General features: G+C 44.1%; 44 protein-coding genes and 1 tRNA gene. 17 read left to right on the plus strand and 28 right to left on the minus strand.

Annotation, left to right across the window (positions count from 1 at the left end; all coding sequences use genetic code 11):
- Nucleotides 1-7: 7 nt before the first annotated feature.
- The 5 genes from NBH07_RS00740 to NBH07_RS00760 are packed head-to-tail and all read left to right on the plus strand — an operon-like array spanning nt 8 to nt 5348.
- Nucleotides 8-793, plus strand: a complete 786-nt coding sequence (locus tag NBH07_RS00740) for a glycerophosphodiester phosphodiesterase (protein ID WP_009017833.1) — start codon at nt 8-10, stop codon at nt 791-793.
- Nucleotides 793-2187 (plus strand): lipopolysaccharide biosynthesis protein, encoded by a 1395-nt coding sequence (locus NBH07_RS00745; RefSeq protein WP_009017834.1) that lies wholly within the window; start codon nt 793-795, stop codon nt 2185-2187. Before NBH07_RS00740 ends, NBH07_RS00745 begins: the two co-directional genes overlap by 1 nt.
- A 7-nt stretch (nt 2188-2194) precedes the next feature.
- Complete coding sequence (locus tag NBH07_RS00750) at nt 2195-2977, plus strand: LicD family protein (RefSeq protein WP_009017835.1); 783 nt, start codon at nt 2195-2197, stop codon at nt 2975-2977.
- A 4-nt stretch (nt 2978-2981) separates the two neighbouring features.
- Nucleotides 2982-4157 carry a non-hydrolyzing UDP-N-acetylglucosamine 2-epimerase gene (gene wecB, locus NBH07_RS00755; RefSeq protein ID WP_039848713.1) on the plus strand — a complete coding sequence of 392 codons (1176 nt, stop codon included), beginning with the start codon at nt 2982-2984 and terminating at the stop codon, nt 4155-4157.
- Nucleotides 4158-4160: 3 nt separating this feature from the next.
- Nucleotides 4161-5348 (plus strand): glycosyltransferase, encoded by a 1188-nt coding sequence (locus tag NBH07_RS00760; protein WP_009017837.1) that lies wholly within the window; start codon nt 4161-4163, stop codon nt 5346-5348.
- Between the two features lie 7 nt (nt 5349-5355).
- Here the strand turns inward: NBH07_RS00760 and NBH07_RS00765 are convergent, their stop codons facing one another.
- From NBH07_RS00765 to NBH07_RS00780, 4 genes are all read right to left on the minus strand, one after another.
- On the minus strand, nt 5356-6441 hold the full coding sequence (locus NBH07_RS00765; protein ID WP_009017838.1) for a glycosyltransferase family 4 protein: 1086 nt from the start codon (nt 6439-6441) through the stop codon (nt 5356-5358).
- A 1-nt stretch (nt 6442) separates the two neighbouring features.
- A complete protein-coding gene (locus NBH07_RS00770) occupies nt 6443-7666 on the minus strand; it encodes a glycosyltransferase family 4 protein (RefSeq protein ID WP_009017839.1) in 1224 nt (407 codons plus the stop codon).
- A complete protein-coding gene (locus NBH07_RS00775; protein ID WP_250833451.1) occupies nt 7644-8210 on the minus strand; it encodes a hypothetical protein in 567 nt (188 codons plus the stop codon). The genes NBH07_RS00770 and NBH07_RS00775 overlap by 23 nt, the downstream gene beginning before the upstream one ends.
- A 1819-nt stretch (nt 8211-10029) precedes the next feature.
- Nucleotides 10030-12051, minus strand: a complete 2022-nt coding sequence (locus NBH07_RS00780) for a glycosyl hydrolase family 28-related protein (RefSeq protein ID WP_009017841.1) — start codon at nt 12049-12051, stop codon at nt 10030-10032.
- A 541-nt stretch (nt 12052-12592) separates the two neighbouring features.
- Between NBH07_RS00780 and NBH07_RS00785 the strand changes: the two genes are divergently transcribed.
- Nucleotides 12593-13909 (plus strand): UDP-glucose dehydrogenase family protein, encoded by a 1317-nt coding sequence (locus NBH07_RS00785; RefSeq protein ID WP_009017842.1) that lies wholly within the window; start codon nt 12593-12595, stop codon nt 13907-13909.
- A 42-nt stretch (nt 13910-13951) separates the two neighbouring features.
- Here the strand turns inward: NBH07_RS00785 and NBH07_RS22435 are convergent, their stop codons facing one another.
- Together NBH07_RS22435 and feoB are read right to left on the minus strand one after the other, a co-directional pair.
- A complete protein-coding gene (locus NBH07_RS22435; RefSeq protein ID WP_086000743.1) occupies nt 13952-14125 on the minus strand; it encodes a FeoB-associated Cys-rich membrane protein in 174 nt (57 codons plus the stop codon).
- Between the two features lie 50 nt (nt 14126-14175).
- A complete protein-coding gene (gene feoB, locus NBH07_RS00795) occupies nt 14176-16665 on the minus strand; it encodes a ferrous iron transport protein B (RefSeq protein ID WP_009017843.1) in 2490 nt (829 codons plus the stop codon).
- A 138-nt stretch (nt 16666-16803) separates the two neighbouring features.
- Between feoB and NBH07_RS00800 the strand changes: the two genes are divergently transcribed.
- Entirely contained in the window at nt 16804-17289 is a 486-nt protein-coding gene (locus tag NBH07_RS00800) for a hypothetical protein (RefSeq protein WP_039848686.1), read from the plus strand.
- Nucleotides 17290-17305: 16 nt separating this feature from the next.
- A complete protein-coding gene (locus NBH07_RS00805; RefSeq protein WP_005856158.1) occupies nt 17306-17716 on the plus strand; it encodes a 2-amino-4-hydroxy-6-hydroxymethyldihydropteridine diphosphokinase in 411 nt (136 codons plus the stop codon).
- Here the strand turns inward: NBH07_RS00805 and NBH07_RS00810 are convergent.
- The 9 genes from NBH07_RS00810 to NBH07_RS00850 are packed head-to-tail and all read right to left on the minus strand — an operon-like array spanning nt 17660 to nt 26727.
- Nucleotides 17660-18673, minus strand: a complete 1014-nt coding sequence (locus NBH07_RS00810; protein WP_005856160.1) for a class I SAM-dependent methyltransferase — start codon at nt 18671-18673, stop codon at nt 17660-17662. The genes NBH07_RS00805 and NBH07_RS00810 overlap by 57 nt on opposite strands.
- Nucleotides 18657-19790, minus strand: a complete 1134-nt coding sequence (locus tag NBH07_RS00815; protein ID WP_005856162.1) for a glycosyltransferase family protein — start codon at nt 19788-19790, stop codon at nt 18657-18659. Before NBH07_RS00815 ends, NBH07_RS00810 begins: the two co-directional genes overlap by 17 nt.
- Before the next feature lie 4 nt (nt 19791-19794).
- Entirely contained in the window at nt 19795-21030 is a 1236-nt protein-coding gene (locus NBH07_RS00820; RefSeq protein WP_005856164.1) for a glycosyltransferase, read from the minus strand.
- A 14-nt stretch (nt 21031-21044) separates the two neighbouring features.
- Entirely contained in the window at nt 21045-21680 is a 636-nt protein-coding gene (locus NBH07_RS00825) for a PIG-L deacetylase family protein (protein WP_009017845.1), read from the minus strand.
- A gap of 38 nt (nt 21681-21718) precedes the next feature.
- Nucleotides 21719-23026 carry a UDP-2,3-diacetamido-2,3-dideoxy-alpha-D-glucuronate deacetylase VimE gene (gene vimE, locus NBH07_RS00830; protein WP_009017846.1) on the minus strand — a complete coding sequence of 436 codons (1308 nt, stop codon included), beginning with the start codon at nt 23024-23026 and terminating at the stop codon, nt 21719-21721.
- Nucleotides 23017-23970 (minus strand): GNAT family N-acetyltransferase, encoded by a 954-nt coding sequence (locus tag NBH07_RS00835; protein WP_009017847.1) that lies wholly within the window; start codon nt 23968-23970, stop codon nt 23017-23019. Before NBH07_RS00835 ends, vimE begins: the two co-directional genes overlap by 10 nt.
- Nucleotides 23971-24011: 41 nt before the next feature.
- Nucleotides 24012-25064 carry a recombinase RecA gene (gene recA / locus NBH07_RS00840; protein WP_008771841.1) on the minus strand — a complete coding sequence of 351 codons (1053 nt, stop codon included), beginning with the start codon at nt 25062-25064 and terminating at the stop codon, nt 24012-24014.
- Nucleotides 25065-25073: 9 nt separating this feature from the next.
- Nucleotides 25074-25532: a thioredoxin-dependent thiol peroxidase gene (bcp, locus tag NBH07_RS00845; RefSeq protein ID WP_009017848.1), complete on the minus strand. Its 459-nt coding sequence runs from the start codon at nt 25530-25532 to the stop codon at nt 25074-25076.
- Nucleotide 25533: 1 nt separating this feature from the next.
- Nucleotides 25534-26727 carry a saccharopine dehydrogenase family protein gene (locus NBH07_RS00850; protein ID WP_005856184.1) on the minus strand — a complete coding sequence of 398 codons (1194 nt, stop codon included), beginning with the start codon at nt 26725-26727 and terminating at the stop codon, nt 25534-25536.
- Nucleotides 26728-26922: 195 nt separating this feature from the next.
- Between NBH07_RS00850 and NBH07_RS00855 the strand changes: the two genes are divergently transcribed.
- Both NBH07_RS00855 and NBH07_RS00860 read left to right on the plus strand, forming a co-directional pair.
- A complete protein-coding gene (locus NBH07_RS00855) occupies nt 26923-29208 on the plus strand; it encodes a sensor histidine kinase (protein ID WP_009017849.1) in 2286 nt (761 codons plus the stop codon).
- Nucleotides 29209-29214: 6 nt separating this feature from the next.
- Nucleotides 29215-30402 carry a THUMP-like domain-containing protein gene (locus NBH07_RS00860; RefSeq protein ID WP_009017850.1) on the plus strand — a complete coding sequence of 396 codons (1188 nt, stop codon included), beginning with the start codon at nt 29215-29217 and terminating at the stop codon, nt 30400-30402.
- 159 nt (nt 30403-30561) lie between these two features.
- On the opposite strand, the gene NBH07_RS00865 is transcribed toward NBH07_RS00860, so the two are convergent.
- The 3 genes from NBH07_RS00865 to NBH07_RS00875 all read right to left on the minus strand — a co-directional run bounded on the left by NBH07_RS00865 (nt 30562) and on the right by NBH07_RS00875 (nt 36099).
- The gene (locus tag NBH07_RS00865) at nt 30562-31392 is read right to left on the minus strand and encodes a hypothetical protein (RefSeq protein ID WP_005868153.1); all 831 of its coding nucleotides are present in this window, start codon (nt 31390-31392) and stop codon (nt 30562-30564) included.
- A 34-nt stretch (nt 31393-31426) separates the two neighbouring features.
- Nucleotides 31427-34348, minus strand: coding sequence for an ATP-binding cassette domain-containing protein (locus tag NBH07_RS00870; protein WP_009017851.1), 2922 nt, complete (start codon nt 34346-34348; stop codon nt 31427-31429).
- Between the two features lie 83 nt (nt 34349-34431).
- Nucleotides 34432-36099 carry a putative transporter gene (locus NBH07_RS00875; RefSeq protein ID WP_005856194.1) on the minus strand — a complete coding sequence of 556 codons (1668 nt, stop codon included), beginning with the start codon at nt 36097-36099 and terminating at the stop codon, nt 34432-34434.
- 97 nt (nt 36100-36196) lie between these two features.
- Between NBH07_RS00875 and NBH07_RS00880 the strand changes: the two genes are divergently transcribed.
- Nucleotides 36197-36550, plus strand: coding sequence for a DUF8478 family putative metalloprotein (locus NBH07_RS00880; RefSeq protein WP_005856195.1), 354 nt, complete (start codon nt 36197-36199; stop codon nt 36548-36550).
- A 99-nt stretch (nt 36551-36649) separates the two neighbouring features.
- The gene (locus NBH07_RS00885) at nt 36650-38956 is read left to right on the plus strand and encodes a TonB-dependent receptor (RefSeq protein ID WP_009017852.1); all 2307 of its coding nucleotides are present in this window, start codon (nt 36650-36652) and stop codon (nt 38954-38956) included.
- 191 nt (nt 38957-39147) lie between these two features.
- Here NBH07_RS00885 and NBH07_RS00890 read toward each other — a convergent pair whose 3' ends face one another.
- The 7 genes from NBH07_RS00890 to NBH07_RS00920 form a co-directional block, all read right to left on the minus strand.
- The gene (locus NBH07_RS00890) at nt 39148-41028 is read right to left on the minus strand and encodes a B12-binding domain-containing radical SAM protein (protein ID WP_005856197.1); all 1881 of its coding nucleotides are present in this window, start codon (nt 41026-41028) and stop codon (nt 39148-39150) included.
- Between the two features lie 17 nt (nt 41029-41045).
- Nucleotides 41046-41648, minus strand: a complete 603-nt coding sequence (gene yihA, locus NBH07_RS00895; protein ID WP_005856199.1) for a ribosome biogenesis GTP-binding protein YihA/YsxC — start codon at nt 41646-41648, stop codon at nt 41046-41048.
- A 44-nt stretch (nt 41649-41692) separates the two neighbouring features.
- Nucleotides 41693-43156 (minus strand): sodium:solute symporter, encoded by a 1464-nt coding sequence (locus tag NBH07_RS00900; RefSeq protein WP_005856201.1) that lies wholly within the window; start codon nt 43154-43156, stop codon nt 41693-41695.
- A gap of 41 nt (nt 43157-43197) precedes the next feature.
- Nucleotides 43198-44781: a bifunctional metallophosphatase/5'-nucleotidase gene (locus NBH07_RS00905; protein WP_005856204.1), complete on the minus strand. Its 1584-nt coding sequence runs from the start codon at nt 44779-44781 to the stop codon at nt 43198-43200.
- Nucleotides 44782-45006: 225 nt separating this feature from the next.
- Nucleotides 45007-47385, minus strand: coding sequence for an ABC transporter permease (locus tag NBH07_RS00910; protein ID WP_036629497.1), 2379 nt, complete (start codon nt 47383-47385; stop codon nt 45007-45009).
- Nucleotides 47386-47533: 148 nt separating this feature from the next.
- Nucleotides 47534-48847 (minus strand): SpoIID/LytB domain-containing protein, encoded by a 1314-nt coding sequence (locus NBH07_RS00915; protein WP_156682638.1) that lies wholly within the window; start codon nt 48845-48847, stop codon nt 47534-47536.
- Nucleotides 48848-48864: 17 nt separating this feature from the next.
- A complete protein-coding gene (locus NBH07_RS00920; protein WP_005868174.1) occupies nt 48865-50862 on the minus strand; it encodes an OPT family oligopeptide transporter in 1998 nt (665 codons plus the stop codon).
- A 484-nt stretch (nt 50863-51346) separates the two neighbouring features.
- Here NBH07_RS00920 and recR point away from each other — a divergent pair, with 484 nt between their 5' ends.
- Genes recR through NBH07_RS00935 form a run of 3 tightly spaced genes read left to right on the plus strand, consistent with a single transcriptional unit; the run spans nt 51347 to nt 53698 of the window.
- Nucleotides 51347-51973 (plus strand): recombination mediator RecR, encoded by a 627-nt coding sequence (gene recR, locus NBH07_RS00925; RefSeq protein ID WP_005856213.1) that lies wholly within the window; start codon nt 51347-51349, stop codon nt 51971-51973.
- A gap of 25 nt (nt 51974-51998) precedes the next feature.
- Nucleotides 51999-53165: a glycosyltransferase family 2 protein gene (locus NBH07_RS00930; protein ID WP_005856215.1), complete on the plus strand. Its 1167-nt coding sequence runs from the start codon at nt 51999-52001 to the stop codon at nt 53163-53165.
- Between the two features lie 17 nt (nt 53166-53182).
- The gene (locus tag NBH07_RS00935) at nt 53183-53698 is read left to right on the plus strand and encodes a GNAT family N-acetyltransferase (protein ID WP_005856217.1); all 516 of its coding nucleotides are present in this window, start codon (nt 53183-53185) and stop codon (nt 53696-53698) included.
- On the opposite strand, the gene NBH07_RS00940 is transcribed toward NBH07_RS00935, so the two are convergent.
- Together NBH07_RS00940 and NBH07_RS00945 are read right to left on the minus strand one after the other, a co-directional pair.
- Complete coding sequence (locus NBH07_RS00940; protein ID WP_005856219.1) at nt 53690-54286, minus strand: YqgE/AlgH family protein; 597 nt, start codon at nt 54284-54286, stop codon at nt 53690-53692. The two genes, NBH07_RS00935 and NBH07_RS00940, sit on opposite strands and share 9 nt — an antisense overlap.
- Nucleotides 54287-54406: 120 nt before the next feature.
- Nucleotides 54407-55720 carry a pyridoxal phosphate-dependent aminotransferase gene (locus NBH07_RS00945; protein WP_009017859.1) on the minus strand — a complete coding sequence of 438 codons (1314 nt, stop codon included), beginning with the start codon at nt 55718-55720 and terminating at the stop codon, nt 54407-54409.
- A gap of 143 nt (nt 55721-55863) precedes the next feature.
- Here NBH07_RS00945 and NBH07_RS00950 point away from each other — a divergent pair.
- Both NBH07_RS00950 and NBH07_RS00955 read left to right on the plus strand, forming a co-directional pair.
- Nucleotides 55864-55937, plus strand: a tRNA-Asp gene (locus NBH07_RS00950).
- A 145-nt stretch (nt 55938-56082) separates the two neighbouring features.
- Nucleotides 56083-56985, plus strand: a complete 903-nt coding sequence (locus NBH07_RS00955; protein ID WP_005856223.1) for a helix-turn-helix domain-containing protein — start codon at nt 56083-56085, stop codon at nt 56983-56985.
- A 13-nt stretch (nt 56986-56998) separates the two neighbouring features.
- On the opposite strand, the gene NBH07_RS00960 is transcribed toward NBH07_RS00955, so the two are convergent.
- Nucleotides 56999-57562 carry a sugar O-acetyltransferase gene (locus tag NBH07_RS00960; protein WP_008771860.1) on the minus strand — a complete coding sequence of 188 codons (564 nt, stop codon included), beginning with the start codon at nt 57560-57562 and terminating at the stop codon, nt 56999-57001.
- Between the last annotated feature and the right edge of the window lie 109 nt (nt 57563-57671).

Here is a 57671-nt window from a genome sequence, read left to right on the forward strand (position 1 = left end):
TGAATATATGTGTAGGTGTTTTTGGTTATTTTCATTTTTAATAGTATTGTGTGGGTGTGATAAGATTGATCTTGAGAAGATAAGAGATTTAAGGATCATAGCCCATCGAGGTGGCACTACTCAATATCCTGAGAATAGTTTAGCGGCGATTGCTAATGCTATAAATTTAGGTGTTGATGCTATTGAAATTGATATCCGGTTATGTAAAGACTCTACGATTGTTGTTTGTCATGATGACAATATTGATCGGGTGACGAATGGTTCCGGAAAGATAAAAGACATGACTTATGAAGAAATACTTGCATTTTCATTAGAATTTGAAGGAACTTTGACAGATCAAGTTATTCCAACTTTAGATGATGTTTTACAATTAGTGGATATGAAGGTTGAGTTATATATTGAAATTAAGGAAGGTTCTAAATCTATTGAACTTCAGTTATTAAAGTTGTTAGAAAAATATGACTGTTATAATGCTGTATCAATAATTAGTTTTGATTATCATACATTAGTTCGTATATCAGAAAAAAACGAGAAAGTTCGATTAAAGTACTTGTTATATAATGTAGATGATCCGTCAGCTCTTCCTCGTCTCTCTTATAATCTAATGGATGGGATGATATTGGATTATCAAATGATGAATAAAGACATTGTCGATAAGATAAAGGCGATAAATAAAACAATAGAAGTGTATACTGTGGATGATATATCATCAATGTCTGAGAACCAGTATGATTGGATTGAAGGTTTAATTTCTAATCGTCCGGAATATTGGATGTCTATAAAACGAAAGTGATGGGTGTTAGGAATACATTTGTGAAATCGTTTGGGCTTTATTTTTTAGGTAATATTTTATCTAAAATAATAATGTTCATCTTATTGCCTGTCTATACTGATTATTTGCCTCCTGAAGAGTTAGGTTATTATGATGTGGCAAATACGTATTTAAATTTATTGGTAACTTTTCTTTTCGTCGATATCTATGTTGGTATTATGCGCTTTGTTTTTGATCAACAAGGATTAGATGATTCTAATAGACCAGTATCAAATGGCATTATTATTTTCTGCGTTTCATTCGTGCTATATACGTTAATTGCGATTATAGCTGGAATTTTTGGGGAGATACGTTTTCTTGGTTATATTTATGTATATGGTGTTGGTCTAGTTTTAAATAATTTATTTGGTTATTTAGCTAGGACAATGAAGCTAAATCAAGTTTTTGCTATTTCAGGAGTTTTGGGTACGCTTGTGACAAGCTTAGTGAGTGTTGTTGGCTTGATTTATACAAAAGGAGATATTGAGGTTCTCTATATAGCTGCTATCTGTGGTTTATTTCTGCAAGTCGGGATTTTGGAATATAATTTACATATATTTAATTATGTGTCATTTAAATATTATGATAAGACTCTGTTAAAATCTCTTTTTCTATTCTCTTTGCCTTTGTCTTTGAATTCTTTGGCTTATTGGTTTTTAACGGGATATTCAAATGTCATTATTTCGGCTATGCTTAGTTTGAAGGAGAATGGCATTTATATGGTAGCGGTAAAATTTGGCCTTATTATTAATCTATTGTCAACTTGCTTTAATTTGGCTTGGCAAGAACTTATTTTTAGAAAAGGTAATGAGGATAGGGAATCCCTTGGTATATTTTATAGTAAGGCAATGAACTTACTCGTTGATTTTGTTGGTTTGGGTGCTCTTATCCTGATCCATGTGTCTAATCTGATATTTCCTTATATGGTAGCAAACTCTTATGAATCCGCTAAATATATTATTCCTATGTGTATTCTTGCTGCGATTATCAATGTTATAAGCGGTTTTATGGGACAGATTTATGCCGCTCTGAAAGCAACAAAGATCATAGTTTATTCTACATTTTCTGCTTGTATACTGAACGTAGTGATAGTACCTTTTTTTGTTTTACGTTGGGGTTTATTGGGGGCTACTTTAGCGATCGTGATCAGCTATTTAGTAAATGTGATTATGCGTATATATCTGATTCGCTCTGTAGTTTGTGTCCATTTTGATAGAAACACTCTTTTATTTCTAAGTGTGATGTTAACAATATCTTTGTTTGTTTACTATTCGGGGGGTACTATTGGTAATATCTTAATGGTCTTGTTTCTTGTTTTGATCGGAATTGTCCGTTTCAAAGAGCAATTTTATATGTTGGTTAAAAAAGCAAAATGAAGATGTTATGAACATTCATACAATTAATGCGGCAGGAACTGCTTTGAGGAAGCATCAAATGAAGATGTTTGATATGTTAGTGTATATTGATAAGATCTGCCAGGATAATGACATAAAATACTGTTTGTCTGGTGGTACTTTGTTAGGAGCAGTCCGGCACAAGGGTTTTATCCCATGGGATGATGATTTGGATATTGTTTTTCTGAAAAAAGATTTGGATAGATTACATTCAATATTGTTGAAAGAGCAAGATGCTACTTATTCTTTACAAGCGAATGATACGGATAGTAATTATATAGCTCCTTATGAAAAATTAAGATTGAATGGTACGTTAATTCAAGAGAATAACGATAATGATCATTTATATAAATATAGAGGTATCTATATTGATCTATTCTATTTGGAACCTGCGCTGCCTTTTTTTCATATTATATCCGATAAGACACAAACCCGCTTGGTTAACTTAGTGAAAGGTAAACGGACTACACTGAGAAATTGGGCGTTAAGAGGTTGGGGAAGCATTACAAGAAATGTTCTATATCCTTGTTTTAGTTTTACGTCATCATTGCTTTCACCTAAGTACCTTAGTTATCCTTTAGGTTCTTATTTTCATACTCAATTTAAAAAGGAATGGTTATTTCCTTTGAAAAAACTAGAGTTTGAAGGAAAACAATTTTATGTTCCCAATAATTATGAGGAAATGTTGCGTGCCCAATATGGTGATTATATGAGAATACCTTCTGAAGAAGAGATAACTACGCATATTAATTTTATTCAATTTGAGGATTAAGGTTATGAAGAAAAAAGTTATGTTCGTGTTTGGTACACGACCTGAAGCTATAAAAATGGCACCATTGGTAAAAGAGTGCCAGAAACATCATGATCTATTAGACGTGATTGTTTGTGTTACGGGACAACATCGTGAAATGCTGGATCAAGTGCTTGACTTATTTAAAATCACTCCTGATTATGACCTTAACATAATGAAGCAAGGCCAAGACTTATATGACGTCACTTCCTTGGTCTTATTAGGTTTACGTGATGTGTTAGCGGAGATCTGTCCTGATTTAGTCTTGGTCCATGGGGATACGACAAGTTCTACAGCCGCAGCATTAGCTGCTTTCTATCGGCAAATTCCTGTTGGTCATGTGGAAGCTGGTTTGCGTACTCATAATATCTATAGCCCTTGGCCGGAGGAAATGAATCGTCAGATTACCGGACGTATCGCTTCTGCGCATTTTGCACCAACCGCTTTAAGCCGACAGAACTTATTGGCTGAAGGAATCCCGGATGATAAGATTCATGTTGTAGGTAATACTGTAATAGATGCCTTACATATAGTCTTAAAGCAAGTGAAAGAGGATTGTATGATAATGAATGGGGTTAATTCTGCTTTGCGAAGGGCTGGCCTTGATGACTCATTGCTTTCTGCTTGGAATGAGAGAAGAAGACCGTTGGTTTTGATTACGGGGCATCGTCGGGAAAATTTTGGGGTGGGCTTTACTAATATTTGTATGGCTATCCGCCATTTAGCGGAGAAATATCCATTTGTGGATTTTGTCTATCCAATGCATCTGAATCCCAATGTACGTAAACCTATTATGGAAATCTTTGGGGCGGATCATTCGTTGTTATATCCCAATGTTTATTTGATAGAGCCCTTGGATTATCTACCTTTTGTCTATTTGATGGATCATTCTTATTTGGTTCTTACTGATAGCGGTGGAATTCAAGAGGAAGCTCCTGGTTTGGGAAAACCTGTTTTGGTGATGAGAGATACGACAGAGCGCCCAGAGGCGGTAGAAGCTGGTACTGTTAAGTTAGTGGGGACAGACTTTGACTGTATCGTAAATAACGTTACTGAGCTATTGGAAAATGAGCGTGTTTATGGACAGATGGCAAAGGCCCTCAATCCCTATGGTGACGGGAAGACAAGTGTGAGAATAGTTGATATTATTTTAAAGGTCTAAAAGATGAAACGAAAAATACTTTTGATACATAATGGCTATCCTTTGGGAGAAGAAGTTGGCGACAAGGTTAGGGTGCTGAATATGGCTCAATCTTTGCAGAAGATTGGATTGAAAGTCTTTTTTTTAGCATTTTATAAAAGAGGTTTTTCAGCCTTACGAAAGGAGCGAGCTAATGCTCCGATGGATGTAAAATGTTTTTTTATATATACCTTGCCTGATCGTTTGGGGTTAACTGGTATTGCGGCGCTATATCGTGCATTATATACTTGGTGGATTGTGAAGAGGTATGGGATTGAACTTATACAAATTGAGACTTCATTGTCGGCTTCTTGTGTTCGTTTCGTCGATAGGACTATTCCTGTTTTTACTGATTTTCATGCGGATCCTGTACCTGAATTAGAGATGAATGGACATTCGAGGGAATATATTAAGAAAACAATAAGGGATATTCGATATATACTTAAGCGATCGCAAAAAGTTATTGCAGTTTCAAACAATCTTCTTATGAATTTAAGAGAATATTATCCTTATGAGGGAAAAACCGCAGTATTACCTTGTAGTTTCAACGAACATATCTTTCAAGAAGTAAATGTATGTGCGAGCCAAGAGCTAAGAAAAGAGCTAGGTTTGGAAGGACGCATAGTGTTGTGCTATTTAGGGGGAACTCATAGATGGCAATGTATAGAGGAGACTTTGGATCTTTTCATGCGTTTGAGACAACTTGATCCTCGTTATTTTTTATGCATATATACTAATGGGGATTTAAGCCCATTCATGAATCGACTGAATTTACTGACGGGTAATTATCTTTGCAAAGGGTTACCTTATAAGAAGGTGCCTTTGTTTTTATCTATTGTTGATGCTGGCTTTGTTTTGCGTCAGAAAAGTTTGGTGAATATAAACGCTTCTCCTACAAAAACGGCAGAATATTTAGCATCAGGGGCGATGGTAGTGGCTACTAAATATTCTGGAGATGCTCCTGTCTTGATCCAAGAATCGGGATGCGGATTTTTACTTGATGGGGTGCAACCTTCGGATAATGAACTTATGGCACTTCATAAACGTATTTTATCGTATATGGAGAGTCGTGAAATATATGCTTCAAAGGCACGTGCTTATGCTTTTAACGAGAGAGTTTGGATTTCAAATGAAAGAAAGTTGGCTGAATTATATGAGGAATACGGTCTATAGTAAAATATTAATCTAACACTTTTCTATAAACCGTATTGGTCAAATAGGCAATTCTAGTCCATGTATATTCACTAAGGTCATAGGAAACCGAATTCGTCCCGGATAGTTTATAAGTAAGCTTATTAGCTAGTTCTGAGATGTTTCCTGTTTCGAAATAAGAGTCATTATCTAGATTTAATTGTTTGTTCGCCGGTATGTCACTGGCCAGCAAAGGCAAGTGATAACTCATGGCTTCAAGAAGGACTAAAGGAAAACCTTCATTATAAGATGAAAGGACAAATAAGGACGCATTAGAGTATAACTGTCTGAGATATTCTCCATCTGCATAGCCTGCCATAATAATATCTGTGTTTTTAGCCTTATCAATAATTTTTTTTGCGTAACTTGATGCATGGTCGATGCCTCCTGCCAAGACTAATTTTATATTTTTATGTTTAGATTGTAGGAAGGCGTCGATTAAATAATCTAATCCTTTCTCTTGGGTGATCCGTCCAACAGCCAATACATAATGGTTCGGTTGTATCCCTAGCTTCTCGATTCGATCCGTGGCGGTAGTTCTTGATTGAATGTGCACACCATTAGGAATATATGTTGATTTATTTCTTATGGCAGTTTTAAAACGATTTACTTGTTTTTTGTTGACAAATATGATGGCATCAGCCCAATTCGTAGCGAGCCATTCGCTTGCCTTTAGAATTTTCTTAGCTAAAAAATTCCATTTTTGATGTTCATAATTAGGACTGTGATAGGTTAATATCGTCTTTATGCGAGTTAATTTTAATAAGGGAATAAACATGCCTGGTCCAATATTATGAATATGTACTAAATCAGGTCTTTTGATTATACAATACAATGTGCATAAGAAGGAATGATAAAAAGATTCAAATCCTTTGATGCGTGTGGAAGGCAGATTAATGAATTGAAATGGTAATTTCAATTCACCATCTCTTTCTACTGGAAGAAAAGCTTTTCTCCTAAATATGGTAATATGATATTTATCTGACAATTCGGGATATAATTGTTCGCAATGCTTCTCTACTCCTCCCTGTACGTTAGGGAATCCTCTCGTCCCAAATACATACAATCTTTTCATACTAATTATTTTGCTTTTCTATAACTGATTGATAAATGTATATTAGTTTTTTGTAATGTTCAGTCTCTGAGAAATTGGTTTCAGCGAATGCTCTACAATTCTTAACCATCTCTTCGTATCGCTCTTCATTGATATTTAAAGCTTTGCTAATCACAGAGCGTAGGTCTTCTGGAGATTTTGGTTTGAACGTAAATCCGGTATCTCCTTCATCAATCAGTTCCGGGATGCCTGCGATATCACTTCCGATGACGGGTGTACCTATTGTATACGATTCAATTATTGTCATGGGATTGTTCTCGTACCATTCAGAAGGAACGATGACGAAAGAAGCACCATGTATAAGTGATTGCAATTCTTTACCTTGCTTGAATCCCAAAAATTCCGCATTGGGTGGACATTGTGCCTTGAGGCTATCTAGTAACGGACCTGTTCCTGCTAACTTTAGCTTAACATCTGGTAATTTACATATTGCTTTTAATAAGGTTGGTATACCTTTTTCTTCCGATATCCTTCCAAAGAAAAAAAGATAGTTTCCTTTTTTCTTTGGCTTGTTTTCTATGGAAGGGGTAAAGTTGTATAAACAAGTTGCTTTCTTTTGAAATCTAGAATCTATTTGTATATGTTTGTTCATCGAAAATTTACTTACAAAAATGAACTTGCTTAGATGCTGTATAGGAGGAAAGAAAAATGATCTTAAATAGCTATCCATACAAAGCATTGTGCTATTTATGAGATTTTTCTTGGAACAACGGTTTGTGATACAATGATAGTAATGTTTGTCCTTGCAACGTTCGCAATAGTTTCCGTTTCCATCTGTAAATGTATATGCAGGACAAACTAGCCGATAATCATGTACACTCATGACTGTTGGTATATTATATTTCCTTAAAACGGGCAATATAGATATGGACAGACTGTTGAACATTAGGTGAATATGTGCGACATCAGGCTTTTCTATCCGGATAAGCTCCTCTAATTTACGAGCCGCTTCTCTGTTATAGAAGAAAGAAGGGATATGTATAAGACGATTGATTAGGCTAGAGGCTGACAATTCGGGATAATTCACAAAATAGTGATCATACTGAGATAACTCATTCTTATCGTGTTGAAGACTGAAAGGAATGACTGTATGCCCATGATCCTCCAATAGCTTAATTGTATTGAAGAAAACCGTATCCGCACCACCTTTGCGATAGAAATATTTATTGATTTGCAGTATCTTCATGATTTGTGAGAATATTATGTTGATTGATTATTTTCATTTCCGCAAGGACTAGCCCTAAAGTCATGAGCATATAGATACCCCGATGCGTAGTGAATGTTGAGTCTGTAGTTCCTTCGATGGCAAAATATGCCACGATAAGTAAAACGATTGTTAATAATTTAGTTTGCTTGTATCCTTTATTGAACGAGATTGCTTTTTTTAAGATGTAGATCCAAAATGAAATGTATAAAATGATACCGATTATTCCAAACTGTGCCAATGAAGGATAATATGTATCTGCTATAAAACTATAAAAATCTCGGCTCATGCCCCACACATTCTCGATTCCGTATTGAACATATATTTTGGAATAGAACTCTCCAGAGGAGTATGTCGCAAAACTAGCAAAACCACTTCCAAAGGGGAAATAATCCATGAGGATCTGTGGAGATGTAGCGTATAATACATAGCGTGCGATCATATCTTTATCGACATCACTAGTAAGAGTTTGAAAGAAATAAAAATAAATTTTTTGCCAAGCGACTGCAATGATCGCTACTAGCATAATGATGATGATCAATGAATTCTTCAAGTTTAACTTGAAATTCTTGATATTTGAGAAATATAAGGCCATGAATACGGATAATGCATAAAAACCGTAGAATTTAGATCTTCCCGATAGAAGCCCTATGGATAGCATTCCTAGGAATATAAATTTCTCCTTCATGGAAAAATTACCTGTAAACAGGAAACATAACGATGTTGCTATTACACCTGCAGCGAAATAGGTTGAGTGTCCCATTGTACCAGATAGCGTATGTGGTACGAATATTTCAGTGATTGCCAGTATTAATTGGAAACACCAGCAGGAAACAGCGATCCAACGTAATATTTTCTTGCGATTTTCGGAGAAAATGGGTAATATGGAATATACGCAGAAGAAGGCCAGATAAGGCTTGAATTGTATAATGAAATCTGATATGATTGCCGCATTGACATTACTTTTGATCCATAATGAATAACAAAGATAAAATATGAATATACAGATAACGCCTAAAAATACCTTATTGATATCCCAAGAAGGGTTCTTGAATAAATTGTACCCATATAAGAAAACAAGAAATAAGGCACATATCTCATCTGTATAATCAAAACCAATTGTACCGTAGAAAATATGACCAAAAATAAGTGTAAATATGTATAGATTGAAAAAATGTTTGTTTATGAAGTCTTGCATCATAATTTATATTGAACACATTTAGATTATGTTATCTTTTATGTTGTTTACGCCGTCAAAGTTATATATAATTCTTGAAACCTCCTTGCTTTAGCTGTACTTTTGTTTACTTACCTCTGATTTTACGACTCTTATCCTTTGATATGTAGTGTATAAACATGAAACATAAATAATGTTGTCATGTTTGCTCTTTCCCATGATAATGCCGTTAAGTATACAAAAAAGAATATCTATAGGCTAAAGACTTGAATGATGTGTGGCGTGGTATGGCTGCAGGACAAATCGTTGTCTAGGAATTCAGAAAAAGACATAGTTGGCAAAATAAGTTTATTGAAATGTTCAAGTAACTAAACTTACTTTTCCGGTGAAGCTGGCTAACAGTCAAATTACTATTTATTCCCTAAAATCCAGCCTTATTCAAGACTTGTTAAGTGAATAACTTACGGCTTGTCAAGCCATAAGCTTACGGCTAGGGGTAACCGCAAGCCTACGAGTTGGGAAGTGATAGGTTATTTACTTGGAGAGCTCTAAGCTTGGAGTTTGCACAACTTTAGAATCAGTCCCAAAATGAGCCATATAGCAATTTAATCTGTATAATGGGGCAGTAGAAAATCTGTGGGGATAGGCGTATCAGTTAGCTATCCCTAGCCTTTTGATCGACGTGAATTTCATCCGTATCGGCACAAGCGATAAGCACTAGAGCTTAGAATCTGCACGAGTAGTCCTTACAGCCCACGCCGGTAGTCGCGTATGACGACACCGATACTCAAACAAGATACTCATGAAAAAAGTATCGTATCTTCATCGCCCCATACACCTAAGATACTTCGCCAATGAACTTAGGATACTTTCCCAATGAAACTAAGATACCTTTTTCGCATGGCTAACTGATACGCCTATCCCCACAGATTTTCTACTGCCCATATATAATGTCTATTGAAAAGGGCATAATTTTATGCTTAAAATGTAAAGCAGTCAATAAATAATACATTTGTCGTATATTCCTTTGACTGCTTTTAATGATGTACTCTTATAGATTAAGTCTAACACATAACAATTTTGTAAATACTGCATATCTTTTACCCATACAGTTTATACTTCTGTTTGTAAAAGATTTCTTGTGAAACCGGAACCTTCCAATCTGGTTTTATTTTGCGATCCAATTTCCATTGACACGTATCCATAGAGTCGGAGTGGTAGTTCCCGTATTATAGATAATGTCACCATCAGTCCATGTACCTACAACTGGATACGAAGTGCTTCTGCAAATAATATTGTCTCCTGAGAACTGTATTGCTCCATTCGGGATAACCCCAACTTGCTTTTCTTGACTTCCAGTTTTCCACTCAAATCCACATATTGAATTTCCATTGTCATACAGGTGCTTACAGCCACATAAAGCAACATCGCAGTATTCGAAGCTACTACTAGTTCCTTTTGTCCTAAAAATACGTATAAATGTGTGGTATCCAAAAGTATCACCTCCGAAAAGAGTGATTAGAACTCCAAAATTAGATATATTCTCAACAGTAAATGTGGAAGATATAGGGGTTGTTAACTTTCTGGTTTTGTCCCAAACTATATTTGCGGAATAAGAATAGGTACCAGGATCTTTGTGCCAATCAACATGGCTATTGGTTGCACCACTCATTGTTAAGTTCTTGGTGGATACAGCATGATCTTGGATTACGCTAAAGCCAGTCGTTAAGGCTCCTCTGTTTGAAAGTAAATAACTGTGATTATTAAATTTGTCAATAGGGGATGATGACACATCATTATTACATATTTCCATTCCATATGGAGCGGATCTATTTATCCAATCTCTTTCTACCCAATGCCTAAAAGAATTTTTTATACTGAGATTTACTTTTCCATCTGTCTGTAAATCATATCTTTCTATGTTTCTCGGTTGTGTTTTATTTTCATCTTCGTATTCATTTTCATAATAAGCAAAAACTATGTTTTCTAAAGATATGTTAGAAATATCATAATTGTTAGCAGTTGGATCTTGTATGCTAATACTAGGTACAGAGCCTTTTTCAAAATAGCAACTTGATATTATGGCCGAACTGCACATTATTCGTAATTGAGTTTCTTTTCCTTCACAATGATTTGCTTGAAAAATTACTCCTTTAGAATTTTTGATAAGAATATTGGCATTTATTATATTGTCACATATCTCCGCTCCCAAACTTTGATTCAAAGCCAATCCTCCTAAAAAATGTTGAATATTATTTGTGTCAATCCATTTTCCATTTGGTTGTATCATATTATATTTAAATAAAAGAGCATCCCCCATGCCTTGCAAATCAAAAGCATATAGATCTTGAGTATGTGTGACATATTCTGTACTAAAATGACAATGAATAATAGATTTTCCATCGGAATAATTTTGATGTGTGGATGCTACGGCCTGGACAAACCCTTTCCATCTACAATATTGTATATTTATACAACCTGCAAATAAGATACCGCGTAAATTCTTAATGCTAGAATTAAGATTACAGAAGTAAATATTACTTATCTCTGTATGATATTCAGTATAAGCATATTCCCATGTCCCATTTTCAGGGTTATCTCCACTTACATTTACTTTTACTAAGAAATTACCAGAAAAACTCAATCCACTATTAGGTCTTGGAGATATAATAGTACCTTGGTTTAAGTAATCATTTTGACTTGTATTATTGGTATCTTTATATGTATATGCTTTTTCTCCTCGTAGGATTATCCCTACTTTAACGTTGATGGTTTTATTTATGTAATATTGACCTCTGGGTAAGAAGACTTCTCCAACCCTTTTAAATTGTATCGCTTTATTGATGGCATCTGAAGAATCTGTATTTTCATCATTGTTCTTTGCCCCAAACCATTGTGGGTAAGCTCTATCCATAATCCAAGAACCATCCAATTGTATTTCCTTTTCAAAAATTAGACTGATAGGTGCGATTATATGGGTATTGTTACCTTTTAATATTCTTGTGGTATTGGAGGCATTGCTTGCTATTTTACCTCCAGCAAAGATAAGCGTAATATTCTCGGACAATATGACATTACTAGTTAATGTTTTTGTTGTCGTAACTACATACGTTTGATTGGGACTGAACGAGCTTGGATTAAATTCCGGCCAACTATTGTTCACTGCTGTTAAAATGGATTGGGTAGACATAATCGTTAATTTTAGGTTTATATTAGTGCTATAAATATAGTTTTATTTATATTATAAATTTGATATATTGGGTTAATAATGTATAATCTTGAAAAATATTTTTGGTTCTTCTCATGATGTCCTTTCTCTACTAAATATTTATGGTGCTCAGCGATAACCTATGTTTCTTATTATTTTTTCGCTAATTCGCATAATTAATGGAAACTTGGTCGTTTAAGATGTTTGTATTCAGATATATATTGTGAGTAACAGGTCAATGCTTTCAAATAGATGATTTTGGAAATTGGACTTTATCTGGAATATGATTGAAAGTTATGGTCTTAAATTTTTGTTTAACTCGACCTTGGGACGAGACGCTACCGATTTGAAATAGATGGATTCTACAACATAAAATATTTGATGTCTGGCATTCTAAGTGCGTGATATGAAAAAAACTTATGTTGTATTTTAGGAAAAGCCTTCAAAGGTATGTGTAATTCTTGGAATAGTCTTACTTTTGTGCTTCTATTAAAAGCATTTGGAACATTAGTATTGATATAATATGAAAATAGCAATAGTTGGAACAGGCTATGTAGGCTTGGTTACAGGTACTTGTTTTGCGGAAATGGGTACGGAGGTGTTTTGTGTGGATGTCGATAAGAATAAGATTGATAACCTAAAGAACGGGATAGTCCCTATCTATGAGCCCGGTTTGGACGAATTGGTAACTCGTAATATGCAAGCGGGACGTCTGCACTTTACGACAGAGCTTAAAGAGTGTCTGGATGAAGTGGAAGTTCTGTTTTCAGCCGTTGGAACCCCTCCGGATGAGGATGGCAGCGCAGACTTGAAATATGTCTTGGAGGTTGCTCGGACTGTTGGGCGTTATATGAATAAATATATATTAGTTGTCACTAAAAGTACGGTTCCTGTAGGCACAGCCCAGAAAGTAAAACAAGCGATCAAGAAAGAACAAGCGTTGAGAAATGTAAATATAGAGTTTGATATCGCATCCAATCCAGAGTTCTTAAAAGAAGGGGCGGCGATCAAGGATTTTATGAGTCCGGATCGTGTAGTGGTCGGTGTGGAATCTGAACGTGCCGAGAAATTGATGTCTAAATTGTATCGTCCGTTTTTATTGAATAATTTCCGGGTAATTTTTATGGATGTACCTTCAGCGGAGATGACGAAGTATGCGGCTAACGCAATGCTTGCTACCCGGATCAGTTTTATGAATGATATAGCGAATTTATGTGAGATTGTCGGGGCAGATGTGAATATGGTCCGGAAAGGTATCGGGACTGATGCTCGTATAGGTAGTCGTTTCTTATATGCAGGTTGCGGTTATGGAGGTTCTTGTTTCCCAAAAGATGTAAAGGCGCTTGTCAAGACAGCCCTTGATAGTGGTTATAAAATGCGTATATTAGAGGCTGTTGAGGCTGTAAATGAGGAGCAAAAATCCATTTTATACCGGAAATTGATGACGCATTTTGGTGGTGATATCAATGGAAAGCGTATTGCAATATGGGGATTGGCATTTAAGCCAGAAACAGATGATATGCGTGAAGCCCCTTCTTTGATATTGATCGATAAACTAAAAGAGGCAGGGTGCAAGATTACGGCTTATGATCCAGTTGCTATACCTGAAGCTCGGAGACGTTTACCTAAAGGAACTATTTCTTATGGAAAGGATATCTATGAGACCGTGATGGATGCAGATGCCTTGTTGATTGTTACGGAATGGAAAGAATTCCGGATGCCTTCTTGGTCTGTGATCAAGAAATTAATGGTAACACCTTTAATTTTGGATGGACGTAATATTTATGATAAGGTTGAGATAGAGGAAGCTGGTTTTATTTATCATTGTATTGGTCGATAAGCCAGATGGATAATAAAGAAAGTCATGTACTGAATATCATCTTCAATACATGATATTTCTTTTATTTATTTTGTTCATTTCTTTTTTCAACGAACACCCACTACACCCACAGCAAGGATCACTGGATTTCGGTTTCGTAAGCATTCGATAAACCTTATATGCGATATATCCGATAACCGAGATACCAATAACGCAAACTGCTATATCTTGCCACATACCTATAAATTTACCTCCTATATATAACTAAATAAAACATAGGAAAGTTCTTAGCTGAATAAACCCACAAAGAAATTCCCCGTTTGATAAACAATGAAAGAAACGATCCATGCTAGGACACAAGTATAAATGATAACGAATATACCCCATTTCCATGAGCCAGACTCGTTGACAATAGCCGATATAGTTGCTATGCACGGAAAATAAATCAAGACGAAAAGCATTAAGCTAATCGCTATGAGCGGTGTGAATACCAAATTACCTTCTGCGTTACGGTCTTGCTTCAAACGCTCCGACAGGGCTTGGCTGTCATCATCGGCATTCCCCGTGTATAATACGCTTAACGTGCTGACAACAACTTCTTTCGCCGCCATACCGGTAAGTAGGCTTACACTCATTTTCCAATCGAATCCTAAAGGAGCCAAGATCGGTTGAATCGTCTGGCCGATACGCCCGATATACGAATTTTGTTGGTGGTCGATTGCCTTCAAGCGTTCTAACTCCTCTATCGTATCTGTTTTTTCTTGAGAATCCAACTCCGTATTTTCGATCTCCGCTATCTGGCGATCAAACTGATCTCCGCTCTCCGAATGTCTGGGGAAATACCCAAGGAACCAGATGATGATAGAAGCGACCAAGATGATACCTCCCATCTTGTGCAAGTATTGTTTCGCTTTCTCCCACATATGGATCATGATGGATTTGCCGGTAGGCATCCGATAGGGGGGGAGTTCCATTACGAAAGGAACATCCTCCTCGTTAAACAGGAAGCGTTTGAAAAGACGGGCCATGATAACTGCCAGCAAGATTCCGGATACATATAAAGCTAATAACACAAAGCTGGCGTTCTTCGGGAAAAACGCCCCGGTCAGCAATACATAAACCGGCAGGCGGGCGCTACAGCTCATCAACGGATTTACCAACATCGTTATCATCCGGCTATTACGGCTCTCTATCGTACGGGAGGCCATGATAGCAGGAACATTACAACCGAATCCCATCACTAAAGGGATGAACGACTTTCCATGCAGTCCCATCTTATGCATGATCTTATCCATGATAAAAGCCGCACGTGCCATATATCCGGAGTCTTCCATGAACGATATGAACATATACAGAATCAAGATATTCGGCAGGAACACGATAACACCTCCCACGCCACCGATGATACCATCCACGAGAAGATCCTTCAAAGGTCCTTCCGACATATGGCTGCGCACGAAATTACCGATCACCTCGACCAATGCCTCTATCCATTCCATCGGATAGCCTCCCAAACGGAAAGTGGCCTCGAACATGATCCACATGAATAGGATAAAGATAGGGAAACCTAAGACTTTATGCGTGACGAATAGATCGATGATCTGCGTACTCGTTGCCTCTTTGATCGTATTTTGCTCGTAAGTCTCACGCAACGCTCCGGAAATAAAGCCATAGCGTGCGTTCGTGAATGCGGTCTCACAATCCTCTTGCAATAACTTTTCTATTAGGGCTGTATTACGGTCTCTTTCTTGGAAGATCGTTTCGGCACCGGGCAGCGTTTTTATAAATGTCTCTATCTCCCGGTCTCCCTCTAATAGCTTGATAGATAGATAACGCTTTGACAAGCTTTTGGGTATATCCACGCTATTTTTCAAGGTCTTCCTAACGTTGCTGATCCCTTTCTCTAAAGACTCTCCGTAATTAATATGGATATGACGGATGACAGGATCTTCTTCTTCGTATACCTTGATTACACGGTTAAACAAATCCTCTATGCCAAAGCCCGTTTTACTTACGGTCGGGATAATCGGTGCCCCGATCATTTTCGCTAAGGACTCATGATCGAATTTATTACCATGGCGTTCCAGCTCATCATACATGTTTAAGGCGATTACCATGCGAACGTCCATATCGATCAGTTGGGCGGTCAAATATAGGTTTCGCTCCAGATTGGATGCGTCGATAACATTGATCACCACGTCCGGTTGCTCTTCATTCAAATGCTTGCGCACGTATAATTCTTCCGGCGTGTAAGCGGATAGGGAGTAAGTACCCGGTAAATCTACGATGCGGAATGTATAGCCATTCTGTTGGAAGGTTCCTTCCTTGGCATCTACGGTCACGCCGCTATAGTTACCCACATGCTCATGTGCTCCGGACGCAAAATTGAAAAGAGAGGTCTTTCCGCAGTTCGGATTACCAACCAAGGCTACGTTAATTGTTTTTCCTTTATGTAATGCGATGGCTTGCAATTCATTGCCGGAAGGCAGGATAAAAGAGTCTGCGCTCCTGTTCGTATCTTGTACCGAGGTAGCTTGTTCCTTCTCGAAATCCGCTGCGCTAACGACTTCGATCAATGCGGCGTCCGAGCGTCGCAATGAGACATCATATCCCATTACACGATAGTGAATGGGGTCTTTGAGCGGAGCGTTTTGTATAACGATCACTTCTTTCCCTCTGATAAATCCCATCTCGATAATGCGTTTGCGGAAAGCTCCGCGACCCATTACCTTTACTATAACACCTTTATCGCCTGTGCGAAGTTCTGATAATCTCATGTCCTATTAAATGTTACGCGAAGGTAGCTTGAAAACTTCGTACCACCAATACCAACTAATAGGTATTTTTTTTATTTCCATGGGTTGTTTTTCGAGTATTTTATGTATGTTTGTGCCACAAATTTCAACTTTAGACAAATGAAACTACGAATTACTTTGTTCGCCACCTTATTGGTTCTTCTGTCTGCTTGTTTTACAGGCTGTAAAAAAGAATTGAAGGATTTCTCTTTTAGTTATAGTATGGAAAGTGTAGATAACTACAAACTAATGGTTCTGTTTGATAGTGACAAGACATTCCGTATCGAGGAGTATAATTATTATATGGATAATTTCGCCAAGAAACGAGATCCTAAAATTGTGGAGGGGACATTAACTGACGAGGAGTTTGCTTCTTTAAAACCGATTCTGCAAAAATGTAATTTCTTTAAGATGAAAGACTCTTATGGCTTTGAGGAGGAGACGAACCGGGATTTAGGGGATATCATGTATCAGGTTTCATTTACCACGGAAGGTAAGGAGAAATTTATCTCTATCCGTAATAGCGATACCGGACAATTTTCCGCTTCTTTCGTGAAGTTGATCGGTTTTATCAATACATTCTTGAATAATCATAAGAATGACTAAACGCTTTTAGCCGGAGATGGAGAATAAACGAAACCGGGTTCTATTGTGCTTAGGCTCTAATTGGGATAAAGAGAAAAATATGGAGCGCGCGGCGGAGATGCTGCGTGCTCATTTTGTTTTTATACAGTTTTCTCAGCCAGTTTATACGGAACCGATCGATTGTCCATTATCAACTACATTTTTGAATCGAGTGGCTGTTTTGTATAGCGAGGAGAGTCCGGCGCGAATAAAGGATGTCTTGAAAGATATAGAATGCTGCATCGGCCGTAAGCCGGAAGATAAATCTTGTGGGCGTGTGCCGATAGATATTGATTTATTGCAGTGGAACGACCAAATCTTGAAAGCAGAGGACTTGACCCGTGAATATGTTCTAGATGGCATCTGCTCGCTCCTTGCCGCAGGAGAGAATGATGAATGGTGCCAATAGAAAACCAAAGGAGCCGCTGTTGCGGATCAATGCGTTGATACCTTTGCATATCAAAGAAAGAACTGGGTTGTTTCGGTCTGCGTTATAAAATCCTTTCTCTACTTTAAGCTTGAACTGGTAGGGTGCCAATAAGTCCTCATAAGTCTGTATGGGAAGGATTCGTTCGGCCCAATTACCTGTAGCCGGGTCGCAAGTATTGTATGGGTCTTCCGGGCTTGGTAAACTCTTTTTCTCGATCGCTTTTTGGATATCGGGATAGGTCAAGCCTCTAGTCTGCCGGGCCCATGTCTCTACTTCTTTTGGGGAGAAAGCCGGGCAAAGTTTCGTTATGAATTGCTCTCGTAATGTATAATAGTTGGGGGATTCCAAAGATCCACTTTCGCATCCGATCATCATCTTATGTAACCGTTGTTGGACATACGGGTTGAATGGTGTAGAGGCTGTCGTGAATAGTAGATACATGGAATCGTTTATATGGATTAAATCCTTGAAGAACAAAGATAAATCATAGACATGTTCTATCAGGTCCGTAGCGATTAAAAGTTGGGGGGAGACTTTGTTCCTTGCGCACCAGTCCGCAAGAACATCTGAATCTCCATGGAGTATGGTATCGGGGCCTATTCCTATTATTTGTTTCAATAGCTGGATCGTCTCCACGGAAGATGGGTTAAGATCAATATAAATAACTTGTCCTATTCCTATGGATTTCGCCAGAATACTAAGGAAGCCGGTTCCTCCTCCATAATCGATTAGCGTGACATCGGAGATAGGGGTTTGTATCGCTTGAAGTCCTCTTTGTAGGCAATCTGCGTATATATGCATGAAATAGCTTAACGCCGGCTTTAAGTTGCCGATGTATCGCTTATTATAATCGCTGATAGGTAATTTATTATAGTCGATCGCTTTCAAACGTTCGGTTAATGTATGTAATAAATCACTTCTATTCTCTTTCATCATATATCATCTTGTATAAACGTATCCCCTGATCTTCATTAGAAAAAGCAGGGAACAATAATTGTTTTCGTTTATCTATCGCCTCTTTATCTATAGGTAGGGCCATTAATTGTTCGCAAGCCCGTATCATCTCATCCGGCGTATCGGCGATATGGCATAAAGGATCTAATCCGCTACCCGCTAGCATGAGATGATTGACAATCGTATGCCTTCCGGCGAATAAGCTGTTCAAAAGCTTTAGTTTTAGGCCGGTATCTTGAAATGTGATTAGCATATGAATTTGTGCGTTGTGGATCAATGCGTCCATACGTTCCTTACTGGGATTTGCTTCTACTTTTATATGTGGGTAAGGGGCGGCTGCCTCTCGTATCAAACGGGTCGGGTTCATGCCCGCTATTATGCAGGTATGTTTTAATTGGCTGAAAACATGCTTGGTGAGAAATAACACGGCTCGCTCATTCTCGATAACGGATAACTTGCCATGATATAAAATATAATCGGATTTTCCCGGTTTGGCCGTAATCCGGTTATTCTCGTGGAAACAAGGAACGAACTCGATCCTTTGATTGGGAAATTGTTTTCGTAAATAGTCTGCGTCTGTCGTGGATACGGCGATTATCAGATTTGCGTACTGTGCTACTTTCTGATAGGCTTGGAAGCGCATGGCCTCGATCTTGAAAAAGGCATTGCGAACCAATCCTTTGCCAGACTTTGCCAAGTGGCGATAATAATCGTGCTCGATATTGCACTCCCGGAATATCTTCATCCGGTTTCTTAAACGGGGATCGTCCATATAATAGCAGGAGTGGAGGCCCTCAAATAAGATCGGGTAATCATTTTGTAAAAGATTCTCGATCAAGCGATGATCTTTACGGCTATATACATTGTAAGGGAGCCATGTTAAATTAGCGATTACCCCGGTACGGCGTTTATAATAGAAAACCTTGTCGCAAATGCTTTCTAATTCCGGTGCGTGCGGACGTTCATATTCGAAACAATGTAATATGAGTTTCACGCCGCATGCATGCAAGGCCTCCAGTTTATAATACACATCAATGACCCCTCCGTAATTGGCGGGATAAGGTATATTGAACGATACTATGTTGAGGTATTTATCCATCTGCTTAAATCTCCTCAAATATACGCGCAAATTGGCTAGCTTGCTCTTTCCGGGAATAATTCGATAGCTTATCCCGATTGACGGGCGAGGTCGTATATCCTTTTTCCTGCCATTCCTCATAGTAATGTTTCAAGAAATCGTACACCTCGTCTACCCGGGTTGCGGCCAGTCCGGAATGGGTCTCCTTGATGGCTTCGGCGAGGTAAGCCTCGTCACTCTGTACGCATAAGATGGGTTTTTCTACCGCAAGCGATTCAAAGAACTTAGTTGTCATGAAGCCTTTTGGACCAGACGTGTCAAACTTATTCGTCAAGGAAAGCAGCACCGAGCTTTTGTTCAAGATGAGGGGAATATCGGATGCCGGTACATACTCATGGTAATCCATGAAAGATTGCACCCCATGTTGTTCGGCCTCTTGGCGGATGATGGAGCGGGACTCTTGATCGGTATACCATACAACTCGAAAAGTTTCGGGGATAATGACCTTGTCCTCCGTAAGACGGGCGATGGCCGCAAATAATAACTCCGGATTTCGGATCGCTAAACTTAACAACCGTCCGGTATAGGTAATGATAAACCGGGAGGTCTTGATTTGTTGCGGATAGAACAACTCGGGATCGAATCCGTTATAAATCAGTTTTACATTGGGATTATATTGTTTAAGTACCTCCACGTGCCAAGGCGATACGGTCGTGACACAATCCGCTACCTCCAAAGCGTTATTCCGCTTTCTAAGTAACCGTTTGCGAAATCGCTTTGTGATGAATGCGTCTAGCCATGAAAATGTATGGAATTTATGCGATATATATTCGTTGGAGGCGTATTGCTCGATAATATCTCGTAAATCCACGACGAAAGGGAGGTTGGTATGGATCGCTAACGTCTTGGCGGCGGTTAAAGGAAAGGTACGGTATGTGCTACACAATATTCCTTTGTACTGGTTGGTCTTTATTAAGGGAATACATGCGTTGATTATTTTCATGTCTTTATAACCAAACAAGATGTCTAGAAACATGACCCACATCCATTCGATATGCTTTGAGATCTTTCCTGATGCTTTGTAGTAGCGGACGCAATACACGTCCGCATACCCCGTAAGGAATTCGAATGTATTGTCTTCTATGTATTCTGTCACTACGGTAACTTCCCATCCCATGCGTGTCAAATATTTGCATAGATATCCCATTCTGGGGGCGAAAGCGGGTGGGAACATATCACATATGATAAGGAGTTTATTCATGGATTCAATCAGGGTTATAAGAATAGACGAATGACTTCAAACGCTTCCGCATAGGTACATCCTGCTTGGACGCCCCGTGCTCTTGCTAATGAATAGATAAAGTCCTTGGATAGATAATCTCTCGCTCCTTGCGATTTATAGGCTTTCAATGATTCTACCTTTGCGTCGATATGGCGCTCTTCCAGCCTTACAAAACATTGTGTATTGAATGTCAGGTTGTTCCAGATTAACTCATAACCTAATATATTCGTGTTTTTGAACGCCCGTAGACCCTCTTGGGCGATCGTCGTATGATCTTGGTGGATGTCGTGCAAGCTAGGGATGAAGACTAGGTCAAAATCGGATACTTTTTTCAGGCGTATTAACTCCTCTAATATCTCTTGTCTTGCGTATCCCAGTTTTCTTACTTCGTAATTGTATATGATTAGGTTTTCCGGTTCTATACCTAAGGTCTGGGTCGCTTGCTTGACCTCTGTCTTCAAGATATCTTTCGGAAAACCCTCGGGAACCGATTGCTGTGCGGTGGAGAAAGCCACATAGGTCACTTTTTTACCATCTTCTATCAGGCGTGAGATAGTTCCCCCCAACCCAAGTTCCCCATCATCCGTATGAGGGGCGAGGACTAAAATATTTTTACAATTAGTAATCATTCTTTCTGATTTATTTGAATACAGGGATTTTATTGTTTTCACTGCTTCGCTAATTCTTTTAATAGCTGGGCGTATAATTTACGTAAATAACTTCCGGACCCTTCTTGTACGGAGTCATTATGCCATAGTAAAACCAATTCACCTCCTACATTATTTACTTGTTCCACTAAATTCCGGCAATAGGTTAAAGCCCTGTTAAAATCCAGTCCCATATATTTCTCCTCCTCTAGGGTACAATCCATTATAATAAGCGGATGTAGTCGGAGAGGAGATAGCCGGCGGGTGATCGGATTGATCCAACGAACCGGGTAGCAAGTCCCTAACCGGAATCCGGAGACATCGGCGTACCCCATGGTGAAATCGTCCGTAACCCCAGCAGCCTCTATTTGGTCCATATCTTCCGGTTCCCGGATTGCCAAGAAATGATGACGGTTGAACCGAACATTTTTACCGATATGATCTTCCAGACCGGTTTTCTCTTTCCGGATAAGGCTGGGAGTCGTACCCGCTTGGTAGCTACTATGCAAACCAATAGTTACATTATGCTCTAAAGCACTTTTTATCAATTTACGAATATCTTTATTCCTCAAATCGTAATGAGGTTTGTCGTGCTTGGCTTTCCCCCCGTTCCGGATAAATAGGATAGGGTGACATTGTTCCTTCCCGATCAAGTCCTGAAGGATACTATTCTGGCGGAAAAACCAAGGGAAGGTATAAAACGGGTCTTTCTCAAGGGAACCGAATTTACCTTGAAAGGATTTATATAAACCTCTTCTATCTCTAATAGACCGTATCAAACCTTTCCACGAACGATATAGAGTCGGAGAATCTACGTCGTGCGTGAGGTAGATCTTCCGGATTTGCTTTTTTACCTCGGGTACACGTAACCGGGATTGGCGCAGCCAACGATGAAGCAGCATGCGATATTCATCCACGATCGGACGATGCAGGAAACCGGCCCGGTAGGGCAAGGACTCTTTACCGGGAAATCTTCCATGCTCATCCCGAAGTCCACGCCGTACCATCTCCTCGTATCTGGAAATGAGAAAATAAGTACTTGCGATGATATCGGCATGAACCACCCATGTATCTCTTATCCATTCCTCTTTCGGCGAGCCGAATAACAAGGGGATACCTTGAACCTCTTGCAAGGGGAGTTCCGGTAAGGAAGCGGGAGTCCCGTATGTTTGTCCATCAAAGAAGCCAGATGGAATGATAACGACGTTATATCGGTCGAATTTATTGGGATCAGCCGTGTACCCGATCGTTTCCACCAGTTCGCTAGGGACATCATCTCCTACAAGAAAACGTATTATATAATGTAAAGTGCGATTTTTCATACCCATTTGCTTAGTTTAATGCGTGCTCTGTCTAATAAACTCAATTTCCCCCTAGATATTGTGAAAAATGGGGTTTGGATAGCTCCGAACTCGCGGAAGAAACGTTCTACTCCGGGTAGCATAGACCCTTCGAAATCAAATACCGTCGTAAATTGAGAAACGAAATGAAGACATTCCCACAGGACGTAGCTTTGCGCTCCGGAACCTCTATAGGCCGGATTTCCTCCTCCTGCGAGATAGTAAGCCGATCGATCTTGCCATACGATGAAAGCGGCCGCATGTAAATGGCCTTGCTCGTCATAACCTCCCCATAAATCACCTTGTCCTCTTTGCCGGCAAGTGGCGATCAAGTCTTTCAGTACATTCGTGTCTTCCTTGATTCGTACATGCTGGCGATCAAATGTTTGGGCTTGTACAGCTAGGAACTCATTCAAAGGAATCCCTTTTTTTACGGATATATGGTATTTATTCTGCGCTTTCGCAATATTTCGCCGGATATTGGGGCTCATATTCTCCCATACCGCTTGATGATCCCGGATATTTTTTAATAAATAGGTATAACGTGTCGTTTGGTTATATCCCGCCCAATAAAACGGAAGCCAATCCGTAATGTCATAATTGAAATTTTGCAGGAAGTGCGGATAGCGTTTTAGTTCTTCCGTGAATTGTTTGCATAGTTCTTGACGTCGTCCTAACTCGGTCGTATATTTCGTGTCGGAGGAACTTGCGGCGAACCAAGGGCCCATCGTTTGGGTGTAAGAAGGCATTGAGACAATATCGGAATGGGGGATGTAAAGGGGGAGGGTTGCCTGTATCCTTCCCTTTTGTTCTATAAGCAAGACATCCCATTTTTTTTCTCCGCAAACCGTATCCAACCACCAGTCATGTGAGAAGATCGGTATATTTTTTTCAGTATTGCAAAGTAAACGATATTTGTCTTTATTACTCATTACAATTTTGTATAGGGGCGGGGTTTGCCCGCCCCCGCAAATTACTTGTTGGCTTTTAATGCCTCAAATATTAATTCGGATAATTCGTCTGCCAATTCGGGATTGTCCTCGACACATTGTTTTGCCGCATCACGACCCTGTCCCAATTTGGTATCATTGTAGCTGTACCATGAACCGCTCTTCTTGATGATATTCAGTTCAGAACCAAGATCGATGATCTCTCCGGAACGGGAGATACCTTGACCGAACATGATATCGAACTCTGCCTTGCGGAATGGAGGGGCCACCTTGTTTTTTATAACTTTCACACGCACTTGGTTTCCCTTGATCTCGTCACCATCTTTCAGCTTTCCAATACTACGGATATCCAAACGGACAGAAGCATAGAATTTCAATGCGTTACCACCTGTCGTCGTTTCAGGGTTTCCGAACATTACACCGATCTTATCACGCAATTGGTTGATGAAGATACAGGTCGTATTCGTCTTATTGATTGCGGCCGTCAACTTACGAAGGGCTTGCGACATTAGACGAGCTTGCAGACCCATCTTGCTGTCTCCCATATCGCCCTCAATCTCGGCTTTAGGAGTCAATGCGGCTACGGAGTCGATAACAATGATATCTACGGCGGATGAACGGATCAATTGCTCGGCTATTTCCAAGGCCTGCTCACCGTTATCCGGCTGGGAGATCCATAGGTTCTCTACATCAACGCCTAGCTTCTCGGCATAGAAACGGTCAAAAGCATGCTCCGCATCGATAAATGCGGCGATACCTCCTTTTTTCTGCGCCTCGGCGATCGCATGGATCGCTATCGTTGTCTTACCGGAAGATTCCGGACCATAGATCTCGACGATACGTCCTTTCGGATATCCACCTACGCCCAGCGCTGCGTTTAAAGCGATAGAGCCTGTCGGTATCACCTCGATATCCTCGATGCTTTCATCGCCCAGTTTCATGATCGAACCTTTTCCGTAGTTCTTCTCGATTTTATCCATTGCCGCACGTAAAGCTTTTAGCTTATCCGTGTTAGCGGCTGGTTTACCACCTTCTTCTTTCGCTTTTTCTTCGAACAAATTTTCTTCTTTTGCCATATGTGTCCCTTATAAATTAAGGATTTGATTTGCATGGTCTTTTGTCTTCACCTCTTTCGGCCCGATGATATTGGTAACAATACCTTCCTCGTTAATGATAAAGGTGGTCCGGAGAGTCCCCATGTATGAACGTCCGTACATTTTTTTCTCAGCCCACACACCAAACTGTTCTTGTAAGGCCGTGTCTGTGTCCGCTATTAAACGGAAAGGTAAGTTTTGCTTTTGTATAAAGCCTTGATGCGATTTGGCGCTATCTTTACTTACTCCGATGATCTCGAAGCCTTTCGCTTGTAAGGCTTGATAGCCGTCACGTAAGCTGCATGCTTCCGCCGTGCAACCGCTCGTATTATCTTTCGGATAAAAATAGAGCGCTACTTTTTTCCCTTTATAGTCACTCATCTTTACCTCTTTACCGTCTTGATCGGTTCCCAAAAACTCGGGAACCTTATCGCCTATTTGTATTGCCATATTACAATTCTAAGTCAATGTTAAACAATTCATGCCAAGGCAAACCTTGCTCATTTAGCTCTTTCATGAATGGGTCCGGATTGAATTCCTCCACATTCCATACACCCGGTTTCTTCCAAATGCCTTGCATAAATAATTTGGCGCCGATCATGGCGGGAACACCGGTGGTATAACTAACACCTTGCGCTCCTGTCTCTAGATAAGCGGCATGGTGGCTACAGTTGTTGTATACGTAATAAGTTAATTCCTTACCGTCCTTGATACCACGGATGCGGCAACCGATGGAAGTCTCGCCAGTATAATTCTCTCCCAGATCACCCGGGTTCGGCAGTACGGCTTTTAAGAATTGGATCGGAACGATTTCCTGCCCGTTGTAAAGGATCGGGTCGATACGAGCCATACCGATATTTTGGATGACACGTAGATGAGTCAAGTATTCCTGTCCGAAAGTCATCCAGAAACGAGCCCGTTTGAGGGTCGGGAAGTTTTTGGTCAAACTTTCCAATTCCTCGTGATACATCAAATACGATTCTTTCGGTCCTACATTCGGATAATTCAAGGCTTTATGTACGCTTAACGGATCGGTCTCCTTCCATTCCCCATCCTCGAAATATTTGCCACGTTGAGTAATCTCACGGATATTGATTTCCGGATTGAAATTGGTAGCGAATGCCTTATGGTGATCTCCTGCGTTGCAGTCTACGATATCCAGATAGTGTATCTCGTCGAAATGATGCTTTGCCGCATAGGCTGTATATACGCCGGTAACCCCCGGATCGAAACCACATCCCAAGATAGCGGTAAGACCGGCTTTCTCGAAACGATCTTTATAGGCCCATTGCCAGCTGTATTGATATTTGGCTTCATCAAGCGGTTCGTAGTTGGCCGTATCTAAATAGCTAACACCGTATTCCAGACAAGCATCCATGATATGCAAATCTTGATAAGGTAAGGCCAGATTTACCACCAAATCCGGTTTGAAGGCGTTAAACAAGGCAACAAGCTCTTGCACGTTGTCTGCGTCTACCTGTGCGGTTTGCACTTTCACGTTCTTGATATCGGCGGCGATCTTGTCGCATTTACTTTTCGTACGGCTAGCTACCATGATATCCGTGAAGACATCCGCATTCATCGCTATTTTCTTAACAGCAACGGTACTTACGCCCCCTGCACCAATAACTAATACTCTTCCCATTTACTAATAGAATTAATCTTGTTAATATACAGTTTACAAGGTTTTCAACCAATGGACAAATATACGGCTTTTCCTTGACAATCCCTATATATTTATTCATTTTAGAACGGAAGAGGGAAAAGAAAGATACAGCTAATGAATGTGAATAATGAAAATAGTCGTACTTTTGTCACATTTACTGTTTAAAGTTTGGACATGAGATTCTTAAATAATGTCGGGGGTGTTTTTATTCTGCTTTTATTAGCGTTGGGGTGTAAACCTGAGGCGAAGCGGAGCCGTGTGCTTGTGATCCAATCTTTTCGGTGGGATGATAAGAACTATCTGGAATTAAACTCAGATATCCGGAAAGAGCTGGGAAAAAATCGGGTGAATGCGGACATCCGTACGTTTTATCTCGACTGCGAGTGTTATATGGCTGAGGAGGAAGAGGAACGGATGTATAACTTTATCGATACGATCCGTCTTTGGAAGCCCGACATCATATTGGTGAATGATGATCAGGCTACCTATACGTTGATGAAATGCGGCCATCCTTTTGTAAAGAAAGTTCCGGTTGTTTTCTCTGGCGTCAATTTCCCTAATTGGGATTTGCTGGAAGAATATCCGAATGTAACAGGTAGCTGGGATAAGATTGATTATGAGGAGAACCTTCGTTTGATCGATCAGCAAATGGGAAAGTCTCGCATTTATATCAATTATGATAAGACCTCCTTAGGGCAGTTGGCTTTCCGGGAGTTGATAAAAGCGGTCGATACGAGCCGGTATGTGTTGGATTATAATCAATTGGCTTTCCAATTAAATGATCCGGACTTTAAGGTGGATTCCATGATGTTTAGAACCGAGATGAGAATGAAGGCGATACGTCCTTCGAAAAATATAATCCATTTCATGCCTTTTCGTAAAGCCAATGGGGAGTTTTTATTGAGTAATATTAATGGTACCTATCCTTATTGCGTATTTTTCAATATCCGTTATGACTATACATCCGCAGGCTTGTCTAAGATGTTCGTGACTCCTTCATTTACGGCAGTGCGGGAAATCTTTAATATAAACGTGGAAGTTCTGGGAGGCTATTTTTGCTCGAACCGCATACAAGCGGCGGAACAGGCTAGGTTGGCGGCTAAAATTCTTTCCGGTACGCCTGTCTCTTCCGTTCCGATCGTAGAGAGTCCCAAAGAGTATCTGTATGATTGGGTAGAGATGCAACGTTTAGGTATTTCAAAGGAAGAGGTCCCTACTAATGTTCATGTCATAAATATGCCTATTTCCGAACGGTATAAGATAGAGGTTTTTATCGCCTCTTCCTTGGGTGTGATCTTATTGTTGGCATTGATCGGTTATTTGTTTTATCTCTATTGGCGGGAAGCAAGACGAAGGAAAGAGGTGCTCGCTAATTTAAAGCAGGAGAAAGAGCATCTTTCTTTAGCGTTGGAAGGGGGTAATATATTCGCTTGGAAATTACAGTCTGGAACTTTCCGGTTTGACAACGAGTTCTTTAGCTATGTGAATACTTCTCCTCGGGAAATTCCTTTGGATGAGCTGTACGAGATGGTCCATCCGGACGACAGGCAGAGTTTGCGATCCTTAATTGATTTCATTTGTACGGGTACAATCTCTCATCATATCCTTCAATATCGTTGCGATTTTAACGGGAAAGGTTATCAATGGTGGGAATTTCGTTACGGAAGCTTAGAGGATGCGAATGATGGGTATGTAATCAATGGCTTATGTTTGAATATCCAAAATATCAAGGATACGGAGGAGGTATTGATCTCTGCGAGGGAAAAAGCCGAGGAGTCGGATCGGATGAAGTCGGCTTTCTTGGCGAATATGAGCCATGAGATCCGTACGCCGCTGAATGCGATTGTCGGTTTCTCGAATTTAATGAACTCGGAAGAGGTCTTGGAGCCGGAAGAGCGTGAGCAGTTCGTGAAGTTGATTAATACGAACTCCGACTTACTATTGAAACTGATCAATGATATTTTAGATCTTTCCCGTATGGAATCTGGAAAGATGAGTTTTGTTTTCGATCGCCATGATTTGAATGTCTTGATCAATGAAATCTATTGTACTTTCCAATTGATGATGCCCGAGGGGGTAGAGCTACGCATGCGTGTCCCCGAGATCCCGGTGGTTGTGGCGGTAGATCCTTATCGGCTGAAACAAGTATTGTCTAATTTTATCAATAATGCCATCAAGTTCACGACTTCGGGCTATATAGAAGTTGGATACTATTTCTGTACGAAAGGCGACTGCCTTCATATCTATGTAGAAGACACAGGTATCGGCATCCCTGAGGAGAAACAGAAGCAAGTCTTTGATCGTTTTTGCAAATTGGATGAGTTTGCGCAAGGCACCGGACTCGGACTGGCGATTTGCCAAGTGATAGCGCAGCGTTTCGGCGGTGAGATACAATTGAAGTCAGAATATGGTAAAGGTAGCCGTTTTACGCTAACTTTGCCTAAAGAACGTATAGGTTGACAAAGCATGGAACAAATAGAGGAACTTTCACGATTTATCAAGGAACATGCGTCGGATGATTTGAATCGTCTGTTGCTTTCCGCCTCTCGTTATCCGGGGATCGATATCCCTTTCGTGGTGGATCAATTAAAATCTCGGCGGCAGATCAAGGATAAACTACCTTCATGGTATCAAAACGATCGACTGGTTTTTCCGGCGAAGATAGCGGCGGAGCAATGTTCCTCGGAACAGACTGCCTTGTACAAACAGAGGTTGGTAGATCCACAGGCACATGTATGTGATTTGACTGGTGGATTGGGGATCGATAGCTATTTCTTCTCCCGAAAAGTACGGCAGGTTACCTATATCGAACGCTTTCCCGCTTATTGCGAGGCGGCTATCCATAATTTCAAGGTGCTAGACGTTGGTAACGTAACGGTATTGAATGGCGATTCTACGGAGTTAATAGATAAGATCGATGGAATAGATGTGTTTTATATCGATCCGGCTCGTAGGGGAGAGGGGAATAAGCGGGTTTTTGCGCTGCAAGATTGCGAGCCGGACTTGACAAAGTTGGTTCCTGTCTTGTTTGGTCATGCCCCTAAGGTGATCGCTAAATTATCTCCGATGGCGGATATTCATATGACGTTGGATTTACTTCCGGATGTGACAGCCATACAGGTGCTTTCGGTGAAAAATGAATGTAAGGAGCTTTTGTTTGTGTTGGAGCGAGGATCGAAAGGCAGGAGTCCTCAAATCTGTTGCGTGAATTTCACTTCGGAGGAAGAGCCGGAATTGTTTGTGTTCTCATTGGTGGAAGAACGGGAAGCTGTCGCTTCCATCCGTGGAGAAGTCAAGCGTTATTTATACGAACCGAACGCTTCCATCTTGAAGGCGGGTGCGTTTAAAGCGGTCGCCACTCGTTTTGGATTGAATAAATTGCATGTCAGCAGTCATTTATATACGTCGGATGAGGTTGTCCCTAGTTTTCCGGGACGTTCTTTTGTGGTAGACGAAGTGGTCCCCTTTACGAATAAACAATGTAAGACCTTGTCGAGGCAGATTCCCCAAGCGAATATCACAGTCCGTAATTTCCCCCTCTCGGTGGATGAGTTACGTAAGCGAACTAAAATTGTGGATGGAGGAACTATCTATCTTTTCGCTACTACTCTGGAAAATGGGGATAAGGTACTTATCAAAACTCATAAGATATAGGATACTGCATGGGCGTTGCAGTGTTACTGCATAGGTGCTGCAGCATTACTGCATAAGGGTTGCAGTACTATTGCAAGGCCTGTTGCAGTGATATCCGAAGGGATATAAAAAAAGTGTATGATGTTATCACCATACACTTTTTATGATATGAGGTTTATATTACTTCAATAGATTCGCACGCATTTCCTCAATCTTAGCTTTTGACTCACGAGCCGTATTTATGGTTGCTACCATTCCGCTTAACGGAGCGATTGTAGTTCCTAATTGCTCCAAGTCTGGATAATATTTAGCTAAGTCGGCTGTGATCTGCTGGATGATACCGATACGTTTTTCCATATTCTCGCTCAAACCGGCGGAAATAGCGTCGCCTTTAACAACCAAGCCCGGGTTTGCGTATACAATGGCATATTCTACAGCCATGCCCCCTAACAACTCAAGTTCAACGTCAGCCTTATCATTTTCCATCATAGCGTCGATCAATTTGTTTTCTTGGTCTTTCATGAATTTGCTTAACTCCTCTTTGCTGGCGTTAGCGGGAGCGGACTCTTTCATGATGTCGATAGCGAATGGAATGTCCAGATCCGTAGTCAATTTAACCAATACGTTCTCGATATCTGTAGTCGGCTTTTTCATAGCCTTCAATACGTTCAAGTCTGCGAAGTAGATACCGCAAGCACGTGCTTTCTGGGCTTGTGTGTTCAATTCGGAAACCTTGCTGACCGGCAACATAAAATCAGTATTAGCGACAGAGATCGTAACCTCGCCGGTAGATACTTTGTAAGGCAACTCCGAATCCGGCATATCTTTCAAGAAACGAGTAACCTCGTCTTTCAACTCGGCAGTAAGCAGACCTTTAGATACTTCTCCTGCGATAGCTGCTTCTTCCTCTACTTTTTGCTCAGCGGCGTCTTGTTTTTTACTGCTGTTGCAAGATACCATTCCAAATGTAATCGCTGCTATGGTTAGCAGGCTAACAAAACTCTTTTTCATGTTATTCTTTATTTTTAGATTATATATTTTGTCATTAATCGCTCCCTTTGTTTAAATACTTGCCGGGAAACTCTGCGAAGATAGATATAATTACTAATAAAGCAAAGATTCCTAACATTAATAAATTAAATGTAAAAGTAGAAAATGTATAACCGGCGAATTTTTTCTCATGACTATAGAAAGGCGCACGTCCCCAATTATTGTCCGGTTCCAGATAAATCTGCCCGATTTTAGGATAGATCCGGTTGTGAGCCTCCTTATAGAATTGGGTACTGGTTGAGTTAAGTACCAGTTCCTCAATGGCCGAGTTATGGTGCTCTTTTTTCAAGGTGTTCAACCATTCGGAGCCATGTTCTTGAATGACCTCTTTCCGTTTTTTCTCTAATAACGCCGTGAAATTATCGCTACGGGTATGCAGGGCTTTTTCCACTTTATCCATATAGCTCTCGTAACTCTCTTTGGACGTATAGGGGGCGATACGGGCGGCACGGGATAGTACGGCCAGTTCGTTGTGGATCGTCCGGGTGTTCTCTTCCCGTTTCTCCGGGATCAGGTTGAGGCTGTTTATGAGGCTGCGCACCTCGTCGGCATGGACATTCCGGTAATATTGCGCTAGGAACTTTTCTTTTTCGACCGTGAAAAATAGGCGGTTGTAGCTGTTGTTCCGGAATTGTTCCGTAACCAACGCCTCGAATGCCCAACGTGAGGGGATAACCTCACCGATAAGGGGCACTATGTTCCGGCTGGATGCGCTCCTGCTCAAATCGTCGAACTTGACAACTAAGCCGCAAAGTAAAATCTGCGGGATTAAAAGCAGCGGTATCGTTATATAGATCGCTACGATCGAGTTTAAAGATTGCGATAGTATCAAACCTGTCAGGTTGGCGAGGAATGAGGTTACCCATAGCGTGATCCACCAAGTAAGGAACATCTCGCTTCCAATGCCTATCAATAAATTTCCTACCACTATGAATAGCAAACTTTGGATCGCTGAGATACAAAGCAGGTAGAACATCTTTGACGAGAGATAACTGCCTCGGCTCAATCGCAAGAATCGTTCTCGCTTTAGGAGCGTTCGGTCCTTGATGATCTCTTCGGCGCTGATGCTTAATCCCGTGAAAGTAGCGACAATCACCGCCATGAAAATGTAGGATACCAGATTTTTGTTCGCCAGCAAAGAATACCCGTCATCGGGTACGAAGCGGGTGAGCAGGGCCACGATCACCGCCAATAAAGGAGTCTCCAGTAAGGCGATGCACAAATACTGCTTATTGGTCAGCTTGGTTTTTATGTTTCTTTCCAAGAAGATACAGAATTGCTTCCAGATCGAGGGCTTCTGCTGATGATTCGGGGGCAGGGGGGTAGGCTTAACCTCTTGGAACTTCGGGCGGGAAGCTACATATAACTCATGCCATTCTTTTGAAGTTATCTTCCGGATGTTTGTCTGGTTCCCGCTATCGTCTATCTTTTTTGCGTCGATAATGGTCAGGATTAGTTCCGGATTGATATTTCCGCAGGTGCCGCAAACACTGATATCCTGATCGGTGTAATTGGCAATCCGTTTGAAGTAGGTGATCGCCTCGATCGGGTTACCGTCGTAAATCGGGTAACCGCCGGTATCTAATAACCATAGGCGGTCGAACAGTTTATAGATCTCGGACGAAGGTTGGTGGATATTGACAACCACGAGCCGTCCCCGGTGTGTTTGTTCCTTTAACAGCATGATGACCTTCTCGGAATCGGTGGACGAGAGGCCGGAGGTAGGCTCATCCAAATAAAGGATCGCCGGCTCACGGATAAGTTCCAGTGCTATATTTAAACGTTTACGCTGCCCTCCGCTGATCGTTTTCCGGATTGGAGACCCGACGGCCAAATCCCGGATCTTGCTCAGATCCAAATCCTCCAGTATCGTATTGACACGATCCTCGATCTCCTTTTCGGTCAGGTTTGCGAAACAAAGGCGGGCGGTATACCATAGATTTTGGAATACGGTCAGCTCCTCGATCAGCAAGTCATCCTGAGGCACGAAACCGATCAATTGCTTGCATTCCGGATCACTCAGCGGATGTCCGTTCAGGCATACATTTCCCTCTCCGGGGATAATATTCCCATTTAAGATGCTTAACAAGGTCGACTTTCCAACGCCGCTTCCTCCCATGATGGCTACCAACTGGCCGGATTCAAGGTTGAAAGAGAAATTGTGCATACCGTTCTCGCTATTCTTGAAGCTGAACTCGATATCCCTCCCGGTTAATAAAATACGTTCCTTATGCTCATTCTGATTGAATACATCGAGGACATCACTATAATAAACCGGCAAGAATAGCGGGCTTTTGATTACGCTGCTGCGTTGCCAGCCATAGAAGATTCCGGAAGTAAGCGGGATATCGTTCATGAATACCCGTCCGCTGCCTTGGTAGATAAAGACCATTCGGTCGAACTGGGTCAGTCTCAACACCCGTATCTCGTCCTCCAACCCCCTTCTGTAGATATGGTTGACGTCTTTATCGCTATCATCAGCGTTGATCGTAAGTATGGAGGGGGATTTTTTACCGACAACAAAGGCGTATAGATTGTCGAAGGTATCCGTGTCGATATTAAATATCGTAGCGATCTTATGAAAAATGGCTAGATTCTCGTTCAATCCTTCATTGTTGCCATGGGCGAACTCCATGAAACGGAGAAGAAGCAATAACTGGTCTTCCGCGATCAATTTTGGCTTGAGCTGGTTGCATACGTTGATAATAACATTCTCTCTATCGATATCGAAGTCCGGATCATCGTAAACACTTTGTATCTCATCAAATAGCTCCATATATTCTTTATGGGAGCGGATACCAAAGTGACTGGTTAAGTAAGAATTGACGGCCTGACGCGCTTGGTCACTTTCTATTTTTGCCAACGAAGCAAATATAGCGAACAAGTTCAGTAGCCCATTGAGTATAGTTTCATTCATTCATCAAAGTATTGTTTCAAATGTCTTGCAAAGATAAGGTAAGTGAAACAAAAAACAGGTCGAATGTTAGACTTTTTAAGCAGTCAAGTGAATAACATGATCAATAATTGGGCAGAAATCACCCGGATGAACATGGATAACGGGTAAACCGTAGCGTAAGATACGGAAGGCTCGTCACCCTCGACGGTCGTATTGGCATAACTCAAGGCCATCGGATTGGCCATGCTTCCGCATAGCATACCTATGTTGTGGGCGTAATCTAGCTTGAAGAATTGAGAGGCGATGAACCCGACGATCAAGACCGGTACGATCGTCAATAGGAAACCGAGGCCGATCCATAACAATCCTTCGGCACGGAAGACGGTCTCGAAGAAATGAGCTCCGGAGTCGATTCCCAGTCCCGCCAGATAGATCACTATACCGAACTGCCGCATCATCAGGTTTGCGCTCTGGGTGGTATAAGTCGTTAGGTGGAAACGGGGGCCGAACGCGCCCATCAAGATTCCAACGATGATCGGTCCTCCGGCGATACCCAGCTTGATGGGGGTACTCATTCCCGGTATGGCGATTGGGATCGCCCCGATTAATACGCCCAGCGTAAGTCCTACGAATATGGCAAGCAGGTTGGGGTTATCCAGCCGTTTCAGCTCGTCTCCCAATATCTTACCCACGTTATTCACGGAATTGGCCTCGCCTACGATCGTTAGTTTATCCCCAATCTGTAGACGGAGGTCACGGGAGGCCACCAGATCGATACCCGCACGGTTTACCCGGGTGATGTTGATCCCGTATAGGTTGCGGAGCCGGAGCGAGCCTAGCTTTACCCCGTTTACCCGGTTGCGGGTTACGACGATACGGCGGGAGATCAATTGGCTGTCGATAGCGTTCCAGTCAATATCTTCCTTATTCCAGTCCGTAGTCTCTTGTTCTCCGAAAAGTACCTTGATGGATTCGACATCCGCCTTTACGGATATGATAAGCAAATGGTCTTTTTCCTTTAAGATGGTTTCAGAGGTAGGGATCGTCACCTTTCCGTTCCTCCAGAGGCGGGAGATCACGAAATGTTTCTCTGTCAATTTCATGACTTGCTGGATGCTCTTATTGTAAATAGAGGGGTTTAATACCTGAAATTCCGCTACGTTTGTTGTCGTGTCTTGCTCCTTATGCGTGCTCTGTGTCTTTTTTGCGAATAAGGACCTCAAGATGATAATAGCGAGAATTACGCCTACGACACCTAATGGATAAGCTACGGCACAGGCCAGAGCCATATCCGTTACGTTCCTCGTATTTTCCGGATCCATTTGTAAGAGCGCTTGCTGGGCGGCACCTAGGGCCGGGGTATTCGTTACGGCACCGGATAGCAACCCTACCATAACGGGGACGGAAATTCCTGTTATCCAATGAAACACCAACGTCAAAATCAGTCCTAAAGCGATCACCCCTAATCCCATCGTATTCATTTCCACCCCGCCTTTTTTTAGGGAAGAGAAGAAACCGGGACCTACCTGCAATCCCAAGGTATATACGAAAACGATAAGCCCGAAGTTCTGAGCGAAGTTCAGCATGTCCTTATTTACGGTAATGCCCAGATGCCCTGCCATAATACCGGCGAAGAATACAAAAGTGATGCCTAATGAAATGCCGAATATCTTTAGCCGCCCTAAATACACACCAACCGCCGCCACGATAGAAATGACGGCCACGGCCTGTATCATCGAGGGTTCTGTAAGCGTCTCAAGTAACCAATTCATAAGAGTTTCTTTTTTGCTTTAGAAGCGCAAAAATATATAAAACAAAGCAATTAAAAAAATTGTAGTATCTTTGCCCACGAAATAACGATGATACAGGGTGAGGGAAACGATGGTTAAATATATAAAGTGGTTGCTGCCGGTACTTTTTATTGCGTATTATAGCAGTGTCTCGCTTTTTACGCACGTCCATGTGGAGCATGGTACGACCATCGTGCATGCGCACCCTTTCAAGAAGACGGCGGACGGTACTTGCCATCATCATACCTCTTTGGCGGAGATACAGTTGTTTCATATGCTCTCATCTATTCACGTGATGGACGGGGCGATTCACCTGTTACGTTTACAATTCTATTCTTTAAAAATATCTAATCTCTCTGAGTCTCCGGTCTATCCGGATCATGTCACTTCCGTTGAGGGACTGCGATACCTGCGGGCTCCCCCAGTTGTTTGATTACATATCCAGAAATCAATATCCGTTTGTAGAGACGGGGCATGCCCGTCTCCTCGGCAATTCGTAATCATTAATATTCAAACAACTATTAATCAAGCAATGAATAAGTTCATTACACTTATACTATGCCTGTGCTGTGTCTTTACATCAGCGTGGGCAGAGGGAGACGATCATACCTCCCTGAATCCTTCCGACGCTAATATCGTAGGCCATATCCTCGATAAGAAAACAGGAGAGCATCTCTCTTTTATCAATGTCTACCTCCACGGTACGACGATCGGTACGACCACCGACGCTACCGGTCATTACTATATGAAGAATCTTCCCGAGGGAAAATACACCTTGGTCATGAAGTCTATCGGATATAAAACCGAGGAGAAGACGGTGACCCTTAAGAAAGGGAAGACATTGGAGATCAATTTCAATGCCGAGGAAGACGCTGTCTCCTTGGACGGTGTCGTCGTATCGGCAAACCGTAACGAGACGACCCGCCGTCTGGCTCCTTCTTTGGTAAATGTACTCGACTCCAAGGTGTTCGAGACTACGCACGCCACTTCCTTGGCCGACGGTCTGAACTTCCAGCCCGGCGTGCGTGTGGAGAATAACTGCCAGAATTGCGGTTTCCAACAAGTACGTATCAATGGTCTGGAAGGCCCTTATACCCAGATCTTGGTGGATAGCCGGCCGATCTTCAGCGCCCTGACCGGCGTATATGGCTTGGAGCAGATCCCGGCGAATATGATCGAGCGGGTAGAGGTGATGCGCGGAGGAGGCTCGGCCTTGTTCGGCTCGTCCGCTATCGCCGGTACGATCAATATCATCACGAAGGAACCGATGCGCAACTCTGCCCAGATTGCCCATTCGTTGACGATGATCGGGGGAAGCCGTCCGGATAATAATACGACCGTGAACGCCTCGTTGGTGACGGACGATCATAAGGCGGGTATCTACCTCTTTGGGCAGGGCCGCCACCGTGCCTCTTACGACCATGATGGCGATGGCTACTCGGAGCTGGGTAAGCTGGAGGCGAAGACCCTCGGATTCCGTTCCTACCTAAAGACCAGCAACTACTCCAAGCTCACTTTCGAGTACCATAACATCAGCGAGTTCCGGCGAGGTGGTAATTTATTGGATCTTCCGCCTCACGAGACGGATATCACCGAGCAGACCGACCACCAGATCAACGGGGGAGGCCTGAAATTCGATCTTTTCTCTCGCAACTACCATCATCGGCTGAATGTGTACACCTCCGCCCAGCATACGAAACGCCAGAGTTATTACGGTGCCGGAAAAGATCCGAACGCCTATGGTAACACGACGGACATGACCTTTATCGGTGGCGCCCAATATTCCTACGAATGGGATAAATGCCTTTTTATGCCCGCTACCTTTACGGGAGGCGCCGAATATAGCTACGATGATCTGCAAGACGAGATGCTTGGCTATCACCGTACGATCGCCCAGACCGTGCATATCGGTAGCGCCTTCGCCCAGAACGAGTGGAAGAATGACCGTTGGAGTTTCTTGATCGGTGGCCGTTTGGATAAGCATAACATGATGGATCATGTGATCTTTAGCCCTCGTGCGAACGTGCGCTTCAATCCGACGAAGGATATCAACCTGCGTATGTCGTACTCCAGCGGTTTCCGGGCCCCTCAAGCGTTCGACGAGGATTTGCATATCACCGCCGTGGGGGGCGACGTGGCGATCATCCAGATCTCTCCGGACTTGAAGGAGGAGAATTCGCAGAGCGTGAGCGCTTCCGTGGATTTTTATCATCGCTTCGGCCCGGTTCAAGTGAATTTCTTAGTGGAAGGTTTCTATACGGATTTACGGAACGTGTTTATCTTGGAGGAGATCGGCCGTGACGAGGACAATAACCTGCTGATGGAACGCCGTAATGGAAAGGGTGCCCGTGTGATGGGTATCAATCTGGAGGGTAAGATGGCCTATTCTTGGATGCAGATACAGGCGGGCGCTACTTTGCAACGGAGCCGCTACAAGGAGGCAGAGCAATGGAGCGAGAACCCGAATATCACCCCGCAGAAGAAGATGTTCCGCTCTCCGGACGTATATGGCTATTTCACCTCTACCTTCACGCCCGTGAAACGTTTCTCCGCCTCATTGACGGGAACCTATACGGGCAGCATGTTGGTGCAGCACTTGGCGGGTTACATTCCCGAGGATCGTGAGGAGAAGACTCGTGATTTCTTCGACTTGAACCTGAAGCTGTCTTACGACTTCCCGATCTTCAAGTCCGCAACCTTGCAGGTGAACGCCGGAATACAGAATATCTTCGACTCCTATCAAGATGATTTCGACAAGGGAGCGCATCGGGATGCCGGGTATATCTATGGCCCGGGAATTCCTAGAAGTTATTTCGTGGGGTGCAAGATCAGTTATTAAATACTCGGCGAGCCTTGCCGAGGGAGTTGGAAGGACTTTGAAGCATCCGGCGGCTATCGCCGGGGGATGTGGAAGACTCTTGGGATGCCCGGCGGGGGGCGCCGGAGGATCGGAAGGGAACTCAAGATGCCCGGCGGAGATCGCCGCAGAGTTCCAACCCGTTTCCAATCCTCCGGCGAGCCTCTACGGGGCTATTCCTCCACTATCCTCTCTATATAATTCGGCGGCAGGGTGGTGCGTGGTACTTTCATGCCGCCGAACCATTTATGCAAGGGCAAGTCGAAACCTGTTCCATTCATGTAATTGTAGAGGGAAACGCGAAGCCCCTCGCTGAAAAGCTCCGGATCGCAGCCGGATAGCGCCTCGAACTGTACGTCATTACGGGCGAATCCGCCAAAGGGAGGCTCCGTGACACGGCAACTGTACTCGGCGGGGTGCAACCCCACAGGGCTATGCGCTGTCATGGCGAAACGATGCCAAAATCCGGATTGAATCAGCCCAAGCTCAAACATTTGCCGGACCGTTTCTAAGGAATCTATGGTTTCTTGAGCGGTTTGGGTCGGGAAACCATACATCAAATAGGCATGGACCATGATGCCTGCCCCGGTAAAGTTGTTGGCGACCCGTGCCACTTGAGCCACTGTCACCCCTTTATTTATCAGCTTGAGGAGTCGGGGAGAGGCTACTTCCAGACCTCCCGACACGGCGATGCAGCCACTTCGTTGAAGAAGGTCGCATAGTTCCTCAGTATAGCTTTTCTCAAAACGAATATTTCCCCACCACACGACGGTTATCCCACGGCGGATAATCTCCTGCGCCATTTCCCGTAGCAAGGCGGGTGGAGCGGCCTCGTCCACGAAATGGAAGCCGATCTCGCCGGTTTGCTCGATCAAGCGCTCCATACGGTCTACCAAAGTCTTGGCTGTATTCGGCTCATATCGTTTGATGTAATCCAATGAGCCGTCACAGAAGGCGCATTTCCCCCAGTAGCAACCGTGCGCCAAGGTCAGTTTATTCCAGCGACCATCGCTCCAAAGCTTGTGCATCGGGTTGGCCATTTCCATGACGGAGATGTATTTGTCCAGCGGCAAGCCCTCGTAATCCGGGAATCCGGTCTCGCTTTGCCGGCAAGCGGGGTAAGCGGGATTATCTTGATAAACGACCCGGCTACCGTTCTCGTCCAAGGAGAAGGTGCGTACCAGTTCCTCTTTTTGGATCGCCCCGTCCAGATAGCGTAACACTTGGAAGAGTGGGTCCTCTCCATCATCTAGCAAGAGGTAATCGATGTATTTGAAGAAGCGTGTATCCGTGATGGAGCGAAGTTCCGTATTCACGAAACCACCTCCCATAAGGATCGGGATATCGGGATGTGCCTGCCGTAGCCATTGGGCGAGCCGGAGGGTACTGAATAAATTCCCCGGGAAAGGTACGCTGAAAGCGATCGCCTTGGGCTTGCTCTCGGCTATGTGCTTTTCTAATAGCGGCTGCGTCATGCGATCGATAAAGCTGAAAGGCTTTTGGAGGGCTTCCTCGATCTCGTCGAAGGAGGAGGCGCAGCGGCCTAGATGCTCGGCATATCGGCTGAAACCGAAATCCGGGTCGATCGTTTCCCGGATCAAGTCGCAGAGATCCTCCAGATACAAGGTCGCCAGATAACGGGCCTTATCCCGTAATCCCGAAGTGCCGAACGCCCATTCCAGCTCCTCCTCGTTTTGGCTCCCGCGGTCGCTTTCGGGAAGGTAATCTTGGTTACAGATGCGATAAGCGAGAGGATCGTTCTTTCCCTGAAGGAAAGCGACGACGGCGGCTATCGTGTCGATATACCGTTGCTTATTAGCCAGCAACCCCCGGACTTTAGCCGGATATTTACCTTTCCGCCGCTCGATCTCGGCGAACAGTTCCCCGAGACCCTGCGTGGAAAACAAAGCCAAGATCGTCTCGATACCCAGATCCGCCTGCCCGGCTCGCACACCCTTTGCTTTCAGATAACCTTTTAGGTAAGCCGTGGAAGGATAAGGCGTATTGATCTGCGTAAACGGAGATAAAACCAGAAGAACCGAAGCTAATCCCATATCAACTCAACTAATTTTCAATTATTCAAGCTATTGTTGATAGACTCGATATAGTCCAGAATCTCATCCCGTCCCTCTTTCTTCTCCGAGGAAGAGAGGAAGATCGGAGGAAGCTCTTCCCAAGTCTCCAGTAATTTATCCGTATAGACTTTTAGGTTCTCTTTCAAGCGTCCCTTGCTGATCTTGTCGATCTTCGTGAAGATGATAGAGAAAGGAACCCCGCTCTCACCCAGCCATTCCATAAACTCCAGATCGATCTTTTGCGCCTCGTGACGGCAGTCCAAAAGGACAAATAGGTTGGTCAGTTGCTCTCGATCGAGGATATAGTTCTCGATGATACGTTTCAATTGCTCCCGGTTCTCCTTGCCTCGTTGGGCGAAGCCATACCCCGGAAGATCTACCAGATACCACTCGTTATTGATAAGAAAATGATTGATAAGTAAAGTCTTACCCGGTGTTTGCGAAGTCATCGCCAAGCCCTTCTTGTTGGTAAGCATATTGATCAAGGAGGATTTGCCTACATTACTTCGTCCGATGAAGGCATACTCCGGCTTATTACCCTCGGGGCATTTCCTTACGTCTGTGTTGCTGATAACAAATTCTGCGCTTTTAATTTCCATAAAATATAAATTAATGAATAATGAGTATTGAATAATGGCTAGGTTTAATTCTCAATTTTCAAATTTCCATTTTCAATTGCCGAAAGCCACAGCCCGGCGAACGTGATGCCTCCGTTTACCATAAGCATCTCGTAGCCGAACGTATAGCCTACGTATTGTTTCACTAAGAAATCCGTGGCAAGGCAAATCAACGGGGAGGCTATACAGATATAGGGCACGTATTTGTCACGGGGTTTCCGCTTCGTGAAAAGCCCGAAAACAAACAGCCCCAATAGAGGACCATACGTGTACGACGCTATCATGTAGATCGCGTCGATAACGCTTCGGTTATTTACGGCCTTGAACGCCAAGATGATCAAGACGAACAAGACGGATATCATCACGTGTACCTTTAGGCGGGTACGTTTCGCCCTTTTCGCTTCCTCTCTCTGCACGCCGAGGATATCCACGCAAAAAGAGGTGGTGAGCGCTGTCAACGCCGAGTCGGCGCTACTGAAAGCCGCCGCTATGATACCGATCGTAAAGAAGATCAAGATACTCCCGCCCAAGATCCCCGAGGTACAAAACATCGGGAGGATATCGTCGTTGAGGGTTGGCAACTGGATGTTCTGCTGTGCCGCCAATGTCAGTAGCAGTACCCCCAGTGCGAGAAACAAGAAGTTGACCGGCGTGAAGGCGAAGCCATATGTGTACATGTTTTTCTGGGCATCCTTCAAGCTCTTGCAGGAGAGGTTCTTTTGCATCATGTCCTGATCCAGCCCGGTCATGACGATCGTGATAAAGATACCGCTGAAGAACTGCTTGAAGAAGTTCTGCGTACTATGCCAATCGCCGAACTCAAAGATCCGGAAATGAGGGCTTTCCACCAAGGTCTGCGCCATATCCCCGAAATCCAGTCCCATCTTGTCCTTCACCTGCCAGATGATCACGATCAACATTGCCACGAGACAAAGGGCCTGCAACGTATCTGTCCAGATGATCGTCTTGATACCGCTCCGGAACGTATATAGCCATACCAGCAGGATACTGAGGATAGCGGTCACGGCGAATGGGATGTTCCAAGCGTTGAACACGTAGGTTTGCAAGATCAAGACCACTAGATATAAGCGTGCGGCCGCCCCTACGATCTTCGAGAGCAGGAAGAATGAGGCCCCTGTCTTGTACCCCCTTCTCCCGATCCGGTCATCCAGATACGAGTAGATGGAGGTAAGCTGCAACTTATAGTATAGCGGTAGCAATACCTTGGCTATAATGATATATCCCACGAAGAAGCCTAATACAGTCTGCATATACGTCATATCGATCGCCCGCACCATGCCGGGTACCGATACGAACGTCACCCCCGATAAGGATGTCCCTACCATGCCGATAGAGACGATATACCAAGGTGATTTCCTGTCCCCGAGGAAGAATGCCTCGTTGCTGTTATTACGCCCCGTGATCCATGCTATCAGCAGCAAGACGGTGAAATAGGCAGCGATAATAAAAAGGATGATATAGCTGTTCATGTATTGCTAACTTCTTTCTTTTTCTCCACAAAGATACGGCTTTACTTTGAAATAACGGGCATATGCGTGGATTCTACCGTGATGGGTTTCTTGATGCCCTTTAGGTAGTCCATGAAAGCGTCGGTTGATATGATACCTAAATTATCGAATTCCGGGATCTCGTAGCCCTTGAATAAAGAGGCGTCGTACCCGTCTCCGCCATCGGTGATGAAAGCGTCTAGGGTCACCACGCAAGGGGTATTGTCCTCGATCTCGGTCTTTTGCCCGTCTCTCGTATAGACTATTTTCTCGATCTTATTTCCGCTTAGGGTAAGCGTGAGGTCGGAGGATTGAAGGAAACCGTTCGGATTCTTCCGTCCATCCTCCAATAGCTTCTTCAACCGCTTGCCGTCGAAACGATAGGCAACGATAGCGGAGCCGAAAGGCAAGATGTTGCCGGCACGCAGTCGGGTGATATCTCCTTTCGGGAGGGCCGCACGTATACCTCCGTAATGGTTTACGCCGATCACCGGCTGATCCTTGTAAGCGGGCATCTCTTTTTGGAAACGCTGGGCGTAAGCGGCCGTGACCAACGCCCCGATAGGCGTATAGTCGAACTTATTGATGGTACGGTCGTGGATCAAGGCCTCTTTTGCCGTGGCAAGTTTCTCGTTCAGCCGATATTTATCCATGATCTTCTCCACGGCCTCTCGCATCTCCGGGTTCTCCTCGCAGGCTACACGCACGGTATCCCCTTGGATGAAAGAGATATCCCGGTGTCCGTTGAAATCCTGTATCTGGAACAGCAGTTTCCCGATATGGGTACCGTTTACGCCGGCTTGGATGATGGGAATGTTATTGATCTTATCGAGCACCAGCTCATGCGAGTGGGCGGATATGATGGCGTCTACCTTATCGATGAACGGCAGTCCTTGGGCGTTCTCCTCGGTGATGCGGTAAGGCATTTTCATATCCGTGCCGATGTGCATCAAGAGGATAATCATATCGATCTGGTCCTCTTTCTTTAACTGGTAGACGGTTTGTATGCACACCGCTCCCAGCGGATGCGTGAACTGAAGCCCTTTCAGGTTCTCCGGCTTGGTCTTGACGTAGGTGTCCGTCGTGGTCAGTCCGATGAAGGCTATGCGCAGGGAGGAGCCATCTTTCAACTTACGCTCTACGATACGGTAGGGACTCAACCAGTTGGGGTGAGTATATCTCTTCTCTTCGGTGATATTGGCGGCCACATGGGGGATATTCAAGGCGGCGGTGTCCACTAGATAAGAAAGTCCCCAGTCGAACTCGTGGTTACCGATGGCGGACATTTCCACGTCCATCGCCTCGTACATTTCTTTGATAGGCTCGCCTTTCGTGATCTTGGAGAAATAGCTTCCGCTGAAATTATCTCCGCCTGAGACAACGATGGAATGCGGATAGCGTTGTTTCTCGTTTTGTGTCATTTGTACCAACCGGGCGGCTCCCGGCGTGATCCCGTCGGAGGCGAAAGCCCCATGAAAATCGTTGAATGAGAAAATGGCTAAAGTGTCTATCGAGCTGGACGGGGTGGCGATATCTTGTGCGAATAGGGGAGCGGTTAGTGCGCTGCCTAGCAAAATCGCTGATACGAATTGTTTTTTCAGTCCCATGGTTGTATGTATTAATAGGGACAAAAGTAGGAAAAATAACGAGATTCACCGAGGAAAACGCCCGATTCGTCGAATTCTTTTTGATCGTTTTAAACCTTCGGCCTACCTTTGTGTCATAGTAATAGCTCGTGAGAGTGAAAGCGAACCGGTTGTTCATCATAACCGGGAAATAGGTAAACATTAAGTCAAAGGGCCGCCGTCCGGATAAGATGCGGCCCTTTTGATTTATTCGGACTTGAGGTTGTTTACGGGATTGTCGTGGGTGGTACGGAATACGTTATATCCGGAAACCGCCAGTATGACGGTGAGTACCAATACGCCTCCTCCCACGAATAGATACCAGGATAGCTGGATCTTTTCCGAGAATTGTTCTTGCCATTTTTGGGAGATATAGAAAGCGATACCGCAACCAAGTAAGATGGCCGGCAATGCTATGGTGATGATATCTTTCAAGAAAATATGGAGTATGTCTTTTACCGTGGCTCCGTTAATCTTACGGATCGCCATTTCTTTCCGGCGACGGTTCACCTCGTCGTTCGTGTATCCGATCAATCCGATGAAGACGATCAGCAAGGTGACGATGCCACCGATCATGACGGAATCACGGAATTTCCGGGAGGAGGTGTATCCTTCCAGCATCTCGCTCTTGAAGGAGATCACGTTGAGTTCTTTATCCGGGATGAGTTGCCCCATTAGATCCTGTGTCTTGCGTAGGGCCTCGGAAGAAAGGCTATGGTACCGAATGACCATATGTTGGGCCGCCCCTTTCGTATAGAACATGATCTTGGCTCGCGGATCTTCTCCCGCTATGGAACCTAGGCGGAAATCCTCGAATACGCCCCGGATCGTGAAGAGAGGCATCGACTCGGACTTGGTATCGTGTCCGGTTATTTGTACCGTCTTGCCCACGGCTCCATCCTTCCAGTCGGCGAAAGGTTTCATGTATTCAATGAAATTGCGGCTCACCAGTATCTCTTGCGAGGAGGTGGTATTCTCGGTGAAGTACTGTCCTTCTACGATCGGGATTTCCAATACGTTCAGGTAATCGTTTCCTACGTCGTAGAGGTCGGCGATGTTGAATAGTTCCCGGTCGTCTCCCGGAAGATAGACGTTATTGCCCGAGGCTCCCCAGAAAGGAAGGTTATAGCAAGTCGTGATGGCGTCTACCTCGGGCAATCTCTGGGTTTCCTCGATCAGTTTGGCACGCCCCGTGGAGTCTACGGCACCGATATACACATAGGCAAGATTCTCGGGATTGTATCCCGGATGATCATTCACCATATGGTCGTATTGCTTGCCTACCACTAGCAATAAGGAGGCGAGGAAGCTGATTGCCGTGAACTGGAAGAACAAGAGTCCCAATTTCCAAAGGCGGCGTGCCTCACGGATGCTCCGGAAAACAGCCGCTACAGGAATGCGTCCTAAGAACCAGCCGGTAGCTATGCCCGTAGAGATCAGTACGACTATGACCGTGAGGCATATCGCCCACATACCCGTGGATAGGAATAACGATCGGACTCCCGTGCCGATCAGCTCCTTTATAATTCCTTGAAATCCTAGGATCAAAAGTACGACCAGCGCTAGCGCGACGGTGACGTGGGTCCCTACCTCGGACAACGCCATACCTTGGATATCCTTACCGCTCGCCCCGTAACATTTGCGTACGGCCATCTCTTTCGTGCGGTTCACGATGGAGGAGATCACGATCAATATATAGTTCATTACGGCGGTGAAGATCAATACGAAGGCGATGAACGAGAGGATCAAGGCCATACGTTTGGCCATATCGTCCTCCATATGTACGTTGAGTAGTTTGTGGAAGGTGAAGGTCAGTTCCACGCCGGCTTTCTTAAGGTCGTTTACGGGGAAATGCTTGTCGATCATCTGTCTCATTCCCGCTTCCAATTGGGCCTCTGTCGTACCCGGCGATACCTTGACGAAACTTTGGTAACGGTCGTTTCCGGTTAACATATGGGTTCCGTCCCACATGAACTTGCTGATGGAGGAAAGGGATACGATAATGTCATAACTCTGTTCGGTGTTGTCCGGTAGTTTCTTGAATACGCCGCCTATCGTGAGGGCTTGTCCCGGTGCGTCGTCAATCTCGAAGCGTTTTCCCATCACGTTACCGCCGATACGTTCGGCGATCTCGTCGGATACGAGCACGTACATGGGTTGGGAGAGAACTTGCTTAGGGTCTCCGATGAGCATGGGGCGGGGCAATACGTCGAAAAGACAACTGTCCGCTAGGATGAAGGTCGCTTTGAGCCGATGCTTGTTGTCGGACATCGTAAAAGGGGAGTTTCCCCGGAAGTACGTATAGCGTGTGGCGGCCTCGATCTCCGGTGTTTCTTGTTTCAAGAGGGGGATTACTCCGGCGGGCGTTTGCCCGTGGTCGCCCACTTCCCCGTTCATGAAAAATTTCTCATATACTCGATAGATCCGGTCTCCGTTCGAATAGAAGTTATCGTAGGTGTTCTCGAAGTGGACTTTAGCGATCAGCACCAAGCCGATGGTCAGTCCTATACCCAAGGAGATAATCTTCATTACATTGTGTTGCCCTCTCTTAAAAAGGGAGCGAATTGCGATCCCGATGTTTTTCATATTGTTATTGTATTATTTTCTGGTAAGATAAAATCAAATACCGTGCCATTGTGTTTATGTGGTTGAAAAACAGAGGGGTGAGTGGCGTACGATTGTTTATGAGTGTCCAATAATTGGACAAGGGTGTCCAAAATCTGGACACCCTTGTTTAATACCTTTTCTCAATAGAGGCTCCGGGGAAATAATGCGTGAGGATTTTCCGGTACGAATATCCTTTGGCTCCCATCACGGCGGCTCCGATCTGGCAAAGCCCTACGCCATGTCCCCATCCGGCTCCTGTCAAGATGAAGCGGGAGGGGATATCAAGGCGGATATCCTTCTTATCGACAACAAAGGCCGAGCTGTATAGATGCGTCTCGGATAATGTCCGGCGTATCTCAAGCTCTTTGCCGATGGTGAACGAACGGCGTACCCCTACGATCTTGAGTTTCGTGATGCGTCCGGACGAACCTCTTTCCAACGGTATGAGATCGATGATCGGCCCGAAATCCATACCCGTTTTCCGGTGGATCAACCTTGATAGTTCCTCCTGCGTATATTCTACCTTCCAACGGTAGAAATCCGTGGTCTCTTGATCGTAGTTGTTTAGCACTTGGCTAAGGATCTCCTTGTCCGTTGTATTACAGAAGGCTTCGGGTGAGGTACGTATCCATTGTTCCGCTTCCCGCTCGTCCGTCAAGTCGGGATAGGAGGGAATCTCGTCATCCCTCAAGGCGGTAAGATAGGAGTGGGGAACCGGTTCCCAGCAATTCTCGAATTTCTCGGTCACGCCTCCGCAGCATTTCGAGAAGCGGGCGTCGCAGATCGTATCGTTATCCATCAATACCTCTCCACGTGTCTCTTTGATCACCTCCCTGACTATCGGGTTCGATGCCCGGGTAATACCTTGGTAACGCTGGCAATGGTCGTCGGCACAGACATCGAACAGATCATGGTCCTCCCGGTCGTACCAGCGGATCAAGGTCTCGTTGTTGCGGTAACAACTTTTATAGGGCGTAACCGATCCGTTCAAGTTGAAATTCTTCTCGACCTGTGCCAAGAGCCAGCTTCGCGAGATCACGGCATGGGCTTTCAGCAACTCTTTGGAAGCGTTGGCGCTCATCTCCGAGGAGATTACGCTGGTAAGGTATTCCTCCACGTCCACTTGGTTGATCGTGACGATACCTTTATCGGTCGCCACGAGGTTCAACGCTCCCTTGAAGCGTTGATCCTCCTGTCGTTGCCAGTGAAAATCCACGCCGATCGTGACCGCCTTCAAGTCGAAAGAGGATTGCGGGCTGGTCGGCTCGAAGAATAGCTCCTGATAAAGCTTCCCATTGTACACGATCTTGCCGTTTACCCAGAGGGCACGTTGCTCGCCTATGGTGAACGTGCCGGTTTCCGTATGTACATACTCCTCGTTAAAAACAAATGAGATTGCTTTGTGGGTCATGATTCCCACATTGATTACAGGTGCTTCCATATCCTTATTCCTTTATTCTATTCTTTTTTTGCGTTCAGGGAATTAAATGTGAGGTAAGCGATCATGACAAGGTACATGACAACCGCCAGTATCTCGGCGGCATTGCTAGATGCCCATTCCTCGTTCATCAAGTTGATTCCGCCGAAACGTAAGGCTGCGCTGACCACGCCCATCAAGGCGCCGCCGGCGATAAAGCCGGAAGCCAGTAACGTACCTTTCTCCAAGCGGGCTGAGTTCAAGCTTTGGTCTTTGCTACGGCTTCCTACGTACCAACTGATCGCTCCACCGATCAAAAGCGGCGTATTCAGGTCCAAAGGGATAAACATACCCAAGGCGAATGCCAACGCCGGTATCTTGCAGAAGTTCAATACGACGGCGAGGACGGCTCCAATTGCGTATAAAGCCCAAGGTGCCCCCGAACCACTCATCAATGGCTCGATAACGGCGGCCATAGCGTTCGCTTGCGGAGCGGCCAATTGTCCGGTCGTGAAACCGTACGTCTGGTTCAATATCAAGATCACGCCTCCTACCGTAGCGGCGGAAACTAGTGTGCCTAAGAATTTCCAAGTCTCTTGCTTGGCGGGTGTGCTCCCCAGCCAATAGCCGATCTTTAAGTCGGTAATGAAACCTCCCGCCATGGAAAGCGCTGTACAAACCACGCCTCCGATAATCAGGGCGGATACCATGCCGGCCGGCCCTTTCAACCCTACGGCGACCAAGATGATGGAGGCGAGGATCAACGTCATGAGCGTCATGCCCGATACCGGGTTCGTCCCTACGATAGCGATAGCGTTTGCCGCTACGGTCGTAAACAGGAAAGCGATCACCCCGACCAGCAATAAGCCGATGGCGGCATGGAACCAATTATGAAGTACGCCGAACTGGAAGAACAGGAAGGTGACGATCAGCGATACGATGATACCGATCGTTATCACCTTCATCGACAAATCCTTTTGCGTACGTATGGTATTACTCTCCACAGCGTCTCCTTTTCCTTTCAACTCGTTCGCCGCCAAGCCTACGGCTCCCTTGATGATTCCCCAAGAGTTGATGATGCCGATCACCCCGGCGGTAGCGATACCTCCGATACCGATGTGGCGGGCGTAGGTGGTGAAGATTTGCTCGGCGCTCATGCTCCCGACGGTCGCCGTGATAGCGTCATTTCCGAACGTAAGCACGTCGGCGCTGAAAATGGCGGACATGGCGGGGATGATTACCAACCATACCAAGAATGAACCGGCGCAGATGATCAAGGAGTATTTTAATCCGATGATGTAACCCAGACCTAGTACGGCAGCGCCCGTATTGACTTTCAATACGATCTTGGCCTTCTCTGCCAGCATCTCACCGGCTCCGACGATACGGGTACTGATCGTCTCGCCCCACCAACCGAAGGTGGCGATGATGAAGTCGTACAAACCACCGATTAATCCGGCGAATATCAAGGGCTTCGCTTGGCTTCCGCCTTTCTCGCCGGAGACGAGTACTTGCGTGGTTGCCGTAGCTTCCGGGAAGGGATACTTACCGTGCATATCGGATACGAAATATTTACGGAACGGGATTAATAGCAAGATCCCGATGATACCTCCTAACAAGGAACTCATGAAAACCTCGAAGAAATTGACCGTGATCTCCGGATATTTGTCTTGCAGGATATAAAGGGCGGGCAAGGTGAAAATGGCCCCCGCTACGATCACGCCGCTACTGGCCCCGATAGACTGGATGATGACGTTCTCTCCCAAGGCGTTCTTTCGCTTGAATCCGCTGGACAACCCTACGGCGATGATTGCGATCGGGATGGCGGCCTCGAATACTTGACCGACCTTCAGGCCCAGATAAGCGGCCGCCGCGCTGAATATCACCGCCATGACCAATCCCCAAAGGACGGACCAAGGCGTAACCTCCGGATAGTGTTTGTTGGGAGACATAAGAGGCTTGTAGCTTTCCCCTTCTTTTAATTCTCGGTAGGCGTTTTCTGGCAGCCCGGTTACCTTTTCTTCATTTTCTGGTTTCACGATATTAAAATGTTAGATTATTAGTTCGTAATAGCTCCACCAAACGGGTGTTGGGTGACAAATTTATGTTTTCTGGCTGAGACATGCAAGGATTCTTTAGAATAGTTAGGGCAACCGTACCCAAATTATCTATATGAATTCTTGCCCAGTAGCGTATGAATTCTTGTTCGCATGCTGTATAATTCTACAAACCACGGCGTGATCTGTACAGACCAAGTCGTGGAATATACAAATCACGTCGTGGTCTGTACATCCCACGGCGATCATTTGGAAATAGATCAAGTAGTAAGTATGTTTGTATATGGCAAAAAGAATGTTTATTACTTGAGGACATGAACAATTATACCTAGAGCAGTTATAGTTGTACATATCAAGCAAGAGATGTGCGACTTGAATGGGATGGGGGAGAAGCCGAGTAAATAATTTGAGGTTTATCGTTAATTCGTAAATTCTTTCTATTTTTGTAGTCAAATACAGAAAGTAGATGAATCAAAGATATCCTTCAGCCTTGTTGGAAAATGCCGTGAATGAATTGGCTTCCTTGCCGGGGGTGGGGAGGAAGACAGCGCTCCGGCTAGCGCTTTATATGTTGCGCCGGGACGTCGGCTATACGGAAAACTTCGCCGCGGCCTTGGTTGCCCTCCGTCGAGACGTGAAGTACTGCAAGGTCTGCCATAATATATGTGATGATGAGGTTTGCTCTATTTGCGCCAACCCCAGCCGTGACCATTCCTTGGTTTGCGTGGTAGAGAATATCAAGGAGGTGATGGCGATAGAGAATACCGGGCAATTCCGTGGCGTATACCATGTGTTGGGCGGGATCATCTCGCCGATGGATGGTATCGGACCGAGCGACTTGCGTATCGACAGTCTGGTGCGACGTGTGGCCGAAGGTGAGGTGAAAGAGATCATCTTGGCGTTGAGCACTACCATGGAAGGCGATACGACTAACTTTTTTATTTACCGGAAGCTATCCGGTTACGATGTGAGGATCAGTGTCATCGCACGTGGCGTATCTATCGGTGATGAGATCGAGTATGCCGACGAGATCACCTTAGGACGATCCATTATCAATCGTACTGAGTTCAATCTCACCTCTTCTAATTCATAATCATAACTCATAATTAATATCCGGAATGACCTACGAAGAAACCAAGTTGTCCGTTATCATCGTTAACTATAACGTGAAGTATTTTCTGGAGCAATGCCTCTATTCTGTCCGTGCCGCCGTAACGGGGATGGACGCCGAGGTGTTCGTGGTGGATAATAACTCGACGGATGGATCTGTCGAATATCTCCGGCCTAAGTTCCCGGAGGTGGTTTTCATTGAGAATAAAGATAATCCCGGTTTCGCCAAGGCTAATAATCAGGCGATTCGCCAGTGCACCGGGGAATACGTGTTATTGCTGAATCCCGATACCGTGGTGGGAGAGGAGAGCCTCCGCAGCCTGTGCTTCCAGATGGATGAGGATCCGGAGATCGGAGCTATCGGCGTGAAGATGCTGAATGGGCACGGGGTATTCTTGCCGGAGAGCAAACGGGCTTTCCCTTCGCCTTGGGTGTCGTTCTGCAAGATATTCGGTCTTTCAAAGCTGTTTCCTAACTCTCCTGCATTCGCACGTTATAGCCTGCCGTATCTGGATAAAGAGCAGACGCATAAGGTGGAGGTGCTGGCGGGTGCGTTCATGTTGCTTCGCCATGAGGCGTTGGATAAGGTTGGCTTGTTGGATGAGTCGTTCTTCATGTATGGGGAGGATATCGATTTGTCTTATCGGATCGTGTTGGGAGGCTATAAGAACTTGTACGTGCCGGAACGGATCCTGCATTATAAGGGGGAGAGTACGAAGCATGGTGACTTGAGGTACATAAGGGCTTTTTACGGTGCCATGTTGATTTTCTATAAGAAATATTATCCGGGAGCCGGTTGGTTGATGCGGATACTGATCCGGTTGGCTGTCCTGCTGAAAGCTTGCTGGGCGATGATTTCAGCCCCTCTACGCAAGAAGGCTAAAGCGGTTAAGCATCGCCGCCTTTTGATCTTGTGCAGGGAGGATCATTTTGAGGAGGTAAAGGCCGTTTGCCTGAAAGCTATGCCGGATCTGGAATTCGTGAATCTCTGGGATTTGGACGTGGAGCGTGTGATGGATGCTATCTGTCGCAAGAACCAGATGAAAGGCTTTACGGACTACGCTTTCTGCTTCCCCGATGCCCGCTACGAGCAGATGCTCTTGTTTATGGACAAGCTCGTGAACAAGAAAGCGGTTTTCCATATATATACGAAGAAGAGTGGTCGGCTTGTTTAAGTAATCCTTGAGTAAATATGTTGTTGTCGAATGATAGAGTCCGTTTGAGGGCATTGGAACCAGAGGATCTGGAGTTGTTGTATCGTTGGGAGAATGATCCGGAGTTATGGGAAGTAGGGAATACCTTGGCGCCCTATTCCCGTTATATATTGAAGGAATATATAGCGGGTAGCGACCGGAGTATCTATGAGTCTCGCCAACTTCGCTTCATGATCGAGGAATGCGATACGGGGACTTCCGTGGGGATCGTGGATTTATTCGATTTTGAGCCGCATCCGAATCGGGCGGCTTGCGGTATTATGCTGGATCGTAGGTATCAAGGACGTGGCTTTGCTACGGAAGCGTTAAGACTATTGATGGAATACGCTTATACGTTTTTGAAGCTTCATCAACTTTATGTGCATATTCCCGTGGCGAACGAGCCTAGCAAGAAATTATTTACCCGTCTGGGATTTGTCGAGGCGGGGACGCTTAAGGACTGGATCAGGACACCGGATGGTTATTCCGATGTCTGCATAATGCAGTTAATTTAAATACGGGTCCTTCGGATATTTTGTCCAAGTTTTATAATCATTGCCTAATAATTCTACGGAATCTTTCCAATAGCCCTCCCCATCGGCAGACAGGATATTATCGGTGGTGATATGGCTTACGGCCCACGAGTTCCGTTTGATTTCATGGTTTAATTGCCCTTCGGTCCATCCGGAGTATCCCAAGAAAAACTTCACTTTCCCATCGATTGGGTGCCCGTTGAGGATGTATCGTTTCAATGCGTTGAAATCCCCGTCGAAATATAAATAATCATTGATCTTTAATGCGTCCGGAATGATATTATCCCCTAAGGAATGAATAAAGAACAAACGGTTGGGGCTGACCGGCCCCCCCAGATAAATCGGTATCTCCGGAAATTCGGCAAACTCCTTGAAAAAAGAGTTTACGATAAGATCCGTTTTTTTATTCAAGACAAATCCCATCGATCCGTGTTCCGTATGCTCTATTAATAATACGACGGAACGTTGGAAATAGGCATCTTGTAAAAAAGGCTCGGCAATCAGAATACTTCCTTGAATAGGAAGGACATCGTTATGTGTTATTTTAAATATATTTTTATAAGATGCCATGATCGTGAATGTTAGGTTGTTACTAATTCACCGACAATATAAGGCGTTTTTTAATAAGAAGCAAATGAAAAGCCCGGGATTCAAGTTAATAAACGTGAATCGACCGGGCTTATTGTTAATTTATGCTTGATGATTTTCCTCGAATAATCTCAGTCTTTCGTCCAGCAAATCATATTGGTGATCTTTTATGAAAGAGGTACAAGCCCGTAGTCCTTGTTGGTTACTGCCTGTGGTACTTAAAGATATGGCGCTTACTCCGTAATAAACCAGTTCTTCCATCAATTGTCCGCCGGTCATTCCCGGGTAACCGATCGTGAAATAGAAGCCGTCGGCTATCGGTTGGTCCAGATCGTGATCATAAACGATTGTGAAACCATGATCCGTAAAAATCTTCTTTAGTTTCTCCGCACGACGTCCGTATTCCTTCACTTGCGAGACAAAGTCGAACGTACCGTCCGCGGCTGCCTTGAACATGGCGGCTAAGGCGAATTGGGCGGAGTGGCTGGTTCCGGAAGATAGGGCGTATAAGACACGGTGGATATATACCGTACCGAACGTACCGCCTCCATAACGCTGAGTCAATCCCGGATAGGAGCGATGGTAAAGTTTATTGGAGATCGCTGTCACGCCGATACGCTGTCCGGCATAGCTGAACGCTTTGGAACCGGATATCTGCATGATATAATTATCGGTATAACGGGCTACGCTCGCTTGGTAAGGAGGCTCGAAAGGACATCCGAGGTTCTTGCGAAAATCCATGGCAAAATAGGCGAGATCTTCTATGACGATCACGTCGTATTTGTTGGCCATCTCGCCGATGATCTTCAACTCCTCGTCGGTGAGGCAGAACCAAGCCGGATTGTTCGGGTTGGAATAGATCATCGCGGCAATATTGCCTTTGGAAAGATGCGCTTCCAAGGCCTCACGCAATCGCTCGCCACGATATTCGTATACGTCGAACGACTCATATTTATAGCCCATAACGGCTATTTGCTGTTTCTGCACGGGGAATCCGGGGTCGATAAACAAGATGGTGTCTTTTCCCGGCGTACATTGTCCGGCCGTAAGGAAAGAGGCGTATGTGCCCTGCATGGAACCGGTTACGGGTACGCAACACTCTGGGTCTATATCTATATTTATAAACGCCTTGATAAAGCGGGAAGCTTGCTTTTTCACTTCGGGAGTTCCGTTGATGTTCGGGTAGATAGACGCTATACCGTTACGAAGGGCTTCGATCTCAGCGTCTACGCCTACTTGAGCGGCTTTCAAGCCCGGTACGCCCATTTCCATATGGATGAACTCGGTTCCCGTTTCTTGTTCCAATTGCGTGGATATGGCAACTACCTCCCGGATAGTCGCTTTCCCAAAATCGGGAAGTCCAAAGCCATCGATAATCCGTCTGGCTGTCTGATAGTCTACAGGAGTATTTTTCATGCTAGTGTTAATTATATATGGGGACAAAAGTATGAAATTTATCGATTTGTTCTAATTTTTTCATCCTAAACTATTGCTAATTCAAAAAATCCACCTATCTTTGCACCGCAATTCAACGGAATAGCGATAAAGAATAACATTTTGGTCTGGTAGTTCAGCTGGTTAGAATACATGCCTGTCACGCATGGGGTCGCGGGTTCGAGTCCCGTCCAGACCGCTTTTTATTTCTCCTTCCTCTTTTTAAATTTTCCTTTAATACATATTTTAATACGATATCATCCGGTTCTATGGATTTTGCCTGATGGCATGAGGTTGTTATATTTGGAATGTTTATCTTTGAGACCAATAAAACAGATAGCCTTATGGAGAATCTAATAAAGATCGATACCGTCGATCAATACAACAAGATGTTTGGCTTGGAGACGTTGCACCCATTGGTGAGCGTGGTAGATTTATCCAAGTCCGAGACATGGCCTACTAATTTCCGGGTTAATTATGGTATATACGGACTTTTCCTGAAAGATACGAAATGCGGGGATATTCGGTATGGGAGGCAATATTATGATTATCAAGAAGGAACCGTAGTAGGATTCGCTCCCGGGCAGGTGACGGGTATTGAGCTTAAGGATGGGACCCGGCCTTTGGCGCATGGGTTGCTTTTCCATCCGGACTTGATCCGTGGTACGGCTTTGGGACGGGACATCAAGCGTTATTCTTTCTTCTCCTATGAATCAAACGAGGCGTTACATCTCTCTGAGGAAGAGAAGGGGATCTTCGTGGATTGCCTGAGGAAAATCCAGATCGAGTTGGAGCACTCCATCGACAAGCATAGCAAACGGCTGATCGCGATGAATATCGAGTTGCTGCTCGATTATTGCCTGCGTTTTTATGACCGTCAGTTTACGACCCGTGCGGAGACGAATAAGGATGTGTTGGTGAGGTTCGAACGATTACTGGATGAATACCTGCAAAGCGATCTGTTAAGACAGGAGGGGCTACCTACTGTACGGTATTTCGCCGAGAAGATTTGTTTGTCCCCGAACTATTTCGGTGATCTGATCAAGAAAGAGACAGGGAAAACTGCCCAAGAAAATATACAAGACCGGATTATTTCCTTAGCGAAAGAATGGATATTAGGGACAAACAAGACCGTCAGCCAAATCGCTTACGACCTAGGATTCCAATACTCCCAGCATTTCAGCCGCATATTCAAGAAGACCGTGGGGTGTACCCCGAATGAATATCGGAAATCCCAGATGTCGTAATCTGTGTTACGGGCTATTGGATGTATTTTATGACCTTGGCGGGAACACCTCCCACGATGGCATTGTCCGGTACATCTTTAGTAACTACCGAGCCGGCTCCGACTATAGCGTTCTCGCCAATGGTTACGCCGGATAGGATCGTTGCGTTCGAGCCTACCCAGACATTCTTCTTCAGAACGATCGGGGCAGGGTAGGTAGTGCTCCGGTCCTCGGGGGCGAAGCCGTGGTTGAGGGTGGCAAAGACCACGTTATGCCCGATCTGGCAACCGTCACCCAGTGTCACCCCGCCATGATCTTGAAAATGACAGCAAGCGTTGATGAAAACGTTCTTGCCTACCGTGATATTCTTTCCGAAATCCGTATAGAACGGGGGGAATACACGAAAAGACGGATCGACCGGCTTATTAAACAAGCGGGATAACAGCTCACGGATTTCCTCGGGAGCGTGATATGAGCCGTTTAACTCGAATGTCATGCGTCTGGCCTCATCGCTCATCTTGTTCATAAACTGATGGATCTCGTCTCCTTTAAGAGGCTTTCTTGTCTCTACATACTTCAAGAATTCGTTTAGTGTCATAATTGCTATTTTAATAAGTTCTACTTCTTGGTTTGTTTATTCCTTTTCGATTGCAACGGCAAAGATCGATGAAATCCGGAGAAACTTTTGTAGATGGATTACAGGAATT

It is taken from the genome of Parabacteroides sp. B2-S-102, assembly GCF_023656665.1.
Lineage (GTDB): Bacteria > Bacteroidota > Bacteroidia > Bacteroidales > Tannerellaceae > Parabacteroides > Parabacteroides distasonis.

Bases quoted from the DNA above. Each gene is read 5' to 3' on its own strand.
- NBH07_RS00740 (WP_009017833.1), top strand. From the start codon at position 8: ATGTGTAGGTGTTTTTGGTTATTTTCATTTTTAATAGTATTGTGTGGG.
- NBH07_RS00745 (WP_009017834.1), top strand. From the start codon at position 793: ATGGGTGTTAGGAATACATTTGTGAAATCGTTTGGGCTTTATTTTTTA.
- NBH07_RS00750 (WP_009017835.1), top strand. From the start codon at position 2,195: ATGAACATTCATACAATTAATGCGGCAGGAACTGCTTTGAGGAAGCAT.
- wecB (WP_039848713.1), top strand. From the start codon at position 2,982: ATGAAGAAAAAAGTTATGTTCGTGTTTGGTACACGACCTGAAGCTATA.
- NBH07_RS00760 (WP_009017837.1), top strand. From the start codon at position 4,161: ATGAAACGAAAAATACTTTTGATACATAATGGCTATCCTTTGGGAGAA.
- NBH07_RS00765 (WP_009017838.1), bottom strand. From the start codon at position 6,441: ATGAAAAGATTGTATGTATTTGGGACGAGAGGATTCCCTAACGTACAG.
- NBH07_RS00770 (WP_009017839.1), bottom strand. From the start codon at position 7,666: ATGAAGATACTGCAAATCAATAAATATTTCTATCGCAAAGGTGGTGCG.
- NBH07_RS00775 (WP_250833451.1), bottom strand. From the start codon at position 8,210: ATGCTAGTAGCGATCATTGCAGTCGCTTGGCAAAAAATTTATTTTTAT.
- NBH07_RS00780 (WP_009017841.1), bottom strand. From the start codon at position 12,051: ATGTCTACCCAATCCATTTTAACAGCAGTGAACAATAGTTGGCCGGAA.
- NBH07_RS00785 (WP_009017842.1), top strand. From the start codon at position 12,593: ATGAAAATAGCAATAGTTGGAACAGGCTATGTAGGCTTGGTTACAGGT.
- NBH07_RS22435 (WP_086000743.1), bottom strand. From the start codon at position 14,125: ATGTGGCAAGATATAGCAGTTTGCGTTATTGGTATCTCGGTTATCGGA.
- feoB (WP_009017843.1), bottom strand. From the start codon at position 16,665: ATGAGATTATCAGAACTTCGCACAGGCGATAAAGGTGTTATAGTAAAG.
- NBH07_RS00800 (WP_039848686.1), top strand. From the start codon at position 16,804: ATGAAACTACGAATTACTTTGTTCGCCACCTTATTGGTTCTTCTGTCT.
- NBH07_RS00805 (WP_005856158.1), top strand. From the start codon at position 17,306: ATGGAGAATAAACGAAACCGGGTTCTATTGTGCTTAGGCTCTAATTGG.
- NBH07_RS00810 (WP_005856160.1), bottom strand. From the start codon at position 18,673: ATGATGAAAGAGAATAGAAGTGATTTATTACATACATTAACCGAACGT.
- NBH07_RS00815 (WP_005856162.1), bottom strand. From the start codon at position 19,790: ATGGATAAATACCTCAACATAGTATCGTTCAATATACCTTATCCCGCC.
- NBH07_RS00820 (WP_005856164.1), bottom strand. From the start codon at position 21,030: ATGAATAAACTCCTTATCATATGTGATATGTTCCCACCCGCTTTCGCC.
- NBH07_RS00825 (WP_009017845.1), bottom strand. From the start codon at position 21,680: ATGATTACTAATTGTAAAAATATTTTAGTCCTCGCCCCTCATACGGAT.
- vimE (WP_009017846.1), bottom strand. From the start codon at position 23,026: ATGGGTATGAAAAATCGCACTTTACATTATATAATACGTTTTCTTGTA.
- NBH07_RS00835 (WP_009017847.1), bottom strand. From the start codon at position 23,970: ATGAGTAATAAAGACAAATATCGTTTACTTTGCAATACTGAAAAAAAT.
- recA (WP_008771841.1), bottom strand. From the start codon at position 25,064: ATGGCAAAAGAAGAAAATTTGTTCGAAGAAAAAGCGAAAGAAGAAGGT.
- bcp (WP_009017848.1), bottom strand. From the start codon at position 25,532: ATGGCAATACAAATAGGCGATAAGGTTCCCGAGTTTTTGGGAACCGAT.
- NBH07_RS00850 (WP_005856184.1), bottom strand. From the start codon at position 26,727: ATGGGAAGAGTATTAGTTATTGGTGCAGGGGGCGTAAGTACCGTTGCT.
- NBH07_RS00855 (WP_009017849.1), top strand. From the start codon at position 26,923: ATGAGATTCTTAAATAATGTCGGGGGTGTTTTTATTCTGCTTTTATTA.
- NBH07_RS00860 (WP_009017850.1), top strand. From the start codon at position 29,215: ATGGAACAAATAGAGGAACTTTCACGATTTATCAAGGAACATGCGTCG.
- NBH07_RS00865 (WP_005868153.1), bottom strand. From the start codon at position 31,392: ATGAAAAAGAGTTTTGTTAGCCTGCTAACCATAGCAGCGATTACATTT.
- NBH07_RS00870 (WP_009017851.1), bottom strand. From the start codon at position 34,348: ATGAATGAAACTATACTCAATGGGCTACTGAACTTGTTCGCTATATTT.
- NBH07_RS00875 (WP_005856194.1), bottom strand. From the start codon at position 36,099: ATGAATTGGTTACTTGAGACGCTTACAGAACCCTCGATGATACAGGCC.
- NBH07_RS00885 (WP_009017852.1), top strand. From the start codon at position 36,650: ATGAATAAGTTCATTACACTTATACTATGCCTGTGCTGTGTCTTTACA.
- NBH07_RS00890 (WP_005856197.1), bottom strand. From the start codon at position 41,028: ATGGGATTAGCTTCGGTTCTTCTGGTTTTATCTCCGTTTACGCAGATC.
- yihA (WP_005856199.1), bottom strand. From the start codon at position 41,648: ATGGAAATTAAAAGCGCAGAATTTGTTATCAGCAACACAGACGTAAGG.
- NBH07_RS00900 (WP_005856201.1), bottom strand. From the start codon at position 43,156: ATGAACAGCTATATCATCCTTTTTATTATCGCTGCCTATTTCACCGTC.
- NBH07_RS00905 (WP_005856204.1), bottom strand. From the start codon at position 44,781: ATGGGACTGAAAAAACAATTCGTATCAGCGATTTTGCTAGGCAGCGCA.
- NBH07_RS00910 (WP_036629497.1), bottom strand. From the start codon at position 47,385: ATGAAAAACATCGGGATCGCAATTCGCTCCCTTTTTAAGAGAGGGCAA.
- NBH07_RS00915 (WP_156682638.1), bottom strand. From the start codon at position 48,847: ATGGAAGCACCTGTAATCAATGTGGGAATCATGACCCACAAAGCAATC.
- recR (WP_005856213.1), top strand. From the start codon at position 51,347: ATGAATCAAAGATATCCTTCAGCCTTGTTGGAAAATGCCGTGAATGAA.
- NBH07_RS00930 (WP_005856215.1), top strand. From the start codon at position 51,999: ATGACCTACGAAGAAACCAAGTTGTCCGTTATCATCGTTAACTATAAC.
- NBH07_RS00935 (WP_005856217.1), top strand. From the start codon at position 53,183: ATGTTGTTGTCGAATGATAGAGTCCGTTTGAGGGCATTGGAACCAGAG.
- NBH07_RS00940 (WP_005856219.1), bottom strand. From the start codon at position 54,286: ATGGCATCTTATAAAAATATATTTAAAATAACACATAACGATGTCCTT.
- NBH07_RS00945 (WP_009017859.1), bottom strand. From the start codon at position 55,720: ATGAAAAATACTCCTGTAGACTATCAGACAGCCAGACGGATTATCGAT.
- NBH07_RS00955 (WP_005856223.1), top strand. From the start codon at position 56,083: ATGGAGAATCTAATAAAGATCGATACCGTCGATCAATACAACAAGATG.
- NBH07_RS00960 (WP_008771860.1), bottom strand. From the start codon at position 57,562: ATGACACTAAACGAATTCTTGAAGTATGTAGAGACAAGAAAGCCTCTT.